Below are 56,492 nucleotides of genomic sequence, written 5' to 3'. Positions count from 1 at the left end.
GGACGCCCAGAGCGGCGAGACGGCCTCGGCGCTGCCGACCACCACGGCAAGCCAGGACGATGCCGCTGTCTTCCAGCAGACCCTCAAGGATCTGAGGGACGCGAAGGCGCGGGTGGCGGCCGGAGAGGCGGCGCCCACCGACGCGCAGGGGCAGCCACTGGACCTGGACGCCCTAATCCGGCAGTACGAGGCGCACCTGCAGTCGGCCCAGACCCGCGCGCTGGAGCCGAACATCACCGCCCAGAGCCTGTACAGCCAGTACTTCCGCACCATCGTCGCAGACGACCACTTCCGCGCCAACTACAGCAACTGGCGGCGCGGGTTCCCCGGCTACAACTGGAGCAACGACGGCTGCAGCGGCCCGGCCAATCGCACCGGCTACGGCGACAACTTCCTCTGGCCCTGCATCCAGCACGACTTCGGTTACCGCAACAACCGGCTGGCCGGCCAGCACAACGAGTCCACTCGGCTCTTCATTGACGTCGCGTTCCTGCGCCACATGAACCAGTTGTGCTCGCATTACAGCTGGTACGCCAAGCCCGGCTGCTACGCGATGGCCAACGTCTTCTACAACGGCGTGCGCTTCGGCGGCTGGTCGAGCTTCTACTGAACCCTGGCTGGGGGGCGTGGCCACGCCCCCCGTTCTCTCGGAAAGGAGCGCTCCACCGCGATGCCCGGACCCCTGACTCCGTTCGGCGAATTGCGCCCGGCCCTGCGTGGCGCCGGGCTGGCCACCTGGATCGCGGTCAGTGCCCACGCCATCCTGGCGCTGCCCGCCAAGCCTGGACGGCTCACCTCAGGCGAGGTGCTGCCGTTCGGGCTGTGCCTGCTGGGCTTCGGCCTGGTGTTCTGGATCGCCACCGCCGCGAGCGGCGACCGTCGGCCGCTTCCGGTCAAGCTGGGGCTCTGCGCCGTTGAGGCGCTGCTGGGGCTGAGCGCCAACCAGATCTTCAACGGCAACAGCCTGCTGTCGGGCCTGCTGCTGGTCACGGCGGTGCATGTGGGCGCGCTGGTGCCGCTCCGCTGGGCGCTGGCCTGGGTGGGCGTCCAGACGCTGGGCCTGTTCACCGTCCTGGGACTGAACTGGCCGCTGTTCGACGCCGTGTCGTACACCACCGGCTACCTCTGTTTTCAGGTGTTCGCGGTGCTCAGCGCTCAGGTCGCGGTGCGCGAAGTGCGGGCCCGGCAGCAGCTGGCCCGGGTGGTGGAGGAACTGAATGCGGCGCGCTCGCTGCTGGCGGAGGCCGCCAGGGATGCCGAGCGGCTGCGGATCGCGCGCGAGCTCCACGACCTGCTGGGCCACCACCTGACCGCCCTCACCATGAACCTGCAGGTGGCCGACTTCAGCGCGCAGGACGTCCGGACGAAGACCCACCTGGAGCGGGCCAGCGCCATCGCGCGGCTGTTGCTCAGCGACGTGCGCGAGGCGGTCAGCAGCATCCGACAGGGGCCGCCGCTGGATTTTCGGGCCGAGCTGCAGCGCATTCAGCGGCTGACGGACGAGGTGCAGGTCCACGCGGCCCTGCCCGACGACCTGAGCGGCCTGGACCCGGTGCGCGGTCACGTGCTGCTGCGCTGCGTGCAGGAGATCATCACCAACGCGGTGCGGCACGGGGCAGCCCGCAATGTCTGGCTGACCTTCGAGCAGCGCCCCGCTGGCCTGTGGCTGCACGCCCGCGATGATGGCCGGGGCACCGGGCCACGCCCGCTGGTGCACGGCTGCGGCCTGAGCGGCATGCGCGAGCGGCTGGAAGGGGTGGGCGGCGCCCTGCTGCTGGACGGCAGCGAAGGTCCGGGATTCGCCCTGCAGGCCAGCCTCCCGCTGGGCGTTGGGCAGCCATGATCCGGGTCTGCCTGACCGACGATCAGACGCTGGTGCGCCAGGGCCTGCACAGCATGCTGGACCTCGCTGAGGATCTGGAGGTGGTGGCGGAGGCCGAGGACGGCCTGATGGCGGTGGACCTGGTCACGCAGCTGCAGCCGGACGTGCTGCTGCTGGACATCCGGATGCCGCGTCTGGACGGGCTCGGCACGCTCCGGCAGCTGTCGGCGCTCGGGCGGCTGCCGCCCACCCTGATCCTGACCACCTTCGACGACGACGAGCTGATGATGGAAGCGGTGCAGGCGGGCGCCAAAGGGTACCTGCTCAAGGACGCCTCCATTCAGCAGCTGCTCCAGGCGATCCGCACGGTGGCGTCCGGAGGGCGCTGGCTGCAGCCGGTGGCGAGTGGCGGCCCGCTGCGCGGCCTGTCGGGTCTGAGGAGCCGGGCGGAGCCTCCGCTGCACGCCGTGGCCTTGAGCGTCCGCGAGGCCGAGGTGCTGCGCCTCATCGCCGGGGGGTACAGCAACCGGGAGATTGCGGGGGCGCTGGCCACCACGGAGGGCACCGTCAAAAGCTATGTCAGCAATGTGCTGGGCAAGCTGCAGTCGCGCGACCGGACCCATGCTGTGTTGAGGGCGCTGGAACTCGGTCTGCTGTAAGCCGAGCTCAATGCCCGCGCAGCACCATCCGCAGGACCGCCAGACCCACCCGCCAGGGCGCCAGCGGGCCGGGCGGAAGCACCAGGTATTCGTCCTCCCAGTGCGATGGCCGGAACCGCCGTTTGAACGTCTCCAGGCCGTCAAAGGCGTATAACCGCGAGAACAGTGGCCGGGCGCGGTAGGCCAGCCGCTCCAACTGACCCGGCGGCAGCGCGTTCCACCCGCGCTGCCTGGAGAGCGGGACCGCCCCCAGGGTGGCCAGGGTGGCGCCCTGGTCCCGCAGCAGGGTCAGGGTGTGGGCCACCAGCGCGGTGCCCACAGACGCCGGCGCGTCCGGCGTGCGGATGATGTCCTCCAGATACCAGCCGTCCCGGGCCGGCAACGGACTCGCCGCGATCAGGGCGACCAGCCGCCCGTGCTGCCGGGCCTCCACGTACTGCTTGAGCGCCTGATGTTCCAGCGGGCGCAGGTCGAACACCCAGTGCATCGCGAACGGAGCTCGCCGGGCCGACAGCCAGCGGCGGGCCAACTGCCGCACCTCGTCGGCCCAGGCTGACGTTTGGGCGGCGGGAACACACGGCTTGAACTGCACCCCGTCCCGTCCTGCCCGGTTGACGGCGTTCCGGACGGCCGCGCCAGCGTCGCCACGCGGCGGCCAATCATGCAGATGCAGGTACGGCGCGCTGCCCAGCCGGACCGCCTGCTGCCCCAGGGTGCGGGCCACCGCAGCGAACTCGGCGCCCACCGGCCCAGCACAGGCGAGCAGGCGGCGCTCCTGACACCACGTCAGCAAAGCGCCGTACAGGGCTGGCCAGTGTTCCGGCGGGGCCAGCGGGTCGCCGGTGGTCAGCACGACTCGGCCAACGTACTGAACGGCCAGCCCACCCGGGACGCCCGGCACCGTCAGGGCATGTGTCGCGCCGTCCAGCCCCACCAGGCTGGACGGGTTGCGGCCGTACCGGGCGTGCCAGGTCAGCAGGGTGCCCAGCTGGATGCGGGTGCACGAGGGAGGTGGAGAAACGGCGGAAGATACCCCGGGCAGCATGTGATCCAGGGTACCCAGACATGATGGCAGGCCGGTAAAGCTGGGCCCCTCCCATTGCGGAGGCACCGGAGGCGCAGACTTTTCCAGTAGGCTGTGCCTACATGAAGGTGCTGACGTTCTTCAACCATGCGGGCGGAGCCGGCAAGAGCACGCTGACCCGCGACATCGGCTATACCCTGAGCCAGCAGGGGCTGCGGGTGCTGCTGATCGAGCTGGATCCCCAGGGCAACCTCAGCAGCTGGCTGGGCGTCTTCGACGTATCCGGTGCCCAGACGGTCGCCGAGACCGCCGTGAACAATGCCCCTCTCCCCCAGCCGCTGCAGGTGTTTGGCATGCACCTGATTCCCTCGAACCTCGACCTGGCGATGGCCGAGAACCGCATGACCGGCAGCATCGGCTCGCAGCTGAATCTGCGCGAGCGGGTCCGTGAGTGGAGCGAACGCTACGACTTGGTCCTGATTGACTCGCCGCCCAGCCTCGGCAACCTGACGGTGATGGGCGCCGTGGCCGCCGACCACCTGATCGTGCCGGTGCCCACCCGCGACAAGGGCCTGCGCGGTCTCAAGGGGGTGACCAGCGCCGTGACCAGCTACCGCCGGCTGAACCCGGGGCTGAACGTGGCGCTGTTCGTCCCGACTCTGTACGACGCGCGCACCCGCCACGATCAGGACAACCTGCAGACCATGCGGACGATGCTGCACCCGCTGGCAAGCCCGCTGCGCTACCGGGCGGCCACCTGGAATGACAGTTGCACCGCCGGTCAGCCGCTCGGCCTGTATGCGCCGAACAGCGAAGCCTACAGCGACGTACTGCAGCTGGCCCGTGAGGTGCTGGATGCCATAGGGATGGAGGTGCCGCATGCCTAAGCGCCCGGACCGCCGCCAGCTGACGGACCTGCTGGGTGACCTGGGGCTGGAAGATGTCACCGCCGCGCAGGGCCTCACCGAAACCGTGCGGCTGGACCGGCTGCTCCCCAGCCCGTTCCAGCCGCGCCGCCATTTCGACGAGGCCCGGCTGGCGGAACTGGCAGAGAGCATCCGGGCCCAGGGGCTGCTGCAGCCGCTGCTGGTGCGCCGGGCGGGAGACCAGTTCGAGCTGGTGATTGGCGAGCGTCGCGCCCGGGCGGCCCAACTGGCCGGCCTGAGCGAGGTCCCGGTGCAGGTACGCGAGCTGACGGACCAGCAGGCGCGACTGGCCGCGACGGTGGAGAACCTGCAACGCGAGGACCTGCGGACCATCGAGGCGCTGGACGCGACGCTGGTCCTGGTCGCCGAGGTGCTGGCGGTTCCGCTGTCGGCCGTGCCGACCCAGTTGCTCTCCCTGGATCACCAGCCGGACCAGAACCCGGAGGCGGTCGCACGGTTGGAGGCCCTGTTCGCACAGCTGGGCCAGGGCAGCTGGCGTAGCTTTACACGCAATAAGTTGAGGATGCTGCGCTGGCCTCCCGAGGTGCTGGAGGCGGTCCGACACCACAATCTCGGCTACAGCCTGGCGGGCGTGGTGGCGGCCGCCGCCGCCATCCACCGCCCGGAGCTGCTGCAGCTGGCCCTCTCCGGCGCCACCAAGGCCCAGCTGCAGGCACGGCGCGCCGAACTGGAACGTACCCCTTTCCGGAAAGGGGAAGCCACCCGGCAGCGGGCCCGGCAGCTGGCGCGGGCACTGGGCAGCCAGCGAACCCTGGCCAGCCTGGACGACCAGCAGCTGCGGCAGCTGGAGAGCGTCCTTGAACAGCTCGGCACGCTGCTGGAAGTGCCCCCCTCCCCACAGATGTAGTGAGGCACCCTGCGGGCACCCATCAAAAACCGCTAGACTCGGCAGATGGCCTCCGAACCCGACCTGAGCCCCAATCCGGTGGTGGCTGCGATCCAACGCCAGGAAGCGGACCTGCTCGAAGCGTGGATGACAGATCAACTGCAGTCCAGCACGCTGCGCCGTGATCTGCTGAACGAATCCACGCTCCGGCGCGAGTCGATGCAATTCCTGCAGCTGCTGGTCCAGGCCCTCCAGGGGCCGGATCTCGACATCCGTGGTCCCGGCTGGACTGAAGTGCGGGGTTTTCTGGACGCCCTCTCCGCATCCCGGGCCCACGCCGGGTTCACCTACAGCGAGACCGCGACGTTTGTGTTCTCGCTCAAGCAGCCGCTCTATACCACGGTGCAGCAGGACAGCGTGACGCTGGAACAGCTCTGGACCATTTCCCGGCTGCTGGACGATCTCGGCCTGTACACGGTGCAGGTGTACCAGCACAGCCGCGAAGACATCATCCTGCGCCAGCGCGATGAGATGCTCGAGCTCAGCACCCCGGCCGTAACGCTCTGGAACGGCATCGTCGCCCTGCCACTGATCGGGACGCTGGACACCGGACGCACCCAGGCCGTGATGGAGTCGCTGCTCAACAAGATCGTCGAAACGGGCGCCAGCATCGTGGTGCTGGACATCACCGGGGTGCCCACCGTGGACACCGCCGTGGCGCAGCACCTGATGAAGACAGTGGCGGCGGCCCGACTGATGGGGGCCGAGTGCATCATCAGCGGGGTCCGGCCCGCCATTGCCCAGACCATCGTGCAGCTGGGGCTGAACCTCGACGGCATCGTCACCAAGGCAAGCCTCGCCGACGCCCTCAAGCTGGCCTTTTCCAGGAGCGGTCTGCGTGTCGTGAGCGTGTGAGCGGTCAGATTCCGCTGCTGGTGCTTGGCGATACCGTGCTGATCACCATCCAGGTGGACCTGCATGACCGTCTGGCCGTGCAGCTCAGAGACGATCTCTCGGCCCTGCTGGCCCGGCGGGGATGCAGCGGCGTGCTGATCGACATCAGTGCGCTGGATCTGGTGGATTCCTTCATCGCGCGTCAGCTGGCGACCATGGCGGCCACCGCCCGGCTGATGGGGGCGCGCACGGTGATCGTAGGAATGCAGCCGGCCGTGGCGATCACGCTGGTGGAACTGGGCGTGAACTGGCCCGGCCTGCTCACCGCCCTCAACGTGGAACGTGGCCTGGCCCAGCTGAGTGAGGACCATGGTGTGGAGCAACCCAGAGCATGAGCACTACGATGTGGCCAGCCAGGAGGACGTGGTCCGGGTGCGCCGCGCCGTGCAGGGCTACGCCGAGCGGCTGGGCTTCAGCGTGCTGGACCAGACCCGCCTGATGACGGCGGCCTCGGAACTGGCCCGCAACGCCCTGGTCCACGCGGGCGGCGGGGAGGCCACCGTGGAGGCGGTGACGCGTGGCCTGCAACGCGGCCTGCAGCTGACCCTGCAGGACCACGGTCCGGGCATTCCCGACCTCGAACTGGCCCTTCGGGACGGCTACAGCAGTGGCGACGGTCTGGGGCTCGGGCTGGGTGGCGCGCAGCGGCTGGCGCACGAGTTCGAGGTAGAACCGCTGATGCCCAGCGGCCTGCGCGTGGTCGTGCGCCGCTGGCGGGGCCAGCCGTGATGAACGCGCTGCTGTCGCGCTGGATGCCGCTGAACGACCCGAGTGCGGTCGGCGCCGCCCGGCGCATGGCGGTGGAGGCGGCCCGGCAGCGTGGCGCCGACGAACAGCTGCTGGGGCGGCTGGCCCTGATCGTCACGGAACTCGGCACCAATGTGGTGCGGCACGCCGGAGGCGGTCAGCTGCTGCTCAGTGCGGCTGCGGATGGGCCGGGCCTGGAGGTGCTCACGCTTGACCGGGGGCCCGGGATCGAGCACCTGCCGAGCGCCATGCGTGACGGCTACTCCACCCAGGGCAGCGCGGGCAACGGCCTGGGCGGCGTGGGCCGCCTCGCCGACCTGTTCGATGTCTACTCCGACGACCAGGGCACCGTGTTCAGCGCGCTGGTGGGATCCGCCGAGGCGGTCCGGGCGCACGACGTGGGCGTCGTGGTCCGGCCACACCCGAACGAGACGGTGAGCGGCGACCATGCGTACGTGGTCCAGGACGGTCCGACACTGTGCCTGACGCTGCTGGACGGTCTGGGCCACGGTCCGGCCGCGGCGCTGGTCACGGAAGTGGCGGGCACCGTGCTGGCGGGGGCGCCGGTCCAGCCGCTGGCCCGGCTGCAGGCCCTGCACCTCGGCTTGCGGGACACTCGCGGGGCCGTGGCAGCCGTGGTCACCCTGAATGGGAGCGACGGTGTCGTGGCGGGCCTGGGCAACATCAGCGTCACCTGCCAGAGCGTCTCGGCGCACCGGACCTTCGTGATGACTCCCGGTACCCTCGGGCACCAGTGGACGCCGCCGCGTGAGCAGCCGCTGACCCTGACGCCGGGCGAGGTGCTGGTGATGCACTCGGATGGAGTGCAGACCCGCTGGCGCCTGGACCGGTATCCGGGCCTGGCGCAGCGCCGGGCCATCGTGATTGCGGCAGTGCTGCTCCGGGACCTGGGGCGCGGCCCCGACGACGCCTCGGTGGCTGTCGTGAAGGTGAGGCCGTGATCTTTCCGCTGGACCTGGTGGTGTTGACCCACCCGGACGACGTGCTGCATGCTGCGCGGCGGACGAGCCTGATCGCTGACCGGCTGGGCATTCCGGCGCTGGTCCAGACCCGCGTCGGAACCGCCGTTGCGGAACTGGCCCGCAACGCGCTCGCGTATGGCGCGGGGGGCGCCGTCCACCTGGGGGTCCGCAGTGGGGTGGACGGCCAGTTCCTGACGCTGGAGGTGCAGGACCATGGGGCAGGCTTCAAGCTGGAACAGATGCTTGAGCAGCACCCGGACCACGGGCTGAATGCGGTGCGGCGGCTGGTGGACCACCTGACGGCGCGGGTCGCCCCCGGGCGCGGCATGCGGGTATGCGCCGAGCAGCGGCTGACCGGCCCGCTGTGGACCCAGGAAGCGCTGGCGGAACTGGCCGCCACCCTCGAAACCACCTCCAACGGCACTCCGTTGGACCTGGCGCGGCGGCACAATGCGCAACTGCTCAGCACGCTGCAGCGGGAACAGGATACCAACCGGGGCATGGCCACCCTGCAGCGGGTGACGGCCCGGCTGCTCTCTGCCAACAGCAGCGCGGACGTGGCCGAAGCGGTGCTGAGCGAGGGCCTCAGCAGCGTGGGGGCCAGCGGCGGCGTGATTGTGCTGCGCCCTGAGGGGGGCCCTCTGCGGCTCCTGGCGGCCCGAGGCGAGCGCTGGATGCGTCACGCCGCGCTGCTGCTGCAGACCGTCTCGCCCGTCAGCGACTGCATCCAGCTGGAGCAGCCGGTGGTCCTGGCCACCCGCGCCGACATTGCCCGCCGCTATCCGGCGCTGCTGGCGACCGGGCCCGGCGAGTTGCGGGCGCTGGCAGCGCTGCCGCTGCAGGTGGGGCGTGAACTGGTCGGCAGCCTGATGATGAGCTTTACCCACGAGGTAACACTGACCACGCCGGACCTGGACTTCCTGCAGGCGCTGGCCGGCTCGTGCGCCCAGGCGCTGGACCGCGCGCGCCTGTACGATCTGGAACGCGATCACGCCGAGGAACTGGAGCGGCGGGTGGAGGAACGCACCGGGCGCCTGCAGGAGCTGAACATGGAGCTGGAGGCCTTCGCGTACTCCATGTCGCAGGACCTGCGCGAGCCGCTGCGGCACATGCAGGGCTTTCTGGGCCTGCTGGAACGGCAGCTGGAACCGCATCTGGACGACAAGATGCGCCGTCACCTGAGCATCATCCACACCGCCGGCAACCGCATGAACGCCCTGATCGACGATCTGGTGCAGTTCTCGCAGTTCGGCCGCCGGGAACTGCATCTGCAGGACGTGCGGCTGGACATGCTGGTGGTGCAGGTTCGCAGCGACCTGGACGCGATCTCTCGCGGGCGCACGGTCCGCTGGCAGGTGGGCCCACTGCCGACTGTGCAGGCCGACGCGCTGCTGCTGCGGCAGGTGCTGGCGCATCTGCTGCACAACGCCCTGAAGTTCACCCGCGACCGGGAGGTGGCGGTCATCGAAGTGTCGGCCACCCTGCAGGACGACTTCCACCTGATTCACGTGCGCGACAACGGCGTGGGATTTGACCCGCTGCACGCCGACCGGCTGTTTCGGCTGTTCCAGCGGTTGCACCGCGACGACACGCTGGAAGGTGCGGGGGTGGGGCTGGCCAATGTGCGGCGCATCGTGGTGCGCCACGGCGGCCGGGTGTTCGCGGAGGGCCACCCTGGTGCGGGGGCATGTTTCAGCTTCAGCCTGCCGGCGGTCCCGCCCCCCCCAGCGGGTAGCATGGACCGGAACACTCACTCCTGAGGAGGTCTGGACCCATGACGAATCCTGTGCTGGCCATTCACGGCGGCTGCGGCGCCATTCCCAAAGCTGAACTGACCCCGGACGCGGACCGGGAGGCGCGCGCGGCGCTGCGGCAGGCGCTGGAGGCGGGCCATGCGGTGCTGACCTCGGGCGGCAGCGCCCTGGAGGCGGTCACGGCCGCGGTGCTGGTCATGGAGGACGCGCCGGTCTTCAACTCCGGCTACGGTGCGGCCCTCAACCGCGACGGCGTCCACGAGCTGGACGCCTCGGTGATGGACGGGAGCTCCGGGCTGGCTGGCGCCGTGGCAGGCGCGCGGCGGATCCGGCATCCGGTACTGGCGGCGCGCGCGCTGGCCGTCCAGTCCGATCCACTGCTCCTGATCGGGGACGCGGCTGACCGCTGGGCCGAGGCGCAGGGCCTGGAGGTAGTGGACAACACGTTTTTCAGCACCCCCTCGCGCCACGAAGCGCTGGAACGCATGCTGGAACGGGAGCGCCAGGGGACACTGCAGCACGCTCCAGAGCGTGACAAGCACGGAACGGTGGGCGCGGCGGCGTTGGACCGGCACGGGCATCTGGCGGCCGCCACCTCCACCGGGGGTTACACGGCCAAACCATGCGGGCGGGTGGGCGACACCCCCATCATCGGGGCCGGCACCTGGGCCGACGACCGCACCTGTGCGGTGTCGGGCACCGGCAAGGGCGAACTGTTTATCCGGCGGGCACTGGGGCACGAGATCCACGCCCGCATGCTGTATCAGGGCGCCACCCTGGCGGAAGCCACCGACGCCCTGATCCACGAGGATCTGAAGGCCCTGGGTGGGGGGGCCGGGCTGTGCGCGGTGGACCGTGAGGGCCGGGTGGCGCTGCCCTTCAACACCGAGGGGATGTACCGAGGCTGGATCAGCGCGGACGGCATCTATGTGGCCGTGCACGAGGACTGAGCAGGGCTTAACGAGCGAACGCGTCCCACCTGCCCACGTCCTGCGGCGGCGCCTGTTTGCCAGGGTTACGCGCGGCTCACTATGCTGGAGCCCATGCGCATCGTGGTGACGGGAGCAACCGGCTTTCTGGGCGGCGTGGCGGCGCGTCGGCTGGCCGAGGCTGGCCATGTGGTGACGGGCCTGGGCCGGGACCCGGAACGCGGGGCCGCGCTGAGTGCCTCGGGGATCCGCTTCGTGGCGGCCGACCTGACCACGCCTGCACAGTGGGAGCCACTGCTGGACCACACCGACGCCGTGCTGCATGCGGCAGCGCTCTCCAGCCTGTGGGGCCGCTGGGACGAGTTCGTGGCCCAGAACGTGACGGCCAGCGACCGGGTGGCTCGCGCGTGCGCCGCCCGGGGGCTGAGGTTGGTGCATGTCAGCACGCCCAGCGTGTACAACGCCACCGGCCTGCAGACCCAGGTACCGGAATCCACCCCGGTCGGTCCGCGCTTCGACAGCCGGTATGCGCGCAGCAAGTTTATGGCCGAGCAGGCGGTTCAGCTGGCCCATCCGGAGGCCACCATCCTGAGACCCCGCGGCATTTACGGCTCCGGGGACCGCAGCCTGCTGCCCCGGCTGGTGCGGGCGCTGCGGTCGGGCCGGCTGCCGCGGCTGACCCGCCACGAGGTTCACAGTGAGCTGACCCACGTGGACAATGCCGCGCACGCGGCCCTGCTGGCGCTGGAGTCCCCCGCACCGGCCGCCGGGCTGTACAACGTCTCGGACGGGGTCAGCGTGCCGATCTGGGCGCTGCTGGACCGGCTGGCTGACCAGCTGGGGGTGGCGCGGCCCGGCCCGTATATTCCCGCGCCGCTGGTGGAGGGCGCGGCGGTGGTCCTGGAAGGTCTGGCCCGCCTGCATCCGGCCCAGCCGGAGCCGATGCTGACCGCCAGCGGCGTGCGGCTGCTGACCCGGCCGATGACCCTGGACCTTGCGCGGGCACGCCGGCGGCTCAGCTATCGCCCGCTCGTCCGGCCCGAAGATGGCCTGGACGCCGTGCTGAGGGCGCTGCCATGACGGTGCGGGTCGTGCCGCTGACCGCCGGAGCGTGCCTCAATGTGGCGGCGCTAACCGAGCGTGGCGCCCCCTGGCGGGTGCGGGAATACCCGGCCGGCTATGCTCTGCTGCTCCATCCGTCACGCGGCCCGGTGCTGTTTGACTGCGGGTACGGGCCGGCCGTCCTGCAGGCCATGCGGCGCTGGCCCGGCCTCCTGTATGGCGCGGTGACGCCGGTGCGGCTGCCGGCCAGCCAGACTGTCCCAGCGGCCCTGGCCCGCCTCGGCCTGACCCCGGCTGACATCAGGCAGGTGATCGTGTCGCATCTGCATGCAGACCATGTGGGCGCGCTGCGTCAGCTGACCGCGGCCACCTTCGTACTGGATCCCGCCGCCTACACTCCGCTGCGGGGCCTACGCGGGGTGCAGGCGGTGCGGCGGGCGTATCTGCCGGACCTGCTGCCCCCCGATTTCGACGACCGGCTGTCGCCGCTGACCTTTCAGGCCTCGCCGCCTGGCCTCGCCCCGTTCGAATGGGCGGCCGACATCTACGGCGACGGCAGTGTGTGGGCGGTGCCGGTGCCCGGACACGCGCCGGGCATGATCGCCCTGGTGGTCCGGACCCAGCCTGGAGCCGCGCTGGAGGGGTCTGGTGAAGGCCTGACCGTGCTGGCCAGCGACGTGGCGTACAGCGTCCGGGCGCTGAGGGAGGGCCTGGAGGCGCACCCGCTGACCCACCTGACGTTTTTCAACGCCACCCAGGAACGGCAGAGCCGCGCACGGCTGCGCCAGTGGCTGCAGCGCCATCCGCGGGCGCGGGTCATCGTCAGCCATGATCTGCCGGAACCGGACCATGGATAGCCTGAGGGTGCTGCGGTACGCCCTGGCGGAAGGACGACTGATGTTTCGCGACCGCCAGGCGCTGGAGCACCATGCTAAGCGGCTGTCCACCCGACAATTGCGCTGGGTAGCCGCGCACAGTCCCTTTACCGCCCAGCGCTTCCGGCAGGCTGGTCTTCCGCCCAGCGAGTGGCGCCACCTTCCACCGACCGGCAAGACGGAGATGATGACCCACTTCGATGCCCTTAACACCGAGGGGGTCCGGCTGGAGGACGTGCTGCGGGTGGCGCGCCGGGCCGAGGACAGCAGAAATTTCACCCCCACCGTGACGGGACGCAGCGGGGCGCTGACGGTCGGTCTGTCCACCGGCACCAGCGGCATGCAGGGCGCCTTTCTGGTGGGCCGTGAGGATCGGCTGCGCTGGGCCGGGGTGGTGCTGAGGCATCTGCTGCCCGACTGGCCCGGCGGGCTGTGGCGACCGCACCGGGTCGCCTTCCTGCTGCGGGCGGAGGGCGGGCTGTACCGGAGTGTGCAGGGCCGCCGGCTGCACTTCCACTTCCTGGACCTGCTGCGCCCCCTGGACCAGTTGGTTGCGGAGCTGAGTGCGCTGAACCCCACCATTCTGGTGGGGCCGCCCAGTGTGCTGCTGGCGCTGCTGCAGGCAGGGGCCACGGCCCGGCCACAGCGGGTGGTGAGCGTGGCCGAGGTGCTGGACGACGAGGATGCCCACGCGCTCACCGTGGGGTTCGGGCCGGTGGTGCAGGTATATCAGGCCACCGAGGGGCTGCTGGCGCTGCCGTGCCCCCACGGCGAACTGCATCTGAACGAGGCCCACCTGCACTTTGACCTGGAACCGCTGCCGGACGGGCTGATGCGCCCGGTGGTCACCGACCTGCGTCGCCGGGCTCAGCCGATCATCCGCCACCGACTGGACGATCTGCTGCTGCTGGGCGATGCCTGTTCGTGTGGCCTGGCCGCCCGCCGGGTCCTGCGGGTGGTGGGCCGCCAGGACGATGCCCTGGAGCTGCCGTCTCAGGACCGGTCCGGGCGGGTGGTGGTCTGGCCGGACTTCCTGAGGGGCGCCCTGGCGCGCATAACGGGCCTGCATGACTATAGATTGGACCAATGCGGACCACACGAATTGCGGCTCCAGCTTTCTCCGCTGACTGCGGAGACCGAGGCGCTGGCAGTCCAGGCGGTCCAGGTTGCCCTGCGGCTTCATGGGGTGGATGTGGCAGCCGTGCAGTTCGAGTGCGGTCCGCTCGTTGCGGAGGCTCCAGGGGTCAAACGACGCCGGGTCCGGCGGACCTGGAGGGCGGCGTGAGACCCTGTGACCTGGGGGGTAGGGGATGACCGGCATCCTGAACTTCCGCATCCTGGCCACTGCAGCCGTCCTTCCCCGCCGGGTGGTCACCACTGCGGAGGTGGCCGCATTGTGCGGCCTTGACCCGCAGGTCGCCATGCAACGCACCGGCGTGAGGGAGCGACGCTGGCTGTCCGGGGACGAAAATGCCCTGACGCTCGGGGCGCAGGCGGGTCAGGCCGCGTTGGCCGCCGCCAGCCTCGCTCCCAGCGACGTGGACCTGTTGCTCAATGCCAGTGGCAGCCAGCTGCAACCCATCCCAGATGGCGCTCCGCTGCTGGCGCGGGCGCTGGGCCTCCGTGGGTCTGCCGCCTACAGCATGCACGCCACCTGCCTGAGTTTCCTTGTGGCATTACAGCACGCCGCCCTGCTGATCCACGCCGGGCAGGCACGCTACGTATTGATCATCAGCAGCGAGGCCGGCAGCATCGGCCTGAGCTGGGCCCAGCCGGAGAGTGCGCTCCTGATCGGAGATGGGGCCGCCGCCGTGCTGGTGGGACCGGCCGACCACCCTTATCAAGGGCTGGAAGCAGCCCGCTTTGAGACGTACCCGGAGGGCGCCGACCACACCCGCATTCGGGGAGGGGGGAGTCTGTTACCGCCCGGGCATCCTCAGGCCACGGCAGAGGTGTTTACCTTCGACATGCAGGGACGCCGGGTGCTGAGGCTGGCCTCGTTGGTCGTTCCGGGCTTTCTGGAGCGGCTCCGGCCTGGCCTCAGCCAGGGGCTGCCCGGCATTGACCGGGTGGTGCCCCATCAGGCGAGCCTGGCCGGCCTTGAGCTGATGCGGCGCTTCGGCTGGCCGGAGGACCGGGTGGAAGTCACGCTTCCCACACTCGGAAATGTGATCGCCGCCAGCCTGCCCCTGACCCTGCATCAGGCGCTGCGTCAGCAACAGGAAGGCACGTTGCTGCTGGTGGGAACAGGGGCCGGGTTCAGTGTAGGTGGCCTGATCGTGCGGTTATGACGCGCGGACAGGTAATGTTTGAGCGTGTCTATCTTGCAGGCGCCCTTGCTTTCCTCACCTTGAAAGCCGTGACGCTGCTGGTGAACGCTGCCTCGTTTCCGCGCTTACGATCCTGCCCGGACCAGACAACATCAGATCGCATCTCCATCCTGGTTCCAGCCCGCAACGAAGCGGAGAACCTGCGCCATACCCTGCCGGGCCTCATGACCCAGGGGGCCTTTGAGGTTCTGCTCCTGGACGACCAAAGCCAGGATCAGACGGCACAGGTCGCCCTTCAGTTAGGTGCGACCGTGCTGAAAGGTCACGCGCTTCCATATGGATGGCTCGGCAAATCCTGGGCCTGCTGGCAGCTGGCGGCCCAGGCCAGAGGCGATGTGCTGGTCTTCACGGACGCGGATGTGCGGTGGCACGAAGGTGCGCTTAGGGCAGTGCATGACACGCTGATGCGGCACCGTGCAGATCTGCTGACGGTGCTGCCTCGGCCAGAAGGCCTGACGGTTGGCGCCCGGTTGCTGACTCCTCTGGTAGACGCTGTCGTCCTGTCCTATTTGCCCTATCCGCTCCTGCAATCCGCCCTTCCGCTCGCCACCACGGCGAACGGGCAGGTGATGGCCTTCCGGCGATCGGCTTATCTTGCGTCTGGGGGCCATGCCAAGGTGCGAGGCGACATGCTGGAAGATACCCAGCTTGCCCGGCACCTCAAGGCGACGGGCGGACGGGTGGTTCAGGCACTCGGGCAGGATTGGATAGGCGTGCGGATGTACGGCAGCTACCCGGACTCCGTGCAGGGTTTTGGAAAGAACGCGGTGGGGGTGCACCTTGAATCACGGGGGCTTCTGGTGATGCTTGGACTATGGCATCTGATGGTTTATACCGTGCCATGGCTGTTGCTGCTGGGTGGCTGGGGATGGACGGTGGTTCGCGTTGTCGGGGTCCTGGAACGGACGGTGGTCAATGTGATTACCGGGCGCAAGGGGCCGGGTGATCTGGCTGAAGGGCTGCTTGGGCCTCTGACTCCGCTCTTTGCACTCCCTGCTTATGTGATGGCCCTTCAACCTACGGTGAGCTGGAAGGGGCGCCAGTATCGCCAACAACCGGCTCGTCTCAAACCGTTTCTCAGGGTGGGAATACATTCCAAAGAACAGAGGTAACTTTCCCCTTTCTGAAAAGGGGACGAGGGCCGCTTCATTTCGGGACTCACGCTTCATCGCTTCTGCTTGACCTCAAGTATTTCAAAATGCGAAGTTTCTCACATCAGCGTTACTCTTGACAGACGATGGCGTCGGAGCGTGAGCCAGATCCCAACTTTACTGGGACAGACGTGGCCATGTTCGCGTCGCTTTTAGGGCTGGTGGGCCGGATGCTGAATGCTTCCGAAGCGCAGGTTGTTCAATTGTCTCCCCATCAACGCTGGTCAATTCAGCTGACCCAGGCCCCGGCTGAGCACATTGTTGATCGACCACTTATCAGCAGGTCCGGAGAGCAGCTCGGCTCGCTCCACTTGCATCTGCCGGTCCCCATCGTCCAGACAGCACCCGCGTCAAGAATGCTGGAGGACGCTGCCCAGCTCGCGCTGGGCCTGCTGGAAAACGAAAAGCAGAGACGACAGCAAGAGGAGGAGCTTCAGACCCTGCACTCCAGGCTGCACCACGCTCAGCTCCTGGCGGAGGTGACGTCGCTCGCCCAGCGCGACCTCTCGCCACGTGCGATGATCCGAACCATCGCTGATCTGATCGGCACCTCAATTGATGTGGACTGGGCCGGCCTGGCCACTTACCGGCAGGGCCGCCTGCACTTCGAATCGAGTGTCTACCAGCCGGACATCAACCCTGCATTCCTGGATCTGATCAGCAGGAACGAAATCGGTGCACTCGGCCGTGACGTGACGGCACAGTCACTCACGACTCACGGTCCCCTGTTTGTCGACGATTATCCCGCGCACCCTGCCGCACGACAGTCCCTGATCGACGCTCACCTTCAGGCGGGGGCATGGCTTCCGGTCGGGGAGTACGACGGCGCCTTTGTCGCGATCCTGGTGGCCAGAATCGGGCGGCGGCACCCCTGGTCGACCGCTGAACGCCAGCTCCTGCTCGCAGCGGCCCAAACTGTCCGCATCGCGGTGGAGCGTCAGGAGCATGCCCGGCAGCTCCGGTACGCGGCATTCCACGATGACCTGACCGGCCTTCACAACCGGCGTTGTTTCGACTCCGACCTGACGACCGCCTGTAAGGAAGGGAAGACGTTCTCGCTGCTGATGATGGATCTGGACGGGTTCAAGCAGATCAACGACCGCTTCGGACACGGCGAGGGCGACCGGGTCCTCACGGCGGTGGCCACCGCACTGACCCGAGCGGCGGCAGCTGACGTCAAGGTCTACCGCCTGGGCGGGGACGAGTTCGCCGCGATCCAGCCGGGCCGGGTCAGCCAGCATCAGCTCCAGGTTTACCTGAAGGAGGTGATGGAGCTGCTCCGGGGCCAGCGGATCCAGAGTGTAGGCATGAGCTGTGGGCTGATCTGGTGCCCCGATGAGGCGCAGACCGCTGAGACTGCACACCGGCTGGTCGACCACAGGATGTACCAGGAGAAGCTCAGCCGAGGTGGAGGAGGTCGGTAAAGAAGGCCGGCTTGAGTGAGCGGCCTTGATAAGGCCGCCAGCACCGTCACAGCGTCCAGCTGAACGCCGCAGTACAGTGGTGCACATGACCCGCCGCCCGCTGATCGGCCTCACCACCTCCCGGCCCTCCGAGCTGCCCAGCTACACCGGAACGTCCCGCGCGTATACAGAAGCGCTGCTGGCGGTTGGCGCCATTCCCGTCCTGCTGCCTTCTCTGCCGGACCTCGCGCCGGACTACGCTGCCCAGATGGACGCCATCCTGCTGACGGGCGGGGTTGATCTGCATCCCCGCCACTATGGTCAGTCGCCCCGGCGAGGTCTGGGCGAGGTGGACGAGGTGCGTGACGCCTTCGAGATCGCGCTCTACCGTGCAGCGCGCGAACATGACAAACCCGTGTTGGGCATCTGCAGGGGCATGCAGGTCATGAATGTGCTGGAGGGCGGGAGCCTTCACCAGCATCTGCCTGACGTGCCGGGCGTCTGGGCCGACCACGCCCAGGTGGCGCGCGCGCCGACGCTTGGTCATGAGATCAGTTTTGTGGCGGGGAGCGCCCTGGGACGGACGCACGGCAGTCAGGCGCTGCTCAACTCCTATCACCATCAGGCGGTGGACGCGGTCGCACCGACCCTGACCGTGACGGCCTCGGCCCCGGATGGCGTGGTGGAAGCGCTGGAAGGCGATGGCCTGATGGCGGTGCAGTGGCATCCGGAACTCCTGTTCGTCCGGCACCCAGCGGCCCTGGGGACCTTCACCGCCTTCATGACGCTGCTCGGTGCTGCGGTCCAGGGATAGGAAAGCAACACATGGGCAGCGGCTCGGATAACTCGAGCCGCTGCCCTGTTCGCGGTGGTCGTTAAAGCGGATCTAAATACGGTACGCCTCAAGTGGATACGAGCGTCCATGGTCCTCAATCACGCGTTCTGGAGACACTCTCTACCTCTCAGTTCTCCAGCTTCTCTACACGGCCCGCAGGGGAGTGTGGGGTAGCTCCGGACCCGTACCGGCCATCCGGGATACCTTCAGTATCATGAAGCGTGGCTCACCCTATCTCATCACCTCAGTGACCTGGGTGCAGAGGAGGGAACGTTGAGCGGCGATGCGCGCCAGTCGGCCAGTCTTAGGGGGGCGTCGGCCAAGCCACGTCCTGATCCGTACGCGGTATTGCACCTGGCCCGCTCGTCGCAGGACGTGTTCCGCCGCTGCGTGGAGATGGCGCTGTCCGCCACACGCGCGACCTCGGTGATGGCGCTCCTGCACCGGCCGGCAGTGGAGCTTCTGGAAGTGGTGGCGGCGGCGGGCCATCTAGCAGAGGAGGCCCTGGGCCGTCAGGTCGGCGAGGGCGAAGCGCTGGCGTGGCGGGTGTACCGCAGCGGACGTCCGTATCTGCTGGCAGACGTCCGGCGGGACCCTGAGGCCCATTTTGTGTCGGGACGGGCCCGGGCCGGGATGTACCTGGGAGTGCCGATGCTGGACCCGGACGGTCACGTGCTCGGCGTGCTGTCAGTGGACACCACCGACAGTGATGAGACGCTGGACGAGGAGGACGGACGGGTGTTGAGTCTGCTGGCCCAGGCGGCCGGGGTCGCCTATGCACGGCTCTTGGCGCTGGAAGAGGCGCAGCAGTCGGCCGCGGCCTTTGAGCAACTGGCCCGGCTGTCGGCCACACTTGACCACCTCAACGACCCACAACTGATCGGCCAGCGCCTGCTCGATACCCTGTTGGAGTTGGGCGGCTTCCTGTGCGGCGCCCTCTACAGCATGACGTCGGAAGGTCTGAAGACGCGGCTGCGGGCGGGCGACACCTCCGCCTGCGGCATGGACCTGCCGCCCGCCGGCATGGTGTCCGCTGTCTTCCAGGCGAATGCCACGCTGCTGGAGCTGAATAGCCGCTGCGGGCCGGACGGGGCGCGGCGGACTGTGCTGGCGACGCCAGTGCGCACCCACGGCCAGCCGGTCAGCGTGATGATGCTAGCCTATCCTCGCCCACTGCCGCGGGTGCCACCAGAGCGGGTGGCCATGCTGGAGATCGTGGCTGCCCGCACCGGACAGGCGCAGGAGCGAGCCAGCAACCTGGAGCAGCTGCGCCAGACCCGCGAGGAGGCGCTCCGGGCGCTGGGCCGGGTGGTGGAGCGCCGCGACGACGAAACCTTCGGACACACCGACCGCGTGACCACCCTGGCGGTGCGGCTGGGCGAGGTGCAGGGCCTTCATGCCGCCGCGCTGCAGCACCTGCGCTGGGGTGCGTACCTTCATGACATTGGTAAGGTGGCGGTGCCGGACAGCATCCTGCGCAAGCCAGGGCCCCTCACGCCATCCGAACGGGAGGTCATGCAGACCCATGCAGCCATCGGCCACCACATGGTGCAGGACAGTGAATTTCTGCCGCCACAGGTGGGCGAGGTGGTGCGCCACCACCACGAGCGCTGGGACGGGACTGGCTATCCGGACCAGCTGGCCGGCGAAGCCATTCCGCTGCTGGCCCGGCTGTTCAGTGTGGTGGACGTGTATGACGCACTGATCACCGCCCGGCCCTACAAAGCGGCCTGGACTCGCGAGGCCGCATTGGCCGAACTTGGACGCTGCGCGGGCACCCAGTTCGATCCGGAGGTGGTGCGGGCCTTCATGCAGCTGGTGTAGCGCGCGCTCCAGTCTGTGCCCTGGCGGGCTCGCCGCAACCCAGCGCCGGAGTACGGTTCGGCCCATACTGACCGATTACGCATCCTGCCGGACCACCGGCCGCTGGGCCAGGAGGGGAGGGCAGCTCGAATGAGCCGGGAATCATCTGCTGATCGTGATGAATCTTCAGTGCCAGGGTGACCTGGTGGACCCCTGGGGCAGATTCCGGGTCAGGGGCATGGCCGTCGGGACAGCACTGCCCGCTGCTGAAGCTGATGCGCTTCAGTACACCTTGCGTTAGCCTTCGTCTTCCGTCAGAGGAGGATCCACGTCCACACACAACCAGACGAGCCCTGCCACGCAGAGCAGCAGCAGCAGCAACAACGGCACTAGCAGCAGCATGCATCCAGTATATGCCGAATTTTTCACATTTCGCACCCCTCAGGCGCATCGCGCACCTAGACCCGAATGGCTCCCGCGCACGCTGATCCCAAAACGCATACGGCACGGCACTCAGCGGCACTCGAACTCGGGAAGGAGGAACGCGGCGGCACGCAGAACCCTCCCCGTCCTCGGTCTCCTCGGCGCTCGGTTCACCGGTAAAGACGTTGGTTCCGCCCAGCAGGCCTGGATCGGAGGTAGCGTTCACCCGCGCCGTTCTCAGCAGGATCATTCGGTACAGCGGGGCAACCTTCTCCACTCCGTACCCCAGGGGCTCTCGTTGCAGCGCGACCAGCCCAGTGTCCTGTTGTACCTAGAAATGTGCGTAGAGCCGCTTAACGAGCAGCCGCAGCACCAGAGCGGGTGGACCGGCGGACTCACGGCCTGAGCCACACCCAGAGCATCGACGCCGTCCGGCTGCGTTGTGCCTGCGCCATGCTCTGGGAAGGAACACGACCCAGTACCAGCGGCCCAGTTCCGCCGGCTGTTCAGACGCAAGCAGCACCTCAACCCGCAGCCGGAGCAGCGGTTGTACGTTCGCATCCGCGTCCACACCCGCTAGGATGAGCCCGGACCGGGCCGGGTGTACGAAGACTGGCCGGCCGCAGGGAGGCACACATGCACTACCGCAGACTCGGAAAGACCGGTTATCAGGTGTCCACCATCAGCTTCGGCGGCTGGGCCATCGGCGGCACCTGGGGCGAGGTGAACGATCAGGACAGTCTGGCCGCGCTGCACCGCGCGCTGGACCTGGGCATCAACTTCTTCGACACCGCCGACGTGTACGGTGACGGCCACAGCGAGCAGCTGCTGGCCCGCCTGCGACAGGAACGCCAGGAGCCGTTCTACGTAGCGACCAAGGCCGGGCGCCGCCTGGACCCGCACGAGGCGGGCGGCTACACCCGCAGCAACCTGCGCGCCTTCATTGAGCGCAGCCGGCAGAACCTGCAGATGGACACTCTGGACCTGCTGCAGCTGCACTGCCCGCCGCCGGAGGTCTATGACCGACAGGAGGTGTACGACGCCCTGGACAGCTTCGTGCAGGAGGGGCTGCTGCGTGCCTACGGCGTGAGCGTGGAGACGGTGGAGGAGGCGCTGCACGCCATTGCCCACCCGGGGGTCGCCACGGTGCAGATCATCTTCAATGCCTTCCGGCTCAAGCCGGCCGAACAGGTGTTCGCGGCGGCCCGCGAGGCGGACGTGGGCCTGCTCGCGCGGGTGCCGCTGGCCAGCGGCCTGCTGACGGGCAAACTGCGCCCTGACAGCACCTTTGCTGCCGACGATCACCGCAGCTTCAACCGGCATGGAGAGGCCTTCGACCGGGGCGAGACCTTCTCCGGCGTGGATTACGCCACCGGCCTGCAGGCAGTGGAGCGGCTGCGCCCGCTGGTGCCCTCCGGCGCCACGCTGGCCCAGCTGGCGCTGCGCTGGATTCTGATGTTTCCGGAGGTCAGCTGTGCCATTCCCGGCGCGCGCACTCCGCAGCAGGTGGAGGCCAATGCCGCCGCCGCAGACCTGCCCCCGCTCAGCGAGGCCCAGATGCAGGCGGTACAGCAGACGTATGACGAGCTGATCCGCCCGCAGGTCCACGCGCTGTGGTAATCAGATGACAACAGGAGCAGGGCGCCGGGAACGTTCTCCCCGGCGCCCTGCTCCTGTGCCTTTAGTTCGCGTCGTCGACGTTGACGGTCTGGATCTTGACCACCTGCGCCTGCAGGTAGTCGTCGTAGCGCATCAGCAGCAGGCGCGAGCGCACCCGCTCACCGTTGTCCGTGAAGGCGATGGCGCCGGTCACAGTCTGGCAGGTGTTGGCGGCGCCGCCGGAGCAGACCGGCAGGTTCACCTTGCGGACCGCCTCGCTGACCCGGAGACGGGTAGGCAGCGCACCGGCATCGTTGAGCGTGCTCTTGAGGGCGGTCAGCAGCACAGTGGCCGCGTCGTAGGCGTATACGGCGATGCCGCTCGGATCGGCCTTGTACGCCGCCTTGTAGCGTCCGATGAAGCCCGGCGCGTTGGCGAAGGTGGTGACCGGCCCGAAGCCGGTGGTGTACACCACGCCGGCCCCGGCGATGCCGGTGGTCTTCAGGAAGGTGGGCGAGTCCAGTCCGTCCCCGCCGATGAAGGTGGCCTTGATGCCGGCGGCGCGCAGGCCCTTGACCAGCTGACCGCCCACGTCCTCGGTGCCGCCGAAGTACACCACGCTCGACCCGCTGGTCTTGATGCGCTTGATGATGTCCGCGACCTGCGCGCCGGCCGAGACGCCCACGTATGCCGAGATCGGCACTTTACGGCGCTTCAGGTTGGACATCAGTACCCGGGTCAGCCCGTTGCCGTAGGCGGTGTTGTCGGAGACCACGAAGACCGACTTGGCTTTCAGCTCGTCGGCAATGTAGTCGGCCGCCGCGATGCCCTGGGCGCTGTCGGCCAGCACGACCCGGCTGAAATGGTTCCATTTGTGCTGGGTCAGCTGGTCGTTGGTGCTGGTGGGCGACACGATCGCCAGGTGAGCGGCCGCGAACGCCTCGGCCGCCACATTGGACACGCTGGAGTTCAGCGCCCCGACCACGCCCAGCACGCTCGGATCGTCCAGCACCTCGGCGGCCACTTTGCCGCCCAGCACTGCCGAGGCCTGATCGTCGTAGGACGTCAGGGCCAAGTCGTACCCCAGCGCCTTGAAGGCCTTGACCTGCTCCTGCACGGCCAGCTCCGTGCCGCGTTTAATCTCGGTGCCCAGACCGGTCAGGGCCCCAGTCAGCGGACTGATGGTCGCGATCCTGACGGTGGCGGCTTGAGCCAACCCACCCAACATGATTAAAGAAAGCGCAAGACTTCTGGTGTATCGGCTCACTGTCGTCACCTCCGCCCAGATAGTAAGCAAGCGGACATCACGGAATCCTGACAGGCTTCTTGGTTTCAGGTTTCGACCGCCGTATCCACGCCGGCCAGATAGACCGCGACTTCCGACTCCGCCATCGGCCACGCGAACAGGTACCCCTGGCCTGCTTCACAGCCCAGCGCCACCAGCACGTCACGCTGGGCATTCACCTCGATGCCCTCCGCGATGACGGTCAGATTCAGGCTGTGTGCCAGGGCGATGATCGCCTGCACAAAGGCGGTGCCGCGCTCCGACAGGTCACGGATGAAGGCGCGGTCGATCTTGATGATGTTGACCGGCAGCTGCTGCAGGTAGCTGAGGCTGCTGTACCCGGTCCCGAAATCGTCAAGGGCGATGCTCACCCCCATGGCCCGCAACTGGGCGAGCTTGTGCACCGATGACGGCACGTCCCGGATCAGGGCGCCCTCGGTCACCTCCAGGATCAGCACCTCCCCGGGCAGGCCCTGTTCCTGCAAGGCCTCCTGGATGTCTGTGACGAAGTCGGGCGCCTCGAACTGCAGCACCGAGACGTTGACCGAGACGCAGCCGTCACTCCAGCCCTGATCACGCCAGCGGCGCATCTGACCCAGTGCCTCGCGCAGCACCCAGCGGCCCAGCCGGCCGATGGTGCCGCGCGCTTCGGCCAGCGGAATGAAGTCGCCGGGTGACACCCGGCCCAGCACCGGAGAGTGCCAGCTCAGCAGCGCCTCGAAGCCGAACACCTGCACCTCGGCGAGCTGCATCAGCGGCTGGTAGCGAACTTCAAATTCGCCGCGCTCCAGCGCCCCGCGCAGGTGCGTTTCAATTTGCAGGTCCATCACCAGTGCCGTGTTGAGCGCGTCGTCGGCAAAGCGCCAGGTGCCCTTGCCCGCCTGCTTGGCGCGGTACATCGCGTCGTCGGCCCGCTCGATGGCCAGGGTGCTGTCGTCGGCATCGTCCGGGCACATCGCCACCCCGACGCTGGCCGACAGCGAGAGTGTCTCCAGCCCCACCCGCACCGGCTGCTGCAGCACCGAGAGCAGCCGCTCCACCGCCGGCCCCACCTCCGCCACGGACGTCAGGCCCGGCCACACCACCACAAACTCGTCACCTCCGTAGCGGGCGGCGCTGGCGCTGCTCGGCACCGAGGCGCTCAGCCGCCGCGCCACCTCGCAGAGCATGGCGTCACCCACCGGATGCCCGAACGTGTCGTTGATGCTCTTCATGCGGTCCAGGTCCAGGAACAGCACGGCCGTGGGCAGGCCACTCAGCTGGGCGCCGGCAATGGCCCGCCGCAGATGCTCCTCCAGCCCCCGGCGGCCCAGCAGGCCGGTCAGCTGATCGTGTTCCGCCCGAAAGGTCCACAGTTGCAGCTGCCGCTGCTGATTCAGCAGCACCAGCAGGAAGCGGCACACGAACAGCAGGGTGAGCAGCGCGACCGGCCAGACCGGCCCCCGGGGCAGCAGCAGAACCACGTCCAGCACGTACAGCCCCGCCAGCAGGCCATGCGGCAGGACGGACAGCAGCAGCGCCCCGCGGCTGGGGGCACCCTGATGCAGGGCCGGAGGCCGGGGCCGCAGCAGCGCCGCGCCGCTCAGCAGTCCGGCCGCCAGGACCCACAGCATGCTGATGTCGAGGGCGGACGCGCCCATAGGCGTCACGGTCCAGAAGGCCGCCGTCAGGCCCAGCAGCAGCGCGCTCCCGATCAGGGTTTGAGAGAGCGGCGGCAGGCCCTCCACCGGCTGCGGAGTGGTCAGCAGCAGCAGCGCGCCCAGGCCGAGGCCCACCGCGCCCAGGGCGCGGTCCGGATGCATCGCCAGCATGACCAGGACCGCCGACAGCAGCAGCGCCTCCAGCGCCAGACTCAGGGTCTCCATCCGGCCTGGCGTCTGCCAGGTCAGGCGCAGACCGAGCACCGCCGACAGCAACAGGGGCAACCCCAGCACTGCCCCGACGGCCGGACGATCCGGGTGCATGGCGAAGGCCACCAGCTGCCCAGCCGCGCACACCAGCAGGCCCAGGGCCAGCCGCTGCCGGTTCGGGCGCAGCGGGCCGGAGGCGCCGTGCCACAGCAACCACGCGCCGGGCAAGGCCACCATCAGCAGTGCGAGCAGCGACAGCGGCGGCTGCCACGCCTCCGGCCCACCGCTCACCAGCACCCACACGACATACACGGCGGATGTCAGGGACACACAGAGCCACCAGGGGGAGGACAGAGCAGACAGAGGCAGCGGCATGGGCAGGGAGGCTCGTGAAGACGCTGAATGATTCTAAGGTCTGCCGGGGAAGGGGAGGAGGGGCCTTCTACACCAAGCGCTTACCCGGTGGGGGCACCGTCGGGCGGCGAGACCGTGTCTCGCCAGCGGTGCTGCGGCTCGAACCCCAGCTGCTGCCGGGCGCGCTCAATGCTCAGCAGCGTCTGGTGACCGCTCAGCTGCGGGTCCAGCGGCACCTCCGGGAACACCTGCCGCATCAACTCCCGCGAGGGAGTCGGCATCACCGTGTCGGCCGCCGCGATGATGAAGCTGCTGGCCCCGGCCAGCGGGGCCTCCAGGGCCAGCCGACAGGCCTCCGCTGCGTCCCGCTCGTCGATGTAGCCCCACAGGTTCCAGCGCCGCGCCTGCGGGTCCGGCCAGGCCAACTGGGGAAAAGCCCGGTACTCGTCCGGCCCCAGAATGTTGGAGAAGCGCAGCGCCACGAACGGCATGCCGCTCTGGCGTGCGAACTGCTCGGCCATCGTCTCGGTGACCACCTTGCTCAGCGCGTACGACGACTCCGGCCACGGGTAGTGGTCCTCGTTGACCGGCGCGAAGGCGGGAGGCCGGTTAAACGGCAGGCCCAGGGTGGTTTCACTGCTGGCCCACACCACCCTCGACAGCTGCAGCATCACGGCGGCCGTAAAAACGCTGTGGTTCATGGCGACGTTCTGCACGAAGGTGTGGTGCGGAGGGTACAGGCCCGGCGCCGGAATGTTGGCGAGGTGCACCACGGCGTCGGCGCCGTGCATCACCTCCAGCGTCTGGCCCAGATCGGTCAGGTCGGCACGCAGGGCCGCACGGAGCGTGCCGCCCTGCACCTCCGGCCGGGGCAAATGTTGAAGGTCCACGGCCGTGACAACATAGCCGCGCTGCAACAGGTGCGCGACAGTCACCTGCCCTGCGCGACCGGCCGCGCCCGTTACCACCACATGCGTCATGTGCCCATGCTGCCACGGGCCGGAGGACGCCGGCTTCCGGGTTTCATCACACTGCGACTCGAGCTGCAGGCCGGTCGCACGTTGACGCGGTTGAGGCGTCCCAGCGTTCAGGGAACGCGGACATTTTGGGCACCCTGCCGATCCCCATCAGGAGAAGGTGTCACAGACCTGAACATCCCACCCGGTCCGCAGGCCAACCGCTCCGCCTTGGCCGCTGTTGGATCACTCCAGGGCGCTGGCGCCGCACAGCTCCATCTTGGCCATGAATGACCGGGGCCCCAAGGACGATGAGTATCTGGAGAACCTGACACCGGCACACCCCTGAGTGCCCCTGCTCATGACTGATTCAGATCGAACACCTGCATCCGCAGCTCTGCGGCCAGTTCGTCGCGCCGTCCCTCGTTGAGGGCGCGCGCGGCGTTGTTTTTGAGCACCTCCGGCCGGAAGGCACCCACCTCCAGCGCGTCACGGATCGCCTCATACTGCCCGCCACTGAAACGGCTGCCGTAGGTGATCCGGAGCACTCGCATCGTCTCGCGCACCCGCTCGCTGTGGCTCATGGTCTCCCACTGCTCACGGGCGCGGGCGTCCGGGTCCGGCTCTTCCACCTTGGGAAGTGCCAGCAGCACCGGCTGAGCTGCCTGCCGGGGGGAGGAGGATCCAGGGGCCACCACGGCGCGCGGACGGTACTCCTCGGGTGAGCGGATGAAGGCCACGAAGAAGCCGGCCCCCGGCTGCCGTTTGCCCTTGGAGAGCGTTTCAGCCTCATCGAGCCGCTCCCGCACCGTCACGTTGCCGTAGCGCTGGATCAGCTCCCGGATCATCTTGGGAGCGATGCCGTGCATGGCCAGCCGGTCATACAGCTCAGGATCACTGGTTTCAATGTCATGCGCGAAAATGTAGGTGATGGTGGTGTTGGCACCGCGTCCGTTGTATTCCACGGCGCTGAGGTAACGCGCCTGAATCAGCTCCTCATGGGCTGCATCCAGGGTCCGCCGAATCTTGGTGGGCCTTAAGTCCAGGATGCGGGCGCGACGGGCCCAGACCACCAGATTCGTCTGCAGCAGGTTGAGCCGTTCATTCGGACGGTTTGGGTCATGTCGGCTGCCGTCCAGCAGCCGGTACAGCGCGCGGGTGGCCGGCTGCTCCAGCACGGCCAGCACCTGGGCGTCCAGCGGCTTGATGAATCCCCGGCGCAGACTTTCTGCAATGGGCGTGGGCAGCACCACCGTGATCAGGCTGCGGCTGTCCAGGCCCCCCCCGGCCTCCCCGGTATCGAAGGAGATCTCGTGCAGGTGACGAAAAATCACGGTCTGGAAGCGGTTTCCGCTGTACCAGCCGCGTTCGACGTGATAGTTGGTGTGTGACAGCCGCATCAGCGACTCTCGCAGATTGCGGTAGTAGCGTCCGGAACGGTCCAGCCCGGCCCAGCGTAGGTAACCGCCGGCCGTGTCGGTCACGGCGTTGCTGGCGGGGCAACCGGCGGCGAGGAACATGTTCTGGATGCCGATCATCACATCGTTGTCGATGCCGTGCGGAATCAGATATTCCACCGTGCCCACGCATTTGACTGAGACAGGCTTGCCGCCCTCCAGATAGGCGTCCTCCCAGCCGTACTGATCGCGACCAACACGGCTCTGCATGGAGATCAGGCTCAGCCGGGCAAGATTCAGCTCATCGAATGGACGAACGAACGCATGCTTCTCCCGGCTGGTTTCGAGGGTCATGGTGCTGATGTTATTGTTTCTTTTAAAAGAATTCAAAAGAAAAAAGAGCTGTTGTCAACAACAAGAGGACAACACAAACAATGTCCAGCACGCCAGATTCTGTATGGATGACCCCAAGTGTCCGCATATCTGGAGGCCCAACGACCCCAAGTGTCCGCATGATTTAGGGGTCCAACGACCCTAAGTGTCCGCATTCAGCCGGTCGTTAAGGCCCGAAGTGTCCGCGCCTCAAGGGTCCAAAGAGCCCCAAGTGTCCGTGTGGCTGATAACGAGCAGCGAAGTGCTGGGAATTCAGGGTTTTCCTCCTTCAGGACGCGAAATTGGTCAGATTTGACCCAAAGTGTCCGCAAACCGGTATGGCCCCAAGTGTCCGCAGCCCGGAGGTCCGGATCGCCCAAACTGTCCGCAAGTGGCACAAGTGAATATTTCACGTCCTGAACAGGAAAAACAAGAACAGCCCAAACTGTCCGCACAATGAATGACCCAAACTGTCCGCACCTGAAGCCGCCCGGAAAAGTGCCTCACTTGACCCCAAGTGTCCGCACGAAAGGCCATTACCTCAACTTGGACGTTGTAGAGCTCTCCGGAAGCTCCTGGGAGAGCAGGCGGTCGCTGCGCTCAATCAGAGTTTGGAGCTGAGTGAGGGAGCGTTCCAGCTCGCGCCCCTGATTGGCGCGCAGCGCGTCCACCTCACGACGGCCCTCCTCCAGCGTCTCTGCAGCCTGCAGCAACACCTCGACCCGGATCAGCGGACGTCCCGCCAGGGTGGCCGTGCCCACTGCGTTCTGGCGGATCATCCGGGCATTGTCCAGCAGGATCTGCTCGGTGGTCTTGGCCAGATCCACAACCAACTGGCCAACCCGTGCCTGCTCCTGCAACACCCCGGCCAGCACCAGGCCGGTTTCGAGGGCGGCCACAGTCGTGGTGCTGGCCCGGTTGACCGCCTCGATGAGCTGCCTCCCAGTGTCCTGCAGGTCCTGGCGGGCCACCAGCGCCTGCAGCGCGACCTGCAACTGAGTACTCAGATCCACAGCTTCCTGCTGCAGGGGGAGCAACAGGTGCTGTTCAAGCACCTGTCGGCGTGCGGCCGACAGGTCGGCGCGCTGCAGTTCGTGCTGCAGTTCCCGGCGGGCCACCAGGTTCTGCAACAGCTCCAGGCGCAGCTGACGGACCGACTGGGTCAGCTGAACACCTAAGGCATCGAGTTCCCGGTGATCCTGGAGCAGCTGTTCGCGGCTGGCGGCCAGCGAATCAACCACCGCTTGAATCTGCCGTCGTCCACTCTGCAGCCGCAGCGTTTCGCGTTCACCGCCCCGTGCGAACGGAACCACCCGAAGCAGGCGCCGCTTCAGCCCGCCTCCTTCCGGCGCCAGATCCAGCAGCCGCTGGCGAAGCCGGGGCAACTCCCGGCTGATGGTGGCGCCGGGTCCCCGTTCAAAGTCGCTGAGCCGTCGGTCGAGCAGGCGGCTGCTGTGAGTGCGGCTTTCCTCCATGGCCTGACGCACCTGTTCGAACCGTTCATCACGGCGGACCCTCAGCGCCTCGGCCAGCGCTTCGTCACTGCCGGGGTGGAGGGTCAGGCCGCGCATCTGCCGCTGCACGGTCAGGCTCAGCTCGGCAAGGCGCTCGTCGCTGACCTCAGACTGGGCCTGCAGTTCTGCCAGGGCCTCGCTGTCGGTCGAGGCGGGCATCGGAAGGGCGTGATCGGCAGGGGAGCGGCTCACGCGCGTCCCTCCGCGTACAGCTGATGGATGTGGGTGAGCGTCAGGATGGGATGCGTCATGGCTGGTCTCCAGGGTCGGGCAGGGGAGAAAGGGGTGGGACGGATGAGTCGTTGAGCGTGGCCCAATCGTTCATCACTTGCTGCAGGCTCATGCCGGTCTGGGCCGCCGCATGTATCAGCTGGGCGGCCATCGTCAGCCGACCTTGCAGTTCGGCGTGATGGACGGCCAGCTGGTCGGTGGCCGCCTGGGTCTGACGCACGATCACCACGGCGGTCTGCAGCTCGGCCACCCGCACCTGCAGGGCGCGGACGAGCGCCTGCCGAACCGGCTCCGTGAGGGCCTCGTCGGCGCTCAGCATGCTGGCGGTCAGCGTCAGCGTCTGGGCATCGTCGTGGAGGTCGTGCAGCAGTTGCGCCTGCCGGGCCTGCAGCTCGCTCAGCTGCCGCTGGTGCCGGGCCAGCCGCTCGCTGGTGTGCCGAACGTCCGCCTGCCACGCTGTCCAGGCGGCTTCGTTCAGTTGTGGCGCGCGGGACGCGGACCGCCACGGCAGACGACGAGACCAGCCGGCCGGTTGCTTCGCAATGAGCTGCCTCAGCGGGTCGGGTGGGAGTGGATCGGTGGTCAGCAGTTCATTGAGCGACTGCGTCACGGCCGGCAGGGCCGTCAGGGTGCCGCTGTCAAGGATGCTGATCTCGTGCAGGGCCGTGCTGAGGCTGATCTGGCTTCTGCCGCTCACGCGGGCGGCCAGCCGTTCGGCGCGGGCCGGCGGCGAGGTATCGAAGGCATGTCCGGTGCCCGTCTGCGGCCCCACACCGGCGCCTAGAAGTGCGGGTCCACCGCGTCCCGCCGCAGCCGTTCGGCCGCCAGGTCGCGGGCCCGCACGTCGGCCAGCGCCGTCCGCTGCTGCAGCCGGGTGGTCAGGGCCGTCAGCCGCTGCTGAAGCTGGGCGTCCAGGGCCACGTCTGGCCGCAAATACAGAAAGCGGTCGTCCAGCAGTCCAGCGAGTTCCAGCCGCAGCGGACCGACCAGTTCCGTGCCGAAGCGCCGCTCCGCCTGCTCCAGGGCGGTGCGAACGCTGGCCAGCACGGCCCGGCAGTCGGGGGACAGCAGGCGCTCGCGCTGGTCTGGTGCCGGCCGGAAACGCTCCAGGGCGCTCTGGCTGCCCGCAGGAAGACTGGCGTCCAGACCTTTGGGCAGCGCGCCGGCCCACCTGGCCAGCGTCCGCTGCACCGGCACCGTCAGCAGCGCCGCGAGGATCGGCAGCAGACCCAGATGAGACGAGAGCCCGGCGTGGATCAGCAGCGCCTGCAGCAGCAGCAGCAGCGCCACGAACACGGCCGCGGTCACCAGCCGCGCCCGCAGAACCCGCTCGGCCCGGCGGGCACTCGTCAGCTGCCGCCAGCTGGCCGGCAGCGGCTCCAGCCCCAGCACCTGCGGGTCGGCCTGGGCCTCCGGGCCGGTCTGCAGGTCGCTGGCGTACTCCAGCGGCTGCCAGCGGCCTTCCAGTTGCGGATCGTGCATGAACTGATGGACCCGGCCACCGTGTTCGGCGAGCAGCAGCCCTCCGCCGGGCCACGGCAGCAGCAGCGCGCTCTGTCCGGCCCTTACCGCGGGTGTGCCCGCCGTCAGGGTGAACGGCAGTACACCCACCACCCGCCGTTCCAGCCACGCCAGCGGGGGCCACAGCCGCAGCGCTGGTGACTGGGCTGGGCCGTGCCCCAGCGTCCGGCTCAACTGCACATACTGTCCCTGCTGCCGGACCACACGGCTCAACTGCCGTCCCGCTGGCGAGCCGTGGTCCGGGAAACGGCGGATCAGCCGCTCAAGGTCCAGGGTGCCCCGGTGGCTGGCCAGGTGCACCTCGACCGCCTGTCGTCGCCGCTGCTGGTCCAGCGCGCGCTGCAAGGACTCCGGCGCCCTGTGGTCCTGACGGACCAAAGGGCGGGACGGCGTGGCGGCTTTCATGACGAGCACTCCTCGAAGCGGAACATTACTCCCCACAGTGTGGCCCCCGAAAGCTCAGCAGATTGCTGGAGTTGGTGGGGGCTGTCTTCATCTGACGGCGACCAACGCCTACAAAAATCTCACGGCTCTCATCGTTTCTGCGATTCAGTTGTGTACGCTCGGCATCATGAAGCTTCTGGTCACGGCGCTGCTGCTCGTTTCGACGCCGGCGGCGGCCCAGTCGATCGCCGGGTGCGACAAGATCCGGCATATCGGTGGCGACCCGAAGTACGAGTTTTTCGTGCAGGGGCAGGGCGGACGGCTCTACAGCACCTTCACCTTCGGCCGCGACTTCACCCAATCGACCGAGCAGTACGCCAGCTACTACCAGCGGCTGAACACCTTGCTGGCCCGGCAGGGCACCCACCTGATCGTGGCGCCGGCCGCGCCGCCCGCGCTGGTCAACCCTGAGTATGTGGACTGGACCGACCCCCTGCTGGCCGACTTCGACCCGCAGCGTGACCGGGCCAACTTCCGGCTGTTCATCACCGAACTGCAGCGCCTGGGCATCGCGGCCTTCGACTACCTCACGGTCACCGACCGCTACAAGGCCACCACCCACCGCGACGACTTCCTGTTCCGGACCGACCATCACTGGACCTCCCTGGGCGCGCAGTACTACGCCGCCGCCCTGGCCTCGTACCTGAAGACCACATACGCGGCGGAGCTGGCCAAGGTTCCCACGCACAAGTACACCATCGTGCAGCAGGGGATGACCGAGCACCGGTTTGAAGACAGTTACCGACGCTTCGCCGAGATCTACTGCAAGGTCAAATTCCCGGCCGAGAAGCACCCGAAGTTCGTGCTCCAGGCCCCCGCCGACCTGGGCCTGCTGGACGACGCCCCGGTGATCGACTGGGTGGTGGACAGCTACGGCACGCCTGAATACGGCTTTGCGGACCAGCTGACGGCCCAGATGGGCATTCCGGTGTCCAACGACTACATCCGTGGCGGCGGCTCAGACCTGCCCATCCTTCAGTATTTTCTGAGCCGCCCGGCCGATCAGCGCCCGCCCCTGTTCCTGATCTGGACGTCGCTCGACCATTTCCCACGGCGTGAAACCTTCTACCGGCAACTGCTCCCGAGCGTGTACACCAAAGATCAGTACGCGGTGGCGGCGACCACGAAGGACGTGAAGGACGGCACCCTGCAGCTGATGGCCCCGCCACAGGTGAGTCTGGCCGGCGCTCAGGGGTTCGTGCGTGTGACGGTTCCGGACGTGACGGTCCGGCAGCTCGACTTCACACTCAGTTACGCCGATCAGCAGACCGAGAAGGTCACGCTGCAGCGCTCCGACCTGATCGAGAACACCGGGGTGTGGTATCTCGAGCTCAAGGCCGGAAGTGCGCCGCTCAAATCGGTGCAGGTGCAGGCGGACCTGGGAAGCAGCAGCGCACAGCTGGACCTGATGGCTGTGCGCTGAGCAAGGACCCGGTCAGCCGGCGGTCTGGACCGGAGCGCCCGTGTGGTCCTGGAGGTGATCGAAGGCGACGTGTGGGGCGAGTTCGACCAGCTGGAAGCCGTGAGGGGTGACGTCCAGCACCCCGAGCTCGGTGATGACGCGGTGCACCACCCCCGCCCCGGTCAGCGGCAACGTGCACGCCCGCAGCAGCTTCGGGCTGCCGTCTTTGGCCGCGTGCTCCATCAGCACCACCACCCGCCGCACCCCCGCCACCAGGTCCATCGCCCCGCCCATCCCCTTGACCATCTTCCCCGGAATCATCCAGTTCGCCAGGTCCCCGCGCTCGCTCACCTGCATCGCCCCCAGGATCGCCAGGTCCACATGCCCCCCCCGGATCATCGCGAAGCTCTCCGCGCTCGAGAAGAAGCTCGCCCCCGCCACCGCCGTGACCGTCTGCTTGCCCGCATTGATCAGGTCACTGTCCAGCTCCGCTTCAGTGGGAAACGGCCCGATGCCCAGCAGCCCGTTCTCCGACTGCAGCATCACGTCCACCCCGTCGGGAATGAAGTTCGCCACCAGCGTGGGCAGCCCGATGCCCAGGTTCACGTACATCCCGTCCTGCAGCTCCTGCGCCGCACGCGCCGCCATCTCGTCCCGGCTCCAGCTCATCTCAACCCTCCCGCACGGTGCGCTTCTCGATCAGTTTCCGGGGCGTGGGGTTGTGGACCAGCCGCTGCACATAGATGCCCGGGGTGTGCACCTGATCCGGGTCCAGCTCACCCACCTCCACCAGCACCTCCACCTCCGCGATGGTGACGCGGCCACTCATCGCCACCAGCGGGTTGAAGTTGCGCGCGGTCTTGCGGTAGATCAGGTTGCCGGCCCGGTCGCCCTTCCAGGCCTTGACCAGCCCCACGTCCGCGCGGATGCCGCGCTCGAGGATGTACGTCTGCCCGTCGAAGTCGTGGTGCTCTTTGCCCTCGGCGATCACGGTGCCGACCCCGGTGCGGGTGTAGAAGCCGGGGATGCCGGCGCCGCCGGCCCGCAGGCGCTCGGCCAGGGTGCCCTGCGGGGTGAACTCCAGCTCCAGCTCGCCCGCGAGGTACTGGCGGGCGAACTCGGCGTTCTCGCCGACGTAGCTGCTGATCATCTTGCGGATCTGGCGGGTCTGCAGCAGCTCCCACAGCGCGAAGCCGTCGGCGCCGGCGTTGTTGCTGGCCACGGTCAGGTCGCGCACGCCGCTGTCGCGCAGCGCCAGGATCAGCGCCTCGGGCACGCCGCACAGCCCGAAGCCGCCCACCGCCAGCGTCTGCCCGTCCTGCACCACCCCCCGCAGCGCTGCCGCCGCACTCTCATACTCCTTCGTCATTCACCCCTCCAACCGGACCACCGGCCACCCTGACCTTCCTGCAAAGCAGGAGGTCACGGCCCGGTGATGAACGAACCAGAATCTACACCGCTGCACCCCACCTGCAACACCCCAGCGTTCGGGTAAACAGACAACGGCCGCCCGTCGGACAGCCTGAGACGGCCCGCAAGTCAGGCCCGGAGCGGACAAGGCAGCGGGCCGATGAAGGCAACAGGGACAGTCCAGGGACGCTGCTCATTCGCCGTGCTCAGTGCAGGTGTAGGCCAACGCTGTGCAGCTGAACAACTCGAAAGTGCCAGTGCCGGGGACCCCTGTGCGAGGCGCGCTCATCCATGAAGCGATTCGGCCGATCATTTCGAGTCAGGTGGACGTGTCCGTCAGGGTCCGCAGCTGTCCGGCTTCGGTCTGGATCAGCGCCAGCAGCTGGCCCAGTGCGTTCAGCCGGGCCAAGGTGGTCGTGGTCGGGCCGTGCTCCAGCGCCTGACCCAGACCCCACACCCCCACCGCTGTCTGGCGTGCCAGGAGGGCGGCGGGCAGCGCGGCCTGCTCCGCCGCACTCAGCGGGCCGTACCCGTCCAGCAGCGCGCGGGCAAGGTCCCAGCGGGGCAATGGGCCATCCTGCAGTACCTCGCTGAGCGCGGTTGCCACATCCAGCAGCGGGGGCGCGACCGACGCGAACTCGAAATCCAGCACCGCCGTAACGCGGCCGTGATCGAAGAGCAGATTTGGCGTGTTGAAGTCGCCGTGAATCAGCTGCCGGGACAGCGGAGCCAGCCGGGTCGCCATCATCTGCCGGGCAACCCGGTAGTGCTCGGCCCAGGTCCGTGCCCGCTCCACACCACCCCACAGCTCGGGCCGCTGCTGGGCCAGTGCGACCGGATCCAGCACAGCGGGGTGCAGGAGGTCCGGCCGGGTCCAGTCAAGCGGCAGGGGAGCGGCCCCAGCGGGCAGGTGGGCCAGCGCGCCGTGCAGGGAACGTAAGGTTTCGCCCACCTGCCTCCAGGCGTCCGGCTGGTTCGGCACCCGACCGCCGGGCAGGCGCGGCAGCACCATCAGATGGCGCCTGTCCGGGGGTGGCAGCGCCACGCTCCACTCGCCCTGCAGGGTACGGCATGGCTGTGCCACTTTAAACGGCAAGTGCTGGCGGGACAGCTGCTCCAGCAGCCGGAGTTCACGCTGCTGGGCCTCCTGGGGTGCCTGCGCCATCAGCTTGAGCACGTAGGCGCCCTGGGGCGTATCCAGGCCGATCAGCGTGTTGTTGTGTCCCTCGGCGGCGAGTGGCGCGGGGGTCAGCGCGGCGGTCAGGCCGTAGTTCGCCTGCAGCGTGGGGGCCAGGGTGGACAGGTCCATTACTCGCTCACCCAGCGGTCCGCGGTGAGGGCTGCCTCGGTGCGGGTGCGGCCCTGCACCTTGCGGATGTGCGGCGGCCCGGCGAGTGCCGGCACGGGAGCCAGCAGGAGTGGCATCATGAACCACGCGGACACGAACATGCCTCAGCGTACCCGGTCCGGGGAGACGACCCATGCCCGGAAGGGGCCACCCAGAGATGGCTCCAGCCTGACGCCAGATGAGCCGGACATGCAGATGTGCTTGAGCGGGCGACTCCCCCCGCCATCCCCAGCGGACGATGAAGGAGCGTGTCTGTTACGGTTCAGACCGGATGAGTCGCACGCAGGCCAGATTGAACGCCCAGCTGATGTGCTGCGGGGCGGTGCTGCTGGGGAGCATGACCCTGACGGTGCGCGTCTGGCAGTGGAGCCAGGCGTCGGTGAACGGCGCGGCCCCCTGCCTGAGGGCGCCGGATCCGGCCCACGCCGAGGGGCCGTGGGCAGAGGCCCGCCGCCTGATTGACGGCGTGGGCTGCGCGCTGCTGCGACCCGGTCCCACCGGCGCGTTGCCTGCCAGCTGGAATCCGTAGTCCGCCGGCCGCTCATCACGGCTCAGTGCCGGGTGGGCCGCTATCATGGCCGCATGAGCGAACCGCGCGCGAGTGAGGAGCGCCTGAGCCTGGCGCTCAGGGCGGCGCGGCAGGGCGCCTGGGAATTCGATCTGCGGGACGGCAGCGGCTACCGCTCTCCAGAACTGCGCGCGTTGCTGGGGGTCCAGCACGGGCAGCCCACGCTCGCTGACTACCTCGGCAACGTGCACGAGCAGGACCGTCCGCTGATCCTGGCGGCCTTCCAGCGCCTGCGGAGCGGTGAGCTGCAGGAGTCGGTGCTGCAGTACCGCTTCGTGCGTGACGACGCGCAGGTGATCTGGGTGGAACAGCACACCTTTGTGGAGCGGGATGACACGGGCGCGGCCATGCGGCTCTACGGGCTGTCGCGCGACATCACGGCCATCAAGGAGACGGAGCTGGCGCTGCAGCGCAGCAACGCCACGCTGGAGGCGCGGGTGGCGGCCCGCACCCGCGAACTGGAGGCCGAGCGCGCCGCGCTGCTGGCGGCCAACGCGGAGCTGGAAGCCTTCGCCTACAGCGTGTCGCACGACCTGCGGGCCCCGGTGCGTCACATCAAGGGCTTCGCGGAACTGGCGCAGCGTGACGCCCGGCAGCGCCCGGTGGCCGAGGAGAAGCTGCACCATCATCTGGAAGTGATTCAGCAGTCGGCCGACCGCATGAACACCCTGATTGACGCGATGCTGGACCTGTCGCGCACCAGTCGGCGGCCGCTGCAGCCGGGCCGGGTGGCGCTGGGCGCGCTGGTGGAGCAGGCCCGCAGCGAGCTCACTCCGGAACTGCAGGACCGCTGCATCGAGTGGGACGTCCCGGAGCTGCCGGAGGTGCACGGCGACCCCACCACCCTGCAGCAGGTCGTCACCAACCTGCTCAGCAACGCGGTCAAGTTCACGCGTGGCCGGCCGGTGGCGCAGATCCGGGTGCGTGCCGAGGCGTGGCCGCACGAGTGGGTGGTGAGCGTGCAGGACAACGGCGCCGGCTTCGAGGCCGGCCAGCAGGACCGCCTGTTCGGGGTATTTCAGCGCCTGCACAGCCAGCGCGAATTCGAGGGGGTCGGGGTGGGGCTGGCGAACGTGCGGCGCATCGTCGCGCGCCATGGCGGACGGGTGTTCGCGCATGGCCAGCCGGACGAGGGAGCCACCTTCGGCTTTGCGCTCCCCCGGCAGGATGCACTCTGCGCCGAGCAGGAGACCGAACAGCTGCTCCGCTGACCTCAGCGGGCGATCAGGACGTCGGCGGTGGCCGCGTGGCTCACGGCGTCGCCGGTGCTGCCGGCCATCGCGGCGCTGAAGGCCGAGGTGTGGCGGCGGCCCAGCACGATCAGGTCGGCCTGCACCTCGCGCGCCACCGACAGGATGGCGTCGGCCGGTTTCATGGCCTGAATCAGGTGTTCGTGGACCGTCAGGCCCTGTGCTCGTGCCTGCGCGGCGGTCTGCTGCAGGTGCAGCTGCCGGGTGGCGCTCGCGCTGGCCAGGGCGTCCGCCTCCAGCATCTCGCTGCCGGGCAGTCCGGCGGCCATGTTGACCAGCGGGCTGGACGCCGCCGGCACCACCACCACCAGATGCAGCTCCGCGCCGAAGTGCCGGGCCAGCTGCACCGCCCGCTGCACCGCCTGAACCGAGTGGGGCGCGCCCCCGCTGGCGACCAGCACGCGGTGATACAGGGCGGGGGTGGAAGGGGATGCAGGGGTGGCAGTCATGGCGGCATGCTACGCCCACGGAGCCGGATGCCGGCAAGATGAACGCGCCGCATCCGTCGGCCAGAGCTCGGATGCGGCGCGTTCAGAAACTGCTGGGGTTCAGTGGCCCGGCTGTGCCACCGGCATGTCGGCGTCGGGGCTGGCCTGATCCGGGTTGCCCTGACGGTTGGCGCGCAGCGGCACCACTGGCAGCGCCAGAATCAGCAGGAAGCCGAGCGCGATGATCCAGATGCTGGTCAGCATCATGCGCTGGATGGCGGCGGTGAAGCCCTGTTTCATGCCGGTCGTAATCTGACGGCCCAGGGTCTGCACCTGCTGGTTCAGCGCGGTGTGCACCTTGCTGAGCGTCTGGCTCACCGCCGTGCGGGCCAGGGTCGGTTCTTGCGCCAGCAGGCCCTGCTGCACCTGCGCTGCCGTCTGGCGGGCCGCCTGGGGGGTGGCCAGGGCCGCTGCCGGGAGCGCCTGCAGCTGGGTCTTGAGCGCCGCCGGGGTCCTGGCGTTGCTGAGCAGCGCCTGCCGGCCCGGTTCGCCCTGCTGCAGCGCCGCGCCCACCTGGGTGGCCTGGGTGGCCAGCTGGGTGTGCACCTGGGCGCGTACGCCGCCGTTCTGCACCAGCGTCTTGAGCTGCGCCGGCACCTGCGGGTTGGCCAGCAGCTGCGCGGTGGCCGCCACGTCACCGTTCAGCGCCTGCTCCAGCTGCCGGAACTCCTGGTCGGCGGCCTGCTGCAGCTGTTTAGTGGTGTCGCTGTTGCCGCCGCTGGAGCGCATTTCGCCCAAGTTGATGTTGCGGCTCATGCTCTGCATGCCCGGTACCTTCGGCAGGTACTTGGGCAGCTCGGTCTGCAGGTTGTTGATCAGCAGGGTGCCGAAGATGGCCGCCCCGATGGTGGTGCCGATCTGCCGGAAGAACTGGCTGCTGCTGGTGGCCACCCCGATCATCCGCATCGGCACGGCGTTCTGCACCGCCAGGTTGAACATGCTCATGGTCGGGCCGAGGCCCAGGCCCACGATGAACATCCGCCACGCCAGGTCCAGCCGGCTGGTGTCCACCCCGATGCGCGAGAGGAACAGCACGCCCACCATCATCACGATGCTGCCGCCGATCAGGAACGGCTTGTAGTTGCCGGTGCGGGCCACCAGGTTGCCCGACAGGATGCTCGACAGGATCAGCCCGGCCATCAGCGGCAGCATCGAAAGGCCCGAGTTGGTGGCGGTGATGCCCTGCACCGTCTGCATGTACAGCGGCAGGAACATCACGATGCCGATGAAGGCCATGTTGATCACGAAGCTGGCGAGGTTGGCGAAGGTGAAGGTGCGGTTCTTGAACAGATTCAGCGGCAGGATCGCGTCGGGCGTGCGGCGCTCGACCAGCACGAACAGCACCAGGCTGACAGCGCTGACCGCAAACAGCGTCAGAATGCGGGCGCTGTCCCAGGGGTAGGTGGTGCCGCCCCAGGTGAGGGCCAGCAGCAGCGGAATGGTGGTGGCGATGATCAGCGCCGCACCCAGAAAGTCAATCTTGCCGGTGGCCTTGTGCGACAGGCTGGGCATCTTGGCGATGATCATGAACAGCGCCACGGCGCCCAGCGGCAGGTTCACGTAGAACACCCAGCGCCAGCCCTCGATGAAGTAGCCGAGCAGGTTGACGCTGCCGTGGTCGGTCAGGAAGCCGCCGATCAGCGGCCCCACCACGCTCGACAGCCCGAACACCGAGCCGAACAGCCCGCCGAACTTAGCGCGCTCGGCCGGCGGAAACATGTCCGCGATGATTGCAAAGGCGCTGGTGAAGAGCGCCGCGCCGCCCAGCCCCTGCAGCGCACGGAACACGATCAGCTGCAGCATGCCGCCGCCGAACAGGTTGCCCAGGAACGGCTCGCCGCTCATGCCGCACAGCACCGAGCCGAGCAGGAACAGCGTGATGCCGATGATCAGGATCGGCTTGCGGCCGTACAGGTCGCCAAGCTTGCCGTAGATCGGGACCATCACGGTGCTGGCCAGCAGGTACGCGGTGGTGACCCAGGCGTAGTACTCCAGGCCGTGCAGCTGCTCAATGATGCGCGGCATGGCCGTGCTGACGATGGTCTGGTCCAGCGCGGAGAGCAGGAACACCACCATCAGGCCGATGAGCGTAATGGTCTTCTCCTGCTGCGTGAAGATGCGGGGGGAGGCGTCCGGTGGGGTCATGCGGCGTGTCCTTCGTCGACGAGAATGCGCAGGGCGTCGGTGAGGCCCTTGAGCTGGGTGGGCGAGAGGCGGCTCAGGCGTGCCTCGGTGACGTCATGAATGGTCTGACGCACCTCGGCCACCAGCTGCAGGGCGAGCGGAGTGAGCGTCAGAAGGGTGCGGCGCGAGTCGTGCTCGTCGATGTGGCGCTCGATCAGGCCGCGCTTGCTCAGGTCATCCAGGTAGCGGCTGATCAGGGTGCTGGGCATCTTGAGTTCCTCGGCCAGCGCCTTGGGATACTGCACGCCGCTCTGAATGCTGTGCAGGATGAAATAACTGCGGGCCTCGGTGCCGTGGCGCTCGTGCAGCAGCGGTTCGAACTGCTGGGCCATGGCGCGGTTGAGCCGCCACATTGCCTTCAGGAACAGGCTGACGTCCTGAGGCGGATGCACGGCGGTGGCGGTCTGGGGATCGGGCATATCCTTATGTTATCGCAATAGGTAACTAAAGTAAACTACTGTCTGTGGGTACGCATCAGACGCCGCTTCGCCTGAGACGTGCGGTGCCTGTCCGGCCTTTTTCCTGTGTTCCGCACGGTGGCGGCCCCTTAATCCAGCCTGCTGCCGGGCCAGACCGCACCGGTGGCGCCCGCAGCGCGGCCCTCCGCTTCCGGCGCCCCGGGAGCAGTCCTGGATGTCCTGCCAGGGTCATTTACAGTGGCACCATGCTGACCGAACTGGACCTGCGGTTAACCGACGGCCGTACGTTGCATCTCTACGACACCGGCCCGGCGACCGGGACGCTGCCAGTGGTCTGGCACCACGGCACGCCCAACATCGGTCCGCCGCCCGCTCCGCTGCTAGGGGCGGCGGAGCGGCTGGGGCTGCGCTGGGTCTCATTTGACCGGCCGAACTACGGCGGCTCGACCCCCCGGCCGGGGCGCCGTGTGGGTTCCGTGGCTGATGACGTGGCCCAGCTGGCCGACGCGCTGGATCTGGACCGCTTCGCCGTGATGGGGCATTCCGGCGGGGGGCCGCACGCGCTGGCCTGCGGTGCGCTGCTCCCGGACCGTGTGGAGGCTGTGGTCAGTGTGGCCGGGCTGGCGCCGTACCCGGCGGAGGGGCTCGACTGGTTTGCGGGCATGCACCGGTCCGGAGTCGCGTCATTGCGGGCCGCCCTCGCCGGCCGCGAGACGAAGGAGCGCTACGAGGCCGCTGCCCCTCCGTTTGACCCGGAGATGTTCACGCCTGCCGACTATGAGGCCCTGAAAGGTGCATGGGCCTGGCTGAACAGTGTGGTCGGTCCGGCCCAGGCCGCCGGGCCGGGCGGGCTGATTGACGATGATCTGGCGTATGTGGCGCCCTGGGGTTTTGAACCCGCGCAGGTCTCGGTGCCGGTGCTGCTGCTGCACGGCCGTCAGGACCGGGTGGTGCCGAGCAGCCACAGCGTCTGGCTGGCCGGGCAGTGTGCGGCGGCGGAGCTGCGCCTCTTCCCGGACGACGGTCACCTTTCGGTGCTGCACGCGGGGGAGCGTGCCCTGGTCTGGCTGAGGGAGCAGGCCGGACGGAGCTGAAGCAGGGGTGATGGACGCTGTGGAGGCGAGGTCGATTCGGCAGGAAAGAGGAAGCAGCAGACCGGTGACCGTGGCGCCCGCTGGCTGCCATCCATGGGCCATGCCACCAGGCGGCGCGGTGGTCCGCGCTCATCTGCAGGCACCGGCCGCGAGGTGATGGCCGCCTGGGGGCCCAGCCTGCTTGTCCAGAGGAGGACGCGCTATGGCCCGGTCGTCCAGCAGCGGGCCGCCCTTCCCAGACAAGGCAAGTTCACCGCCAGACCCGTCGTGGCTGCCAGCTGGCCGAGTGCCGGGCTCAGCGGCGTTCGCGTGTCATCGGCCAGCCATGCCCCGGTGCGTACGGTGTCTTCAGCACTCACAGGAGGCCCCCCATGAACGTCACCAGGACCATGACCGCGCTGCTGCTCACCACCCTGCTCGCCGCGTGCGGCGCCAGCCAGACCGGCAGCCCCGGCACCCCGCCCGGCACCCCCGCCCCCACCGATGCCAGTCAGGCCACGCCCTACACCATGAAGGGCACCGTCCGGAATGCCGCCGGACAGCCGCTGCCGGGCGTGGAAGTGTGGGCCGACAACACGCTGTACTACAACATGAACGCGCTGGGCCGCACCGACGCGCAGGGCCGCTACAGCATTGCCCTCCCCAAAGACCAGCTCGGCACGTGGCGGGCCGGCGGGCGCTACACGGCGGTGTACAACGGCGATACCTACGATCTTGGGCTGGCCGCTGACAACGAGGCGGCCTTCTCCTCGGACACCGGTGCGGTCCGCAATTTCACCCTCCGGATCTCCGGCAAGCGGCCCGGCGGCGGCTACTACGGGGGCACGGTGTGGCCCTACTTCAGCTCGCATGGCGGCAACTTCGATATCCAGCGTGTGGAGTACACCTTCACGCCGGTCGGGCCGCTGATTGACGGCAGCGCGGGCCAGCCGATCAAGCTGATCCCTCAGGAGCAGCCGTCCTACGACGTGCCGATCGGGACCTACCGGGTCACGGCCCGCTACGTCCCGACCGACGGGCCAGCAGAAGACATGCTGCTGATGGGGCGGAACGAGTCGCAGTGGTCGCCCAGCACCACCATCACGTTCCACAACGATCCCCAATACGGCCCCTTTGCCGACTTCACTGTCAGCCTCGTCCCAAAGCCCTGAATCTGCTGGCGGCAGGAGACATCCGCCGCCTGGGGCAAGAGGAGCATTCCATGGATCTGTTTTTATTTGGCGGCGGCTGGCGGCCCGAGGCGCAGCCCTTCACGTATCGCCGCTTCGTGCAGCGGGCCGGGTCTGGAGGACACCTGAAGGTGGCCGCGGTGGTCGCCGTGGAGCCGGACACCGATCCGGTCGCCACCTTCGCCCGCTATGCCGAGACGTTCAGTCAGGTCGGCGTGGCCCCTCAGGACCTCGCGCCGGTGTACGTCTCAGCAACCCAGCCGCTCACGGCCGGCATGCTGCTGGATGCGGCACCCACGGCGGTGTTCGTCTGTGGCGGACTCACGCCGCTGTATCAGGCGGCGCTCTGCCACGATCTCTCCTGGCTCCGGCTGATGCAGGAGCGGCACCTGCCGTACGGCGGCTTTTCGGCGGGCGCGGCCATCGCTGCGGATCAGGCCCTGGTGGGCGGCTGGCAGGTGGAGCAGCAGGGCCAGCAGGTGGCCGTCGCGCAGGAGGAGGCGGGTGAGGACCTGGACCTGCTGACCATCCGGCCGGGCCTGGGTCTGGTCCCCTTCGCGGTAGAGGTGCACGCCACCCAGTGGGGCACCCTGTCGCGCCTGATTCATGCGGTCCATGCTGGCCTGGTGGAGTCCGGCTGGGCCATCGACGAGGACACCCTGCTGGAGGTGAGCGACACGGCCATCTCGGTGCACGGCCTCGGTTCGGCCTACCGGGTGACCCGCGGTCCGGAGGGTGTCGCGGTCTCCATCCGGGTGGGCGAGCGGGCGCTGACGGCTCAGGAATCCGCGCGGGCGTTGCGGCGGTAGCCGGCAGGGGTCTGCCCGGTGGCGTCCCGGAACGCCGCATAGAAGCGGCTGACCGACCCGAAGCCCGACTCGGCGGCCACGTCCAGCGCCGGCAGAGCAGTGGTCAGCAGCAGGCGCTGGGCGTGGGCCACCCGGTACTGAGTGAGGTAGGCTCCCATCCGCAGGCCGAACGCCTCGCGGAACACGCCCGCCGCGTAATGCGGATGCAGGCCCGCTGACCGCGCGACGGCCTCGATTTCCAGCGCCGGGTCCGCGTAATGCTCGGCGATCTGCTGAGCAAGCTGGGCGGCGCGGCGCAGCCGCCGGGCCTGGGCCGGGGTGGACGCGGCCTGTGGCGGGGTGGCCTGCGCCGCCTGGCGCGTCTCGAGCGCCAGGCGGCGCAGGCGCGCATTGAGTTCCAGTTCGAAGATGTGGCGGTGCTCGGGGTCGCTGGCCGACGCGTCGGCCAGCCAGCGGTCCAGCAGGGCTTCGTCACCGGGCGTGTCTGCGGGACCCACCACCGGCGCGCCGCACAGCACCGGGTCCCGCAGGGCCGGCGGCAGGTCGAAGCGCAGAAAGGTCGCGAGCGGCAGCGTCATGACCATCAGACGGGTCCGGGGCTCACAGGCGATCAGGCGATGCGGGCGGGTGCCCCAGAACAGCAGCGGCCGGCCCGTCTGGAGCGTGAGCAGGCCCGAGCCGAACAGGTAGGTGATCGCTCCGCAGCGCAGGTAGTTGAATTCCACCTCGCCGTGCCGGTGCGCCTCCGCCATCACGGTCGGTTCGCCGTCGTGGAGCCAGAAGCCGAAGGCTGCCCATGAGCTGTCCACACCTGAGTTTACAGGAAGAATCCGGCAGTTCTGAGGAAGAGTGTCGCGTCTGCAGCCGCTACGCTGGGGCCACCATCAGGTTCAGGAGGTTCCTATGAGCGCCACGTCTGTCGGGTTCGAGTTGGTCGATCATCCGCCCCTGCCGGTCGCGAGGCCCCCCCTCTCGCCGTTCCACCTCAGCGAGGAGCAGGTCAACTTTTTTGATGAACACGGCTATCTGGTGTTGCGGCAGTGGATCACCGGACCGCTGCTGGAGCGCCTTCAGGCGGCCGGGGATGCCTGGATCGAACGCGGTCAGGGCCGGCCGGCTGGCGACGACTACAACTTCGCGCCCCGCGCCCACGGCGAGGTGCTGTTCCGCGTCAACTACCTGCACGACAAGGGAGAGGCGGCGTCGCTGGAACTGCTGGGCAGCCCCCAGGTGCTGGCCGTCGCCGAGAGCCTGTGCGGTCCGGCCTTCGTGCCCACCTACGAGAGCATGGTGTTCAAGCAGGAGGGGGACGGCGAGCAGATTCCCTGGCATCAGGACGCCGTGCATCCGCGCCGGCACCGGGTATTCAACTTCGGGCTGTACCTGGACCGCTCGCGAATCGGGGCTGGGGCCCTGCGGGTGGTGCCGGGCACGCAGCGGCGCATCCTGGACATCTGCGAGATTCGTGACGAGTACGGCTGGGACGCGCCGGGCGTGATCCAGGTGGAGCTGGAGCCGGGCGACGTGCTGCTGCACGACGTGATGGTGCTGCACGGCAGCGAGCCCACCAGCGGCAATGCCCTGCGCCGCACTGTGTACCTGGAGTTCCGTGCGGCCGAGGGCATCCTGCAGGACGGACCCTGGGACCGCGAGTGGATTGACCGGCGGCTGCGGCTGGTGCCGCTGGGCCTGCAGCGGCACGCGGCCATGGCCCCGGGCGGCCCGGCGTTCACGTGGCGGGTCCCCACCGAATTCCGGCCCCAGCCGCTCGGCGACGAGCAGGCAGAATTGAAGGTGGCGCATCTGGTCCACACGTCGGGTTCGTACTGCAGCGCTGGGAATGCCGGGCGAGCACCGGAGGCAGCGCCGAGTCCCTGACCATTGGTAGAGCACAGAACAGGAGCGCAGACCCGGCCCGGCGAGAACTGGCCGGGTCTGCGGCCGGGCCGGCACGTGAGAGCGGCATGGTCCCGGCTGGCCCCCGACTTCAGCGCAGCTGAGGCCACCATTGAGCCGGTCCAAACAGTTGCGTAGGCTGCAATTCCAGCTGTGTACCGTGGGGTATGGACACTGGAACGGGTCAGGGCATGCTGTCGGGCAAGGTCGCGTTCATCACGGGAGCTGCGAGCGGCATCGGAGAGGGCACAGCCCGACGTTTTGTGGAGGAGGGCGCCGCCGTGATTCTGGCGGACGTGCAGCAGGAGGACGGCGAGCGCCTGCAGCGGGAATTGACTGAGGCCGGCGGGCAGGCGCTGTTCGTGATGTGCGACGTGAGTGACGCGTCGTCGGTGGAGCAGGCGGTGACGCAGGGGGTGCAGCAGTTCGGGCAGCTGGACATCGTGTTTGCCAATGCCGGCATCAACGGCGTGTGGGCGCCGATCGACGAGCTGCAGCCGGACGAGTGGGAGCGCACCCTCGACATCAACCTGAAGGGCACGTACCTCACGCTGCACTACACCGTGCCGCACCTGAAACGCGCCGGTGGCGGCAGCATCCTGATCACCAGCAGCGTCAACGGCACCCGGACCTTCTCCTCGGCAGGTGCCAGCGCCTACAGCAGCTCCAAGGCCGGGCAGGTGGCGCTGATGAAAATGGTGGCGCTGGAACTCGGCCGCGACAACATCCGCTGCAACGCCATCTGCCCGGGCCTGATTCACACCAACATCAGCGAGCGCACCGAACAGCGGAACACAGAGCAGCTGGGCATCAAGGTCGAACTGCCGGAAGGCAGCCCCGCGCTGCACGAGGGCGAGGGGGACCCGGTGGACGTGGCCGACACCTGCTTGTTCCTCGCCTCGGACCTGGGGCGGCACGTCTCGGGGGTGGAAGTCTTCGTGGACGGTGGCGCGTCGCTGCTGCGCTGAACGGCGGCCTAGCGCAGCCGCACCGGGCGTTCCTGGTCCGGGAAGGTGTAGCGCAGCCGCATCGTGAGGTCCTGGGGGTAGTTGCCGAAGCGCCGGCCGAAGAGGTTCATCCCGCCCGGATTGCGTGCGTCCGGTTTCACGCCGAGGCGCACGCTGATGTGGGTGCGGCCCGGAATCGAGAGTTCGCCCAGCCGCACCCCGGACAGCACCTCCCCGTCGATGTGGCTGCCTTCCTCGGTGACGCGCCAGACCTTCAGGACGCCGTGGGTGGTCTGGTCGGTGGGCCACCACGCGGGGGTGAGGCGGGCCGCCACGCCGCCGAAGTCGCCGGGACTGGTCCAGGTGCCCACTTCCACGTCGTTGATCCAGAGCGTGATGTCCGACGGCCAGTCCGGGTCGTACTGCGGCGCTTCCGAACACAGCTCGGCCGAGAACTCCAGCGCGGTCAGCACGCTGCCGTACGGCAGGTTGTTGGGAAAGGCGTATTCTACGCTGCCGCTGCGGAACCACAGGATCTGCGCGTAGACGTGGTCCGGTTCAAAGAAGCTGCGCGGGTCGTCCAGCATGCCGATGTATTTGGTGTCGGACGCCAGCCCACAGGTGGGCAGCGCCTCGATGTGGCGGTAGGTGCCGATCGGCATGCTGATCTCCACCAGGTTCGGCGCGGCCTCCACCGCCACGCCCGGCAGCCGGACCAGCACCTCGTCGTACCGCTTGGAAATGAGCTTCATGGTGCCGTGGGTGCCGGGCATGTACTCCACGTGCAGCAGCCCGGCCTCCTCCAGATGTTTGATGTTGCTGCTCACCGTGGAGTGCGGCAGGTTCAGCGCCGCCGTGAGTTCGGAGACGTTCATGACGTTGTGGGACAGCAGCCCCAGGATCAGAACGCGCGTCTCCGAACTGAGCGCCCGGAACACCTTGGTCGCCGAATCCACATCCACGTGCAGCACACGGTTGCCTGAGATTGCCATATCCTCCCTGTTCTGTCCCAACACTAGCAGCCGCAGCCGGCCGTCTGAGGTGCACGCGGCGTGTGTGTTGGCTTTATGTCGGCTTAACTTGACACATTCTGGCCGAACGCGTAGCATCCAGCCACATCATCTGTAGTGTGCACAGTAAGGCGGGCCGTCCTGGCGCGCCGATGTTCACTCCGGCCTGCCCAGGCCTGTTGATTGTTGTGGCTCCAGTTCGTCTTTCTTTTTCCTGAGGAGGAAATATGCGTCGTTCCACCACCCTGATGCTGCTGGGCGCGGCCCTGCTGCTGCCGTCCGCATCCGCCGCCTACAGCGGTCCCAAGGTCACCATCAGCTACCTGCACGGCTTCACCGGCCCCGACCGCCCCGTGATGGAAGGGCTGATCAAGCAGTTCAACTCCACCCACCCGAACATCGAAGTGAAGGCCCAGGCGCAGCCGTGGGGCACCACTTGGCAGCAGCTGCCCTCGCTGGTGGCCTCGGGCCGCTCGCCCGACGTGGTGGTGATCAACGAGGACCAGATCACCGGCTTCGTCGCCCGTGGCGCCGTGTCGCCGCTGACCCCGGCCGAGCTGAAGAGCGCCGGCATTGACCAGAGCCGCTTCTACGGCCCGCTGTTCAAGACCGCCGACTACAAAGGCAAGAGCTACGGCGTGCCGATCTCCTCGGTGGCGTACGTGATGTTCTACAACAAGGACCTGATGAAGAAGGCGGGGCTGGACCCCAACAAGCCGCCGCGCACCCGCGAGGAGTTCCTGAAGGCCGCCCAGGCCTGCACCGTGGACAAGAACGGCAAGAAAGCCGGTCAGGACGGCTTTGACGCCAAGAACCTCGACACCTGGGGCGTCAGCCTGTACAACAACTGGGTCGGCTCGCGCCTGGCGTACGCCGCCATCCTGCAGAACGGCGGCAGCCTGGTCGACAAGGACGAGAACGCCGCGTTCAACAGCCCGCAGGCCGCCAGCGCCGTGCAGTTCCTGGTGGACCTGGTCAGCAAGTACAACGTGGCCCGCCCCAACAGCACCGAGGAGGCCGAACTGGCCGCCTTCAGCCAGGGCAAGGTCTGCATGTTCCCGTCCGGCCAGTGGTACAACGACCGCTTCGAGCAGCAGAAGATGAACTACGGCGTGGCCTTCCTCCCGCAGATCGGCGGCACCAAGCAGGATGCGGCCTGGGGCGGCAGCAGCCACCTGACCCTGCCCAAGCAGCGCGCCGGCTATGACGCCAACAAGCGCGCCGCGGCCCTGGAGTTCATCAACTGGATGACCCAGCCGGCCCAGAACCTCACCTGGACCAGCACCGGCAGCCTGCCGACCCAGGCGGCCGTGGCCAGCAACAAGAAGCTGGCTGACCAGAAGATCAGCGGCATCTTCAGCAAGCTCAGCAGCATCTACGCGGTGTCGGGCTTCCCCTGGAGCGGTCAGGTCCTGAGCCCCTTCGACAACGCCTGGGAGAACGCCTACCTCGGCAAGAAGCCGGTGCAGCAGGCGCTCAACGACGGTGTGTCCGAGGCGAACAAGCAGATCGGTCAGGCCCGCAAGAGCCTGCAGTAAGGCTCTTCCGCAGCCGCAGGTGCCGCGCCGAACGCGGCCCTGCGGCGCTCCTCATCCACACGCGAGGTGCCCATGAGTGCCGTGACTTCAACCAGTGATCAGGTCGCCCGTCAGCCACGGCAACGGCCCGCCCAGCGGGTGTCGCTCGTGCCGTATCTGTACCTGCTGCCGCACGCCATCCTGTTTCTGCTGTTCGTCGTGTACCCGGTCGGGTACGGGCTGTACGTCAGCTTTCACCGCTGGGACCTGCTGCAGGAAACCCGGCCCTTCGTCGGGGTGGAGTACTACCGCAACCTCTTCGACCCGTCCACGCCGCAGTCGCAGTTCTTCTGGCAGACGCTCAAGAACACCCTGTTCTTCACGGTGGTCAGCGTGCCGCTGCTGGTGATCAGCTCGCTGGGGCTGGCGGTGCTGCTGCACCGGCCCATCTTCGGCCGGGCCTTCTTCCGGGCGGTGTTCTTTCTTCCGGGCATCCTGACCGTCAGCGTCATGGGCATCCTGTGGCGTTGGATGTTCGACAACCAGATCGGGCTGGTGAACGCCGTCATCACGCAGTTTTTCCACCGGCAGCCGATTCCCTTCCTGTCCACCGAGTGGCTGGCCTGGATTCCGATTGTGGTGGGCACCGTGTGGTGGACCATCGGCTTCAACATGACACTGTACCTGGCTGCGCTCGGCAACATCTCCGAGAGCCTCTACGAGGCCGCGTCCCTGGACGGCGCGACCGCCTGGCAGCAGTTCCGCGGCATCACCCTGCCGCTGCTCACCCCGCAGACGCTGTTCGTGGTGGTCACCACCGCGCTGGCGTCCCTGCAGCTGTACGGGCAGTCGCTGGTCATCACCAACGGTGGCCCCACCCGCACCACCCAGAGCGTCATCCAGTACATCACCGAGGAAGGCTTCAGCAACAACCAGGCGGCCTCCGCCACCGCGATGGCCTTCGTGTTCGGGGTGATCATGCTGATCTTCACCGCCGCGCAGTTCCGCATCATGGCGCGCGACGTGCAGGGAGGCAACTGATATGGCGCTGGCGGCCCCCAACCTGAACCGGCACGGTCAGTCCCGCTCCCGGCGGCTCCCGCGTGACATCCCGCGTTTTGTGGTGCTGTGCATCCTGGCGATTCTGTTCCTGGCGCCGGTGTACTGGATGATCTCCACCTCGCTCAAGCCGGAGGCCGACACCATCGCGCAGCCGGTGCAGTGGATTCCGGCGCACCCCACCCTCTCCAATTACCAGGAAGTGCTGAACTCGCCGGACGGCGACATCCTGCGCTGGACCTGGAACTCGCTGTACGTGGCGGCCCTGTTCACCGTGCTGCACCTGATCATCTGTGTGCTGACCGCCTACCCGCTGGCCCGCATGCGCTTTCCGGGGCGCAACGGCTGGTTCTGGTTCATCCTGTCGAGCCTGATGATTCCCGGCATCGTGACGCTGGTGCCGACCTACCTGATGATGATTCAGTTCAACTGGATCAACAGCTATAACTCATTGATCTGGCCGGGCATTCCCGGCGTGTTCGGCGTGTTCCTGCTGCGCCAGTTCTTTGCGGGCATTCCGCGTGAGCTGGAGGAAGCCGCGCACCTGGACGGCGCGAACAGCTGGCAGGTGCTGTGGAACGTGATTCTGCCGCTGGCGGTGCCGGCGCTCGTCACGCTGGGCGTCTTCGCGTTCATGGGCTCGTGGAACAACTTCCTGTGGCCCAGCTTCGTGGTCACCGACCCCGAGAAGATGACGCTGCCGGTGGGCATCACCACCTTCTCACAGCGGTACGTGACCGACTACGGCAAGCTGATGGCGTCCACCGCCCTGGCCGCCGTGCCGGTGCTGATCGCGTATCTGGTGGCCCAGCGGTACCTGGTGGCGGGCCTGGCCACCAGCGGTATGAAGGAATAAGCGCGCCCTCGTCTGGAGTGTCATGAAAACCTACACCAACCCTGTGTATCCCGGCAGCTTTGCCGACCCGTTTGTCCTGCAGCACGAAGGGATGTACTACGCCTACGGTACCGGCCACGCGCCGGAACCGGGCGGCCGGCATTTCGAGGTGCTGGTGTCGCCGGACCTGATTCACTGGACCTCGCACGGCGGGGTGCTGGAGCCGCTCCCCGACCCGCAGCGGACCGACTACTGGGCGCCGGAGGTGGCCTACTCGGAGGGCCGCTTCTACATGTACTACTCGGCAGGCCAGGCCGATAAGGGCCACCAGCTGCGTGTGGCGGTGGCCGATCAGCCGACCGGTCCCTTCGTGGATCAGGACATCGTGCTGACGCCGGACCTGCCGTTCTCCATTGACGCCAGCCCATTCCAGGACCAGGACGGGCAGTGGTACCTGTACTACGCCCACGACGTGCTGGAAGGCGACCGGGTGGGCACCTCGCTCTCGGTGGACCGGCTCGTCACCATGACGCGGCTGGAAGGTGCGCCGCGGCAGGTGCTTCGCGCCACCCAGGACTGGCAGCTGTACGCCGCGCAGCGCGAGATGTACGGAGCGGTCTACGACTGGTACACCCTGGAAGGCCCGTTCGTGGTGCCACACGAAGGCCAGTACTACCTGTTCTACTCGGGCGGGGCGTGGCCGGAAGCGACCTACGGCGTGTCGTACGCGGTCGCAGATCACCCGCTGGGGCCCTGGACCGAACCGGACCATGTGGGGCCGCTGGTGCTCAAGACGGTGCCCGGCAAGGTGATCGGGCCGGGGCACAACTCGGTGGTCAAGGCCCCCAACGGCGACGACGTGCTGGTGTACCACGCCTGGGACGTGGACAAGACCGCCCGGCGGCTGTGCCTGGACCGCATCGTCTGGACCCCGGACGGCCCGCGCACCGAAGGCCCCACCCTGACGCCGCAACCGGCGTTCACCGCTGACCAGGAGACGCCATGACCAAAGCCCTGATGGTGCTGGGCCTGCTGCTGGGTGGGGCCGGACCCGCCACCACCACTCCGGCCCCCACCCCGGCCAGGTCCGCCGCCACCTTCCAGAACCCGGTGATCGCCGAAGATTTCCCGGACCCGGACATCCTGCAGGTGGGCAAGACCTATTACGCCTACAGCACCAACGCGGGCGGGCAGACGGTGCCGGTGTTCCGGTCGGCCGATCTGGTGCACTGGGACGCTGTGGGCGACGCGATGCCGGTGCTGCCCGACTGGGCCACCGGCGGCAACACCTGGGCGCCGGACGTGATGAAGGTCAAGGGCGGCTACGCTCTGTACTTCACCGCCCGCCACACCGACAGCGGCCGGCAGTGCATCGGCGTGGGGTTTGCCACCAAGCCGGACGGCCCCTTCAACAGCCCGTCCAAGACGCCGCTGGTGTGTCAGCTGGATGTGGGCGGCAGCATTGACGCGGCCGGCTTCACCGATCAGGACGGCAAAGCCTACCTGTACTGGAAGAACGACGGCAACTGCTGCAGCCAGCTGACCGGGTTGTGGGTGCAGCCGCTCTCGCCCGACGGACAGACGCTGACCGGCAAGCCCAAGGACCTGATCTACAACGGACAGCTGTGGGAAGGCAACCTGATCGAGGCGCCGTTCATGTACCGGCACGGCAGCCACTACTATCTGTTCTACTCGGCCGCCGCCTGGGACACCGACACCTACGCGGTGGGGTACGCGGTCGCCACATCTCCGCTCGGCCCCTTCAAGAAATCGGCAAACAATCCGCTGGTCGCCACCACCGGCCCGGTGGCCGGCCCCGGCGGGCAGGGCATCATCACCGACGGGCGCGGGCAGACCTGGATGTACTACCACGCCTGGAACAGCGCGGAAGTGGGCTATCAGATCGGCGGGCAACGCTCCCTGCGGTTGGACCCGCTGAAATGGAAGGGTGACGTGCCGGTGGTGACCCCCAGCGTGAAGACAGAGCCGGCGCCCGCCAAACCCTGACCGCTGGCGTGCACCTGACACGCCGCTGAAGGTGCGGGCGTTTGATGGTCACGTGAATAAATTTTCCCTGATTGGCGGCGCCCTGCTGGCGAGTCTGACGCTGGGCAGCTGCACGCAGACGAAGCCGCCCACCACCGTGACGCCCCACCGCACCATCATTTTCGTGTGGGACGGCATGCGCCCGGACGCCATCAGTCAGCAGGACACCCCCAACCTGTACGCGCTGCGTCAGGCGGGGGTGAACTTTACCGACAACCACAGCACCTACCCCACCTTCACCATGATGAACGCCGCCAGTTTCGCCACCGGCAGCTTTCCCGGCACCACCGGCTTCTACGGGAACACGCTGTGGCAGCCGGGGCCCAAAGGCAAGGACGCCAGCGGAGCGGACGTGGATTTCCAGCAGCCGGCCTTCACGGAGGACTACGCGATCCTGACAGACCTGGACGCGTACTACAAAAACCAGCTGATGCAGGTGGGCACCCTGTTCCAGGCGGCGCAGGCCAAGGGCCTCAAAACGGCGGCCATCGGCAAGAGCGGCCCCGCCTTCCTGCAGGACTACACGCGCGGCGGCCTGATTCTGGACGAGCGCCATGTGTACCCGGCGTCGCTGGCCAAGGGGTTGCAGCAGGCGGGCATCGCGCTGCCCAAGCTGACCCCGGTGGCCTACGCCGACGGCACCGTGACGCTCGGCGCGGACAACGGCGACCCCACCGCGGGCAAGCCGAAGGTGCTGCTGGCCGACAAGGTGACCAGCGACCCCAGCACGGCCACCACCGAGCTGAACGCGGACGCCAACAGCTACATGATGAGCGCCTACCTGAACTACATCCTGCCGACTGAGAAGCCGGACCTGAGTCTGGTCTGGCTGCGCAGTCCCGACAGCACTGAGCACACCTACGGCGTAGGCACCGCCCCCTTCCGCGACGCGCTGCACACCCAGGACGCGCTGCTCGGTCAGCTGCAGGCCAAGCTGAGGGCGCTGGGCGAGCTGGACAGCACCAACATCATCGTGGTCAGCGACCACGGGCACAGCAACGTGGCGGGCGACGCGTCTCTGTTTCCGCTGCGGGCCATTGCCGGCGGCGCGGTAGGCGCCCCGGATCAGAACGGCTACTCGGTCTCTGGCGACGTGCGCACCGCCGACCTGATGACCCGCGCCGGCTTCACCGCCTACGACGGTGGCGGCTGCGTCAATGACCCGGTGCTGAGCGGCATCAAGGCCGACGGCAGCGTGGTGTACGCGCCCAAGACCGACACGGACGGCAGCATCTGCGGCAAGGCTGGCGCCACCTACATCACCCCCAGCTACCGGGTACCGGCCACGGTGCCGGCCAACGCCTTTGTGATCGCCGCGAACGGCGGCAGTGACTATCTGTACAGCCCGGCCCACGACCCGGCCCTGGTGGCCAAAGCGGTGCGCTTCCTGCAGTCGCGTGAAGAATACGGCGCCATCTTCGTGGATGACCGCTACGGGAAGCTGCCCGGCACCTTCCCGATGAGCCAGGTGCGGCTAGAGAACGCCAGCGGGCGCAACCCCGACATCATGGTCAGCTTCAACTTCAACGCGGACGCCAAGGTGCAGGGCTTCCCCGGCACCGAATACGAGAGCGCCCAGAACAACCGCGGCATGCACGGCAGCTTCGGGCCAACCGACGTACACAACACCCTGGTGGCCAGCGGACCGAACTTCCGCAGCGGCTTTGCCACCACCACCCCCAGCGGCAACGTGGACGTGGCGCCGACCGTGGCGGCCATCTTCGGCGTAGCGCTCCCGAAGGCCGACGGCCGGGTGCTGCTGGAAGCCCTGAAGGGCAACGAGGCGCTGAAGCTGTCGGTCACGGCCAGAACCGTGGCGCCCGAGACGGCGGCCACCGGCCTGACCGTCGCCCGGCCCACCGACCCGGACGGCAAGGACGTGAACTCGGCGCTGAGCAGCTACACCGCGCAGCTGAAGGTCAAGACCCTCATCCAGAACGGCCACAGCTACACCTACTTCGACAGCGCCGCGCCGGTCCGGAAGTAACGTGCGCCGCACCACCCTCCTGACCTGTGCCGCGCTGCTGGGCGCTCCAGCGGTGGCGGCTCCCACCGCGCCCAGCTGGGAACAGGTGTTCGGGGACGTGCAGGGACCACTGCACCTCAAGGCCACCTACCAAGGCCGGCAGGGGCAGGCGCAGCCGCTGGAATTCTGGCGCGCCGCCTCCGGCCAGGTGGTGCGCCGCACCGGGGGCCGGGCGGAGCTGCGGCTCATACCCGCCGCGGATGGCGAGGACCTGTACCAACTGCGCAACCTGCAGAAGCGCACCGCCTTCCTGGTGCACCGGGTCAACCTGTACCGGGTCGGCATCTTCACCGACCGCTGGGGCGTTCAACACCTGCTGGACCGGCCGGTTTCAGGGGCGGCCGTGCAGGACCTGAAACGCGGCAGTGTGGTGGCCGGTCAGGCCTGCCACTGGTGGCGGATTCAGCCGGCCGGTCAGGCCGCGCAGCAGGTGTGCTGGGCCGCCCGGCTCGGCGTGCCGCTGCAGCTGAAGGCCGCCGGGCACACGCTGCTGACCGTAACGGCCGTGCAGCGCAGCGCCCAGCCGTGGCCATCGTCCCAGCTGCCGCAGGGCTGGCAGGAATTCAATGCCGATGAGGACATCGCGCCGGACTGAGCCGGACAGCTTAAAAGGGCGGGCGAACCAGAAATTGGTTCGCCCGCCCCTTCACCGTGGCTCAGTCCTGCTGGTCCGAGGGTTCGCCCTGATCCTCGTACAGCGCGGGGTCGTTGGCGCCGTAGTGTGAAGCGCTGGTCCCGTCGACGGTGGCGTCGACGATGTCGGCCTCCTCCGCCTGCTTGGGCGGCTGGTAGATCGGTCCGTTTTCGCTGACATCGGCATCCGGCAGGGCGTTGGAGGTCTGTGCCGGTGCGTTCGGGTCCGTGTTATCGGTCATGAGTTAAGCTCTCACTCCCTCCAGTGTGCTGGCCATCATTCGTCTCAAGAGCACTTTAGGCTCGGACGCCGCGCTCCGCTGCCCCCCGCT

At 68.1% G+C, this 56,492-nt stretch carries 53 protein-coding genes (1 of these 53 only partly in view); 35 read left to right on the top strand and 18 right to left on the bottom strand.

From position 1 onward, the window contains the following. The 3 genes in view from ABOD76_RS00520 to ABOD76_RS00510 are tightly spaced (at most 60 nt apart) and all read left to right on the top strand, a layout consistent with a single transcriptional unit that may run on beyond the window. A protein-coding gene (locus tag ABOD76_RS00520; RefSeq protein ID WP_350241011.1) for a phospholipase A2 crosses the window boundary here: on the top strand, nt 1-610 show its 3' portion. 80 nt of this gene lie to the left of the window's left edge; the window shows 610 of its 690 coding nt (coding positions 81-690); the start codon falls outside the window, past its left edge; its stop codon occupies nt 608-610. A gap of 60 nt (nt 611-670) precedes the next feature. After that, nucleotides 671-1,843, top strand: a complete 1,173-nt coding sequence (locus ABOD76_RS00515) for a sensor histidine kinase (protein WP_350241009.1) — start codon at nt 671-673, stop codon at nt 1,841-1,843. Beyond that, on the top strand, nt 1,840-2,481 hold the full coding sequence (locus tag ABOD76_RS00510) for a response regulator transcription factor (RefSeq protein WP_350241007.1): 642 nt from the start codon (nt 1,840-1,842) through the stop codon (nt 2,479-2,481). Before ABOD76_RS00515 ends, ABOD76_RS00510 begins: the two co-directional genes overlap by 4 nt. A 7-nt stretch (nt 2,482-2,488) precedes the next feature. Here the strand turns inward: ABOD76_RS00510 and ABOD76_RS00505 are convergent, their stop codons facing one another. Continuing rightward, nucleotides 2,489-3,526 carry a DUF2156 domain-containing protein gene (locus tag ABOD76_RS00505; protein WP_350241005.1) on the bottom strand — a complete coding sequence of 346 codons (1,038 nt, stop codon included), beginning with the start codon at nt 3,524-3,526 and terminating at the stop codon, nt 2,489-2,491. Between the two features lie 101 nt (nt 3,527-3,627). Here ABOD76_RS00505 and ABOD76_RS00500 point away from each other — a divergent pair, with 101 nt between their 5' ends. The 17 genes from ABOD76_RS00500 to ABOD76_RS00420 all read left to right on the top strand — a co-directional run bounded on the left by ABOD76_RS00500 (nt 3,628) and on the right by ABOD76_RS00420 (nt 22,147). Next, nucleotides 3,628-4,392, top strand: a complete 765-nt coding sequence (locus ABOD76_RS00500) for a ParA family protein (RefSeq protein ID WP_350241003.1) — start codon at nt 3,628-3,630, stop codon at nt 4,390-4,392. Further along, nucleotides 4,385-5,299, top strand: coding sequence for a ParB/RepB/Spo0J family partition protein (locus tag ABOD76_RS00495; protein WP_350241001.1), 915 nt, complete (start codon nt 4,385-4,387; stop codon nt 5,297-5,299). Before ABOD76_RS00500 ends, ABOD76_RS00495 begins: the two co-directional genes overlap by 8 nt. Before the next feature lie 45 nt (nt 5,300-5,344). After that, the gene (locus ABOD76_RS00490) at nt 5,345-6,193 is read left to right on the top strand and encodes an STAS domain-containing protein (RefSeq protein WP_350240999.1); all 849 of its coding nucleotides are present in this window, start codon (nt 5,345-5,347) and stop codon (nt 6,191-6,193) included. Then, nucleotides 6,190-6,567: an STAS domain-containing protein gene (locus ABOD76_RS00485; RefSeq protein ID WP_350240997.1), complete on the top strand. Its 378-nt coding sequence runs from the start codon at nt 6,190-6,192 to the stop codon at nt 6,565-6,567. Before ABOD76_RS00490 ends, ABOD76_RS00485 begins: the two co-directional genes overlap by 4 nt. Further along, nucleotides 6,542-6,961, top strand: a complete 420-nt coding sequence (locus tag ABOD76_RS00480; RefSeq protein ID WP_350240995.1) for an anti-sigma regulatory factor — start codon at nt 6,542-6,544, stop codon at nt 6,959-6,961. The genes ABOD76_RS00485 and ABOD76_RS00480 overlap by 26 nt, the downstream gene beginning before the upstream one ends. Beyond that, complete coding sequence (locus tag ABOD76_RS00475) at nt 6,961-7,941, top strand: ATP-binding protein (RefSeq protein ID WP_350241078.1); 981 nt, start codon at nt 6,961-6,963, stop codon at nt 7,939-7,941. The genes ABOD76_RS00480 and ABOD76_RS00475 overlap by 1 nt, the downstream gene beginning before the upstream one ends. Continuing rightward, nucleotides 7,938-9,722, top strand: a complete 1,785-nt coding sequence (locus ABOD76_RS00470) for an ATP-binding protein (protein ID WP_350240993.1) — start codon at nt 7,938-7,940, stop codon at nt 9,720-9,722. Before ABOD76_RS00475 ends, ABOD76_RS00470 begins: the two co-directional genes overlap by 4 nt. Nucleotides 9,723-9,736: 14 nt before the next feature. Beyond that, nucleotides 9,737-10,666 (top strand): isoaspartyl peptidase/L-asparaginase family protein, encoded by a 930-nt coding sequence (locus ABOD76_RS00465; RefSeq protein WP_350240991.1) that lies wholly within the window; start codon nt 9,737-9,739, stop codon nt 10,664-10,666. Between the two features lie 93 nt (nt 10,667-10,759). Further along, nucleotides 10,760-11,725 carry an NAD-dependent epimerase/dehydratase family protein gene (locus tag ABOD76_RS00460; RefSeq protein ID WP_350240989.1) on the top strand — a complete coding sequence of 322 codons (966 nt, stop codon included), beginning with the start codon at nt 10,760-10,762 and terminating at the stop codon, nt 11,723-11,725. After that, nucleotides 11,722-12,564, top strand: coding sequence for an MBL fold metallo-hydrolase (locus ABOD76_RS00455; protein ID WP_350240987.1), 843 nt, complete (start codon nt 11,722-11,724; stop codon nt 12,562-12,564). Before ABOD76_RS00460 ends, ABOD76_RS00455 begins: the two co-directional genes overlap by 4 nt. Beyond that, nucleotides 12,557-13,867, top strand: coding sequence for a F390 synthetase-related protein (locus ABOD76_RS00450; RefSeq protein ID WP_350240985.1), 1,311 nt, complete (start codon nt 12,557-12,559; stop codon nt 13,865-13,867). Before ABOD76_RS00455 ends, ABOD76_RS00450 begins: the two co-directional genes overlap by 8 nt. A 25-nt stretch (nt 13,868-13,892) precedes the next feature. Then, a complete protein-coding gene (locus ABOD76_RS00445) occupies nt 13,893-14,873 on the top strand; it encodes a 3-oxoacyl-ACP synthase III family protein (protein ID WP_350240983.1) in 981 nt (326 codons plus the stop codon). Next, nucleotides 14,870-16,024, top strand: coding sequence for a glycosyltransferase (locus tag ABOD76_RS00440; RefSeq protein ID WP_350240981.1), 1,155 nt, complete (start codon nt 14,870-14,872; stop codon nt 16,022-16,024). The genes ABOD76_RS00445 and ABOD76_RS00440 overlap by 4 nt, the downstream gene beginning before the upstream one ends. Before the next feature lie 176 nt (nt 16,025-16,200). After that, nucleotides 16,201-17,487: a GGDEF domain-containing protein gene (locus tag ABOD76_RS00435; protein ID WP_350241076.1), complete on the top strand. Its 1,287-nt coding sequence runs from the start codon at nt 16,201-16,203 to the stop codon at nt 17,485-17,487. Nucleotides 17,488-17,572: 85 nt separating this feature from the next. Continuing rightward, nucleotides 17,573-18,280 (top strand): gamma-glutamyl-gamma-aminobutyrate hydrolase family protein, encoded by a 708-nt coding sequence (locus ABOD76_RS00430; protein WP_350240979.1) that lies wholly within the window; start codon nt 17,573-17,575, stop codon nt 18,278-18,280. Between the two features lie 396 nt (nt 18,281-18,676). Further along, nucleotides 18,677-20,125 (top strand): HD domain-containing phosphohydrolase, encoded by a 1,449-nt coding sequence (locus ABOD76_RS00425; RefSeq protein WP_350240977.1) that lies wholly within the window; start codon nt 18,677-18,679, stop codon nt 20,123-20,125. A 1,038-nt stretch (nt 20,126-21,163) separates the two neighbouring features. Further along, nucleotides 21,164-22,147: an aldo/keto reductase gene (locus ABOD76_RS00420; RefSeq protein ID WP_350240975.1), complete on the top strand. Its 984-nt coding sequence runs from the start codon at nt 21,164-21,166 to the stop codon at nt 22,145-22,147. A gap of 61 nt (nt 22,148-22,208) precedes the next feature. Here the strand turns inward: ABOD76_RS00420 and ABOD76_RS00415 are convergent, their stop codons facing one another. From ABOD76_RS00415 to ABOD76_RS00385, 7 genes are all read right to left on the bottom strand, one after another. Further along, on the bottom strand, nt 22,209-23,342 hold the full coding sequence (locus ABOD76_RS00415) for a branched-chain amino acid ABC transporter substrate-binding protein (protein ID WP_350240973.1): 1,134 nt from the start codon (nt 23,340-23,342) through the stop codon (nt 22,209-22,211). A gap of 116 nt (nt 23,343-23,458) precedes the next feature. Next, nucleotides 23,459-25,591: a putative bifunctional diguanylate cyclase/phosphodiesterase gene (locus ABOD76_RS00410; RefSeq protein ID WP_350240971.1), complete on the bottom strand. Its 2,133-nt coding sequence runs from the start codon at nt 25,589-25,591 to the stop codon at nt 23,459-23,461. Between the two features lie 125 nt (nt 25,592-25,716). Then, nucleotides 25,717-26,595, bottom strand: a complete 879-nt coding sequence (locus tag ABOD76_RS00405) for an NAD-dependent epimerase/dehydratase family protein (RefSeq protein WP_350240969.1) — start codon at nt 26,593-26,595, stop codon at nt 25,717-25,719. Between the two features lie 335 nt (nt 26,596-26,930). After that, complete coding sequence (locus ABOD76_RS00400) at nt 26,931-28,322, bottom strand: replication initiator protein A (protein WP_350240968.1); 1,392 nt, start codon at nt 28,320-28,322, stop codon at nt 26,931-26,933. A 554-nt stretch (nt 28,323-28,876) separates the two neighbouring features. Then, a complete protein-coding gene (locus tag ABOD76_RS00395; RefSeq protein ID WP_350240966.1) occupies nt 28,877-30,046 on the bottom strand; it encodes a toxic anion resistance protein in 1,170 nt (389 codons plus the stop codon). A gap of 55 nt (nt 30,047-30,101) precedes the next feature. Further along, the gene (locus ABOD76_RS00390; protein ID WP_350240965.1) at nt 30,102-30,857 is read right to left on the bottom strand and encodes a hypothetical protein; all 756 of its coding nucleotides are present in this window, start codon (nt 30,855-30,857) and stop codon (nt 30,102-30,104) included. An 8-nt stretch (nt 30,858-30,865) separates the two neighbouring features. Continuing rightward, a complete protein-coding gene (locus ABOD76_RS00385) occupies nt 30,866-31,951 on the bottom strand; it encodes a hypothetical protein (RefSeq protein WP_350240963.1) in 1,086 nt (361 codons plus the stop codon). Between the two features lie 226 nt (nt 31,952-32,177). On the opposite strand from ABOD76_RS00385, the gene ABOD76_RS00380 reads away from it, so the two are divergent. Further along, nucleotides 32,178-33,473, top strand: coding sequence for an alginate O-acetyltransferase AlgX-related protein (locus ABOD76_RS00380; RefSeq protein WP_350240961.1), 1,296 nt, complete (start codon nt 32,178-32,180; stop codon nt 33,471-33,473). Nucleotides 33,474-33,485: 12 nt separating this feature from the next. Here the strand turns inward: ABOD76_RS00380 and ABOD76_RS00375 are convergent, their stop codons facing one another. From ABOD76_RS00375 to ABOD76_RS00360, 4 genes are all read right to left on the bottom strand, one after another. Next, on the bottom strand, nt 33,486-34,121 hold the full coding sequence (locus tag ABOD76_RS00375) for a CoA transferase subunit B (protein ID WP_350240959.1): 636 nt from the start codon (nt 34,119-34,121) through the stop codon (nt 33,486-33,488). A 1-nt stretch (nt 34,122) separates the two neighbouring features. Beyond that, nucleotides 34,123-34,821 carry a CoA transferase subunit A gene (locus ABOD76_RS00370; protein WP_350240958.1) on the bottom strand — a complete coding sequence of 233 codons (699 nt, stop codon included), beginning with the start codon at nt 34,819-34,821 and terminating at the stop codon, nt 34,123-34,125. Nucleotides 34,822-35,181: 360 nt separating this feature from the next. Next, on the bottom strand, nt 35,182-36,171 hold the full coding sequence (locus ABOD76_RS00365; protein WP_350240956.1) for a phosphotransferase: 990 nt from the start codon (nt 36,169-36,171) through the stop codon (nt 35,182-35,184). After that, entirely contained in the window at nt 36,171-36,311 is a 141-nt protein-coding gene (locus ABOD76_RS00360) for a hypothetical protein (protein WP_350240955.1), read from the bottom strand. The genes ABOD76_RS00365 and ABOD76_RS00360 overlap by 1 nt, the downstream gene beginning before the upstream one ends. Nucleotides 36,312-36,481: 170 nt before the next feature. On the opposite strand from ABOD76_RS00360, the gene ABOD76_RS00355 reads away from it, so the two are divergent. Together ABOD76_RS00355 and ABOD76_RS00350 are read left to right on the top strand one after the other, a co-directional pair. Then, on the top strand, nt 36,482-36,739 hold the full coding sequence (locus ABOD76_RS00355) for a hypothetical protein (protein ID WP_350240954.1): 258 nt from the start codon (nt 36,482-36,484) through the stop codon (nt 36,737-36,739). A gap of 53 nt (nt 36,740-36,792) precedes the next feature. Continuing rightward, nucleotides 36,793-37,989, top strand: coding sequence for a sensor histidine kinase (locus tag ABOD76_RS00350; RefSeq protein WP_350240953.1), 1,197 nt, complete (start codon nt 36,793-36,795; stop codon nt 37,987-37,989). A gap of 2 nt (nt 37,990-37,991) precedes the next feature. On the opposite strand, the gene ABOD76_RS00345 is transcribed toward ABOD76_RS00350, so the two are convergent. The 3 genes from ABOD76_RS00345 to ABOD76_RS00335 form a co-directional block, all read right to left on the bottom strand. Then, nucleotides 37,992-38,477, bottom strand: coding sequence for a universal stress protein (locus tag ABOD76_RS00345; RefSeq protein WP_350240951.1), 486 nt, complete (start codon nt 38,475-38,477; stop codon nt 37,992-37,994). 99 nt (nt 38,478-38,576) lie between these two features. Further along, nucleotides 38,577-40,661: an MDR family MFS transporter gene (locus tag ABOD76_RS00340; protein ID WP_350240950.1), complete on the bottom strand. Its 2,085-nt coding sequence runs from the start codon at nt 40,659-40,661 to the stop codon at nt 38,577-38,579. Beyond that, nucleotides 40,658-41,119, bottom strand: a complete 462-nt coding sequence (locus tag ABOD76_RS00335; RefSeq protein ID WP_350240948.1) for a MarR family winged helix-turn-helix transcriptional regulator — start codon at nt 41,117-41,119, stop codon at nt 40,658-40,660. Before ABOD76_RS00335 ends, ABOD76_RS00340 begins: the two co-directional genes overlap by 4 nt. Nucleotides 41,120-41,364: 245 nt before the next feature. Here ABOD76_RS00335 and ABOD76_RS00330 point away from each other — a divergent pair, with 245 nt between their 5' ends. The 3 genes from ABOD76_RS00330 to ABOD76_RS00320 all read left to right on the top strand — a co-directional run bounded on the left by ABOD76_RS00330 (nt 41,365) and on the right by ABOD76_RS00320 (nt 44,191). Then, nucleotides 41,365-42,213, top strand: a complete 849-nt coding sequence (locus ABOD76_RS00330; RefSeq protein WP_350240947.1) for an alpha/beta fold hydrolase — start codon at nt 41,365-41,367, stop codon at nt 42,211-42,213. A 371-nt stretch (nt 42,214-42,584) separates the two neighbouring features. Further along, nucleotides 42,585-43,364: a carboxypeptidase regulatory-like domain-containing protein gene (locus ABOD76_RS00325; protein WP_350240946.1), complete on the top strand. Its 780-nt coding sequence runs from the start codon at nt 42,585-42,587 to the stop codon at nt 43,362-43,364. A gap of 50 nt (nt 43,365-43,414) precedes the next feature. After that, complete coding sequence (locus tag ABOD76_RS00320) at nt 43,415-44,191, top strand: hypothetical protein (RefSeq protein ID WP_350240945.1); 777 nt, start codon at nt 43,415-43,417, stop codon at nt 44,189-44,191. Here the strand turns inward: ABOD76_RS00320 and ABOD76_RS00315 are convergent. Continuing rightward, nucleotides 44,161-45,000, bottom strand: a complete 840-nt coding sequence (locus ABOD76_RS00315) for a helix-turn-helix domain-containing protein (protein WP_350240944.1) — start codon at nt 44,998-45,000, stop codon at nt 44,161-44,163. The genes ABOD76_RS00320 and ABOD76_RS00315 overlap by 31 nt on opposite strands. 94 nt (nt 45,001-45,094) lie before the next feature. Here ABOD76_RS00315 and ABOD76_RS00310 point away from each other — a divergent pair, with 94 nt between their 5' ends. Further along, the gene (locus ABOD76_RS00310; RefSeq protein WP_350240943.1) at nt 45,095-46,069 is read left to right on the top strand and encodes a phytanoyl-CoA dioxygenase family protein; all 975 of its coding nucleotides are present in this window, start codon (nt 45,095-45,097) and stop codon (nt 46,067-46,069) included. 185 nt (nt 46,070-46,254) lie between these two features. After that, entirely contained in the window at nt 46,255-47,055 is an 801-nt protein-coding gene (locus tag ABOD76_RS00305) for an SDR family oxidoreductase (protein ID WP_350240942.1), read from the top strand. Between the two features lie 8 nt (nt 47,056-47,063). Here the strand turns inward: ABOD76_RS00305 and ABOD76_RS00300 are convergent, their stop codons facing one another. Further along, nucleotides 47,064-48,026: an ArsR/SmtB family transcription factor gene (locus ABOD76_RS00300; RefSeq protein ID WP_350240941.1), complete on the bottom strand. Its 963-nt coding sequence runs from the start codon at nt 48,024-48,026 to the stop codon at nt 47,064-47,066. A gap of 245 nt (nt 48,027-48,271) precedes the next feature. On the opposite strand from ABOD76_RS00300, the gene ABOD76_RS00295 reads away from it, so the two are divergent. The 7 genes from ABOD76_RS00295 (at nt 48,272) to ABOD76_RS00265 (ending at nt 56,122) form a co-directional block, all read left to right on the top strand. After that, nucleotides 48,272-49,582, top strand: coding sequence for an ABC transporter substrate-binding protein (locus tag ABOD76_RS00295; RefSeq protein WP_350240940.1), 1,311 nt, complete (start codon nt 48,272-48,274; stop codon nt 49,580-49,582). Between the two features lie 81 nt (nt 49,583-49,663). Further along, nucleotides 49,664-50,602: a carbohydrate ABC transporter permease gene (locus ABOD76_RS00290; RefSeq protein WP_350240938.1), complete on the top strand. Its 939-nt coding sequence runs from the start codon at nt 49,664-49,666 to the stop codon at nt 50,600-50,602. Nucleotide 50,603: 1 nt separating this feature from the next. Continuing rightward, nucleotides 50,604-51,476, top strand: coding sequence for a carbohydrate ABC transporter permease (locus tag ABOD76_RS00285; RefSeq protein ID WP_350240937.1), 873 nt, complete (start codon nt 50,604-50,606; stop codon nt 51,474-51,476). 22 nt (nt 51,477-51,498) lie between these two features. Beyond that, nucleotides 51,499-52,461: a glycoside hydrolase family 43 protein gene (locus ABOD76_RS00280; protein WP_350240936.1), complete on the top strand. Its 963-nt coding sequence runs from the start codon at nt 51,499-51,501 to the stop codon at nt 52,459-52,461. Next, nucleotides 52,458-53,462: a glycoside hydrolase family 43 protein gene (locus ABOD76_RS00275; RefSeq protein ID WP_350240935.1), complete on the top strand. Its 1,005-nt coding sequence runs from the start codon at nt 52,458-52,460 to the stop codon at nt 53,460-53,462. Before ABOD76_RS00280 ends, ABOD76_RS00275 begins: the two co-directional genes overlap by 4 nt. A gap of 52 nt (nt 53,463-53,514) precedes the next feature. Continuing rightward, nucleotides 53,515-55,488, top strand: a complete 1,974-nt coding sequence (locus ABOD76_RS00270) for an alkaline phosphatase family protein (protein ID WP_350240934.1) — start codon at nt 53,515-53,517, stop codon at nt 55,486-55,488. A gap of 1 nt (nt 55,489) precedes the next feature. Further along, nucleotides 55,490-56,122 carry a hypothetical protein gene (locus ABOD76_RS00265; protein ID WP_350240933.1) on the top strand — a complete coding sequence of 211 codons (633 nt, stop codon included), beginning with the start codon at nt 55,490-55,492 and terminating at the stop codon, nt 56,120-56,122. Between the two features lie 61 nt (nt 56,123-56,183). Here the strand turns inward: ABOD76_RS00265 and ABOD76_RS00260 are convergent, their stop codons facing one another. Then, entirely contained in the window at nt 56,184-56,402 is a 219-nt protein-coding gene (locus tag ABOD76_RS00260) for a hypothetical protein (RefSeq protein WP_350240931.1), read from the bottom strand. Nucleotides 56,403-56,492 lie beyond the last annotated feature (90 nt).

The sequence above is a fragment of the Deinococcus sonorensis KR-87 genome (assembly GCF_040256395.1).
In the GTDB taxonomy this organism is placed as follows: Bacteria; Deinococcota; Deinococci; order Deinococcales; family Deinococcaceae; genus Deinococcus; species Deinococcus sonorensis.
This window is presented reverse-complemented; position numbering and strand designations above follow the sequence as displayed.

Coding starts and splice junctions, on each gene's coding strand:
- ABOD76_RS00515 (WP_350241009.1), top strand. CDS start 671: ATGCCCGGACCCCTGACTCCGTTCGGCGAATTGCGCCCGGCCCTGCGT.
- ABOD76_RS00510 (WP_350241007.1), top strand. CDS start 1,840: ATGATCCGGGTCTGCCTGACCGACGATCAGACGCTGGTGCGCCAGGGC.
- ABOD76_RS00505 (WP_350241005.1), bottom strand. CDS start 3,526: ATGCTGCCCGGGGTATCTTCCGCCGTTTCTCCACCTCCCTCGTGCACC.
- ABOD76_RS00500 (WP_350241003.1), top strand. CDS start 3,628: ATGAAGGTGCTGACGTTCTTCAACCATGCGGGCGGAGCCGGCAAGAGC.
- ABOD76_RS00495 (WP_350241001.1), top strand. CDS start 4,385: ATGCCTAAGCGCCCGGACCGCCGCCAGCTGACGGACCTGCTGGGTGAC.
- ABOD76_RS00490 (WP_350240999.1), top strand. CDS start 5,345: ATGGCCTCCGAACCCGACCTGAGCCCCAATCCGGTGGTGGCTGCGATC.
- ABOD76_RS00480 (WP_350240995.1), top strand. CDS start 6,542: ATGGTGTGGAGCAACCCAGAGCATGAGCACTACGATGTGGCCAGCCAG.
- ABOD76_RS00475 (WP_350241078.1), top strand. CDS start 6,961: ATGAACGCGCTGCTGTCGCGCTGGATGCCGCTGAACGACCCGAGTGCG.
- ABOD76_RS00465 (WP_350240991.1), top strand. CDS start 9,737: ATGACGAATCCTGTGCTGGCCATTCACGGCGGCTGCGGCGCCATTCCC.
- ABOD76_RS00460 (WP_350240989.1), top strand. CDS start 10,760: ATGCGCATCGTGGTGACGGGAGCAACCGGCTTTCTGGGCGGCGTGGCG.
- ABOD76_RS00455 (WP_350240987.1), top strand. CDS start 11,722: ATGACGGTGCGGGTCGTGCCGCTGACCGCCGGAGCGTGCCTCAATGTG.
- ABOD76_RS00450 (WP_350240985.1), top strand. CDS start 12,557: ATGGATAGCCTGAGGGTGCTGCGGTACGCCCTGGCGGAAGGACGACTG.
- ABOD76_RS00445 (WP_350240983.1), top strand. CDS start 13,893: ATGACCGGCATCCTGAACTTCCGCATCCTGGCCACTGCAGCCGTCCTT.
- ABOD76_RS00440 (WP_350240981.1), top strand. CDS start 14,870: ATGACGCGCGGACAGGTAATGTTTGAGCGTGTCTATCTTGCAGGCGCC.
- ABOD76_RS00435 (WP_350241076.1), top strand. CDS start 16,201: ATGTTCGCGTCGCTTTTAGGGCTGGTGGGCCGGATGCTGAATGCTTCC.
- ABOD76_RS00430 (WP_350240979.1), top strand. CDS start 17,573: ATGACCCGCCGCCCGCTGATCGGCCTCACCACCTCCCGGCCCTCCGAG.
- ABOD76_RS00420 (WP_350240975.1), top strand. CDS start 21,164: ATGCACTACCGCAGACTCGGAAAGACCGGTTATCAGGTGTCCACCATC.
- ABOD76_RS00405 (WP_350240969.1), bottom strand. CDS start 26,595: ATGACGCATGTGGTGGTAACGGGCGCGGCCGGTCGCGCAGGGCAGGTG.
- ABOD76_RS00400 (WP_350240968.1), bottom strand. CDS start 28,322: ATGACCCTCGAAACCAGCCGGGAGAAGCATGCGTTCGTTCGTCCATTC.
- ABOD76_RS00380 (WP_350240961.1), top strand. CDS start 32,178: ATGAAGCTTCTGGTCACGGCGCTGCTGCTCGTTTCGACGCCGGCGGCG.
- ABOD76_RS00375 (WP_350240959.1), bottom strand. CDS start 34,121: ATGAGCTGGAGCCGGGACGAGATGGCGGCGCGTGCGGCGCAGGAGCTG.
- ABOD76_RS00370 (WP_350240958.1), bottom strand. CDS start 34,821: ATGACGAAGGAGTATGAGAGTGCGGCGGCAGCGCTGCGGGGGGTGGTG.
- ABOD76_RS00365 (WP_350240956.1), bottom strand. CDS start 36,171: ATGGACCTGTCCACCCTGGCCCCCACGCTGCAGGCGAACTACGGCCTG.
- ABOD76_RS00360 (WP_350240955.1), bottom strand. CDS start 36,311: ATGTTCGTGTCCGCGTGGTTCATGATGCCACTCCTGCTGGCTCCCGTG.
- ABOD76_RS00355 (WP_350240954.1), top strand. CDS start 36,482: ATGAGTCGCACGCAGGCCAGATTGAACGCCCAGCTGATGTGCTGCGGG.
- ABOD76_RS00350 (WP_350240953.1), top strand. CDS start 36,793: ATGAGCGAACCGCGCGCGAGTGAGGAGCGCCTGAGCCTGGCGCTCAGG.
- ABOD76_RS00345 (WP_350240951.1), bottom strand. CDS start 38,477: ATGACTGCCACCCCTGCATCCCCTTCCACCCCCGCCCTGTATCACCGC.
- ABOD76_RS00340 (WP_350240950.1), bottom strand. CDS start 40,661: ATGACCCCACCGGACGCCTCCCCCCGCATCTTCACGCAGCAGGAGAAG.
- ABOD76_RS00335 (WP_350240948.1), bottom strand. CDS start 41,119: ATGCCCGATCCCCAGACCGCCACCGCCGTGCATCCGCCTCAGGACGTC.
- ABOD76_RS00330 (WP_350240947.1), top strand. CDS start 41,365: ATGCTGACCGAACTGGACCTGCGGTTAACCGACGGCCGTACGTTGCAT.
- ABOD76_RS00325 (WP_350240946.1), top strand. CDS start 42,585: ATGAACGTCACCAGGACCATGACCGCGCTGCTGCTCACCACCCTGCTC.
- ABOD76_RS00320 (WP_350240945.1), top strand. CDS start 43,415: ATGGATCTGTTTTTATTTGGCGGCGGCTGGCGGCCCGAGGCGCAGCCC.
- ABOD76_RS00310 (WP_350240943.1), top strand. CDS start 45,095: ATGAGCGCCACGTCTGTCGGGTTCGAGTTGGTCGATCATCCGCCCCTG.
- ABOD76_RS00305 (WP_350240942.1), top strand. CDS start 46,255: ATGGACACTGGAACGGGTCAGGGCATGCTGTCGGGCAAGGTCGCGTTC.
- ABOD76_RS00300 (WP_350240941.1), bottom strand. CDS start 48,026: ATGGCAATCTCAGGCAACCGTGTGCTGCACGTGGATGTGGATTCGGCG.
- ABOD76_RS00295 (WP_350240940.1), top strand. CDS start 48,272: ATGCGTCGTTCCACCACCCTGATGCTGCTGGGCGCGGCCCTGCTGCTG.
- ABOD76_RS00285 (WP_350240937.1), top strand. CDS start 50,604: ATGGCGCTGGCGGCCCCCAACCTGAACCGGCACGGTCAGTCCCGCTCC.
- ABOD76_RS00280 (WP_350240936.1), top strand. CDS start 51,499: ATGAAAACCTACACCAACCCTGTGTATCCCGGCAGCTTTGCCGACCCG.
- ABOD76_RS00275 (WP_350240935.1), top strand. CDS start 52,458: ATGACCAAAGCCCTGATGGTGCTGGGCCTGCTGCTGGGTGGGGCCGGA.
- ABOD76_RS00260 (WP_350240931.1), bottom strand. CDS start 56,402: ATGACCGATAACACGGACCCGAACGCACCGGCACAGACCTCCAACGCC.